The 50,107-nt window shown below is 69.6% G+C and carries 33 protein-coding genes (1 of these 33 only partly in view); 10 read left to right on the forward strand and 23 right to left on the reverse strand.

What is annotated here, in order from left to right; all coding sequences use genetic code 11:
* The 4 genes in view from EW117_RS17750 to EW117_RS29480 are tightly spaced (at most 5 nt apart) and all read left to right on the forward strand, a layout consistent with a single transcriptional unit that may run on beyond the window.
* Nucleotides 1-2,662, forward strand: partial view of a glycosyltransferase gene (locus EW117_RS17750; protein ID WP_129788038.1) — the 3' portion only. 1,049 nt of this gene lie to the left of the window's left edge; the window shows 2,662 of its 3,711 coding nt (coding positions 1,050-3,711); its start codon lies off the left edge, out of view; the stop codon is at nt 2,660-2,662.
* Complete coding sequence (locus EW117_RS29475; RefSeq protein WP_165362746.1) at nt 2,659-3,642, forward strand: rhamnan synthesis F family protein; 984 nt, start codon at nt 2,659-2,661, stop codon at nt 3,640-3,642. Before EW117_RS17750 ends, EW117_RS29475 begins: the two co-directional genes overlap by 4 nt.
* A complete protein-coding gene (locus EW117_RS17760) occupies nt 3,639-6,983 on the forward strand; it encodes a glycosyltransferase (RefSeq protein WP_129788039.1) in 3,345 nt (1,114 codons plus the stop codon). The genes EW117_RS29475 and EW117_RS17760 overlap by 4 nt, the downstream gene beginning before the upstream one ends.
* A gap of 5 nt (nt 6,984-6,988) precedes the next feature.
* Nucleotides 6,989-7,729, forward strand: a complete 741-nt coding sequence (locus EW117_RS29480; RefSeq protein ID WP_165362747.1) for a sulfotransferase family protein — start codon at nt 6,989-6,991, stop codon at nt 7,727-7,729.
* 1 nt (nt 7,730) lies between these two features.
* On the opposite strand, the gene EW117_RS17770 is transcribed toward EW117_RS29480, so the two are convergent.
* From EW117_RS17770 to EW117_RS17790, 5 genes are read right to left on the reverse strand one after another with little or no spacing between them, the layout of a single operon-like run.
* Nucleotides 7,731-9,947, reverse strand: a complete 2,217-nt coding sequence (locus tag EW117_RS17770) for a DUF5722 domain-containing protein (RefSeq protein WP_129788041.1) — start codon at nt 9,945-9,947, stop codon at nt 7,731-7,733.
* Entirely contained in the window at nt 9,944-12,526 is a 2,583-nt protein-coding gene (locus EW117_RS17775) for an alpha-L-rhamnosidase (RefSeq protein ID WP_129788042.1), read from the reverse strand. Before EW117_RS17775 ends, EW117_RS17770 begins: the two co-directional genes overlap by 4 nt.
* Nucleotides 12,523-15,600: a glycosyltransferase family A protein gene (locus EW117_RS17780; protein WP_165362748.1), complete on the reverse strand. Its 3,078-nt coding sequence runs from the start codon at nt 15,598-15,600 to the stop codon at nt 12,523-12,525. Before EW117_RS17780 ends, EW117_RS17775 begins: the two co-directional genes overlap by 4 nt.
* A 37-nt stretch (nt 15,601-15,637) precedes the next feature.
* On the reverse strand, nt 15,638-16,864 hold the full coding sequence (locus EW117_RS17785; RefSeq protein WP_129788044.1) for a rhamnan synthesis F family protein: 1,227 nt from the start codon (nt 16,862-16,864) through the stop codon (nt 15,638-15,640).
* A gap of 38 nt (nt 16,865-16,902) precedes the next feature.
* The gene (locus EW117_RS17790) at nt 16,903-17,709 is read right to left on the reverse strand and encodes a rhamnan synthesis F family protein (protein ID WP_165362749.1); all 807 of its coding nucleotides are present in this window, start codon (nt 17,707-17,709) and stop codon (nt 16,903-16,905) included.
* 297 nt (nt 17,710-18,006) lie between these two features.
* Here EW117_RS17790 and EW117_RS17795 point away from each other — a divergent pair, with 297 nt between their 5' ends.
* The 3 genes from EW117_RS17795 to EW117_RS17805 all read left to right on the forward strand — a co-directional run bounded on the left by EW117_RS17795 (nt 18,007) and on the right by EW117_RS17805 (nt 21,120).
* Nucleotides 18,007-19,002, forward strand: coding sequence for a rhamnan synthesis F family protein (locus tag EW117_RS17795; RefSeq protein ID WP_129788046.1), 996 nt, complete (start codon nt 18,007-18,009; stop codon nt 19,000-19,002).
* 8 nt (nt 19,003-19,010) lie between these two features.
* Nucleotides 19,011-20,042: a hypothetical protein gene (locus EW117_RS17800; RefSeq protein ID WP_129788047.1), complete on the forward strand. Its 1,032-nt coding sequence runs from the start codon at nt 19,011-19,013 to the stop codon at nt 20,040-20,042.
* Between the two features lie 100 nt (nt 20,043-20,142).
* Entirely contained in the window at nt 20,143-21,120 is a 978-nt protein-coding gene (locus EW117_RS17805; protein ID WP_165362750.1) for a glycosyltransferase family 61 protein, read from the forward strand.
* A 78-nt stretch (nt 21,121-21,198) separates the two neighbouring features.
* Here EW117_RS17805 and EW117_RS17810 read toward each other — a convergent pair whose 3' ends face one another.
* The 15 genes from EW117_RS17810 to EW117_RS17880 all read right to left on the reverse strand — a co-directional run bounded on the left by EW117_RS17810 (nt 21,199) and on the right by EW117_RS17880 (nt 41,413).
* Nucleotides 21,199-22,233, reverse strand: a complete 1,035-nt coding sequence (locus EW117_RS17810) for a hypothetical protein (RefSeq protein WP_129788049.1) — start codon at nt 22,231-22,233, stop codon at nt 21,199-21,201.
* A 282-nt stretch (nt 22,234-22,515) separates the two neighbouring features.
* Nucleotides 22,516-23,499 (reverse strand): hypothetical protein, encoded by a 984-nt coding sequence (locus EW117_RS17815; RefSeq protein WP_129788050.1) that lies wholly within the window; start codon nt 23,497-23,499, stop codon nt 22,516-22,518.
* Nucleotides 23,500-23,516: 17 nt separating this feature from the next.
* On the reverse strand, nt 23,517-26,597 hold the full coding sequence (locus EW117_RS17820; protein WP_165362751.1) for a rhamnan synthesis F family protein: 3,081 nt from the start codon (nt 26,595-26,597) through the stop codon (nt 23,517-23,519).
* Between the two features lie 44 nt (nt 26,598-26,641).
* On the reverse strand, nt 26,642-27,586 hold the full coding sequence (locus EW117_RS17825) for an NAD-dependent epimerase/dehydratase family protein (RefSeq protein WP_129788052.1): 945 nt from the start codon (nt 27,584-27,586) through the stop codon (nt 26,642-26,644).
* The gene (locus EW117_RS17830) at nt 27,583-29,106 is read right to left on the reverse strand and encodes a tetratricopeptide repeat protein (RefSeq protein WP_129788053.1); all 1,524 of its coding nucleotides are present in this window, start codon (nt 29,104-29,106) and stop codon (nt 27,583-27,585) included. The genes EW117_RS17825 and EW117_RS17830 overlap by 4 nt, the downstream gene beginning before the upstream one ends.
* Nucleotides 29,103-30,116, reverse strand: a complete 1,014-nt coding sequence (locus EW117_RS17835) for a hypothetical protein (RefSeq protein WP_129788054.1) — start codon at nt 30,114-30,116, stop codon at nt 29,103-29,105. The genes EW117_RS17830 and EW117_RS17835 overlap by 4 nt, the downstream gene beginning before the upstream one ends.
* Before the next feature lie 24 nt (nt 30,117-30,140).
* Nucleotides 30,141-30,965 carry a DUF6270 domain-containing protein gene (locus EW117_RS17840; RefSeq protein ID WP_129788055.1) on the reverse strand — a complete coding sequence of 275 codons (825 nt, stop codon included), beginning with the start codon at nt 30,963-30,965 and terminating at the stop codon, nt 30,141-30,143.
* A complete protein-coding gene (gene wecB / locus EW117_RS17845) occupies nt 30,962-32,152 on the reverse strand; it encodes a non-hydrolyzing UDP-N-acetylglucosamine 2-epimerase (protein WP_129788078.1) in 1,191 nt (396 codons plus the stop codon). Before wecB ends, EW117_RS17840 begins: the two co-directional genes overlap by 4 nt.
* 14 nt (nt 32,153-32,166) lie before the next feature.
* Nucleotides 32,167-33,288 carry an ABC transporter ATP-binding protein gene (locus EW117_RS17850; RefSeq protein WP_129788056.1) on the reverse strand — a complete coding sequence of 374 codons (1,122 nt, stop codon included), beginning with the start codon at nt 33,286-33,288 and terminating at the stop codon, nt 32,167-32,169.
* The gene (locus EW117_RS17855; RefSeq protein WP_129788057.1) at nt 33,278-34,162 is read right to left on the reverse strand and encodes an ABC transporter permease; all 885 of its coding nucleotides are present in this window, start codon (nt 34,160-34,162) and stop codon (nt 33,278-33,280) included. Before EW117_RS17855 ends, EW117_RS17850 begins: the two co-directional genes overlap by 11 nt.
* Nucleotides 34,159-36,015, reverse strand: a complete 1,857-nt coding sequence (locus tag EW117_RS17860; RefSeq protein ID WP_129788058.1) for a glycosyltransferase — start codon at nt 36,013-36,015, stop codon at nt 34,159-34,161. The genes EW117_RS17855 and EW117_RS17860 overlap by 4 nt, the downstream gene beginning before the upstream one ends.
* Nucleotides 36,015-37,352: a glycosyltransferase family 4 protein gene (locus EW117_RS17865; RefSeq protein ID WP_129788059.1), complete on the reverse strand. Its 1,338-nt coding sequence runs from the start codon at nt 37,350-37,352 to the stop codon at nt 36,015-36,017. Before EW117_RS17865 ends, EW117_RS17860 begins: the two co-directional genes overlap by 1 nt.
* Before the next feature lie 34 nt (nt 37,353-37,386).
* Nucleotides 37,387-38,925: a sugar transferase gene (locus EW117_RS17870; protein ID WP_165362752.1), complete on the reverse strand. Its 1,539-nt coding sequence runs from the start codon at nt 38,923-38,925 to the stop codon at nt 37,387-37,389.
* A gap of 140 nt (nt 38,926-39,065) precedes the next feature.
* A complete protein-coding gene (locus tag EW117_RS17875) occupies nt 39,066-39,542 on the reverse strand; it encodes a hypothetical protein (protein WP_129788061.1) in 477 nt (158 codons plus the stop codon).
* A gap of 146 nt (nt 39,543-39,688) precedes the next feature.
* Nucleotides 39,689-41,413 (reverse strand): DUF4012 domain-containing protein, encoded by a 1,725-nt coding sequence (locus EW117_RS17880; protein WP_129788062.1) that lies wholly within the window; start codon nt 41,411-41,413, stop codon nt 39,689-39,691.
* A 513-nt stretch (nt 41,414-41,926) separates the two neighbouring features.
* Here EW117_RS17880 and EW117_RS17885 point away from each other — a divergent pair.
* Entirely contained in the window at nt 41,927-42,487 is a 561-nt protein-coding gene (locus tag EW117_RS17885) for an arsenate reductase/protein-tyrosine-phosphatase family protein (protein WP_129788063.1), read from the forward strand.
* Nucleotides 42,488-42,565: 78 nt separating this feature from the next.
* A complete protein-coding gene (locus tag EW117_RS17890) occupies nt 42,566-42,802 on the forward strand; it encodes a DUF2530 domain-containing protein (protein WP_242504355.1) in 237 nt (78 codons plus the stop codon).
* Nucleotides 42,803-42,854: 52 nt separating this feature from the next.
* On the opposite strand, the gene EW117_RS30245 is transcribed toward EW117_RS17890, so the two are convergent.
* The 3 genes from EW117_RS30245 to EW117_RS17905 are packed head-to-tail and all read right to left on the reverse strand — an operon-like array spanning nt 42,855 to nt 47,604.
* Complete coding sequence (locus EW117_RS30245) at nt 42,855-46,328, reverse strand: ATP-binding protein (protein WP_242504356.1); 3,474 nt, start codon at nt 46,326-46,328, stop codon at nt 42,855-42,857.
* Nucleotides 46,325-47,206 (reverse strand): DUF3027 domain-containing protein, encoded by an 882-nt coding sequence (locus EW117_RS17900; RefSeq protein ID WP_129788064.1) that lies wholly within the window; start codon nt 47,204-47,206, stop codon nt 46,325-46,327. The genes EW117_RS30245 and EW117_RS17900 overlap by 4 nt, the downstream gene beginning before the upstream one ends.
* A 23-nt stretch (nt 47,207-47,229) precedes the next feature.
* Nucleotides 47,230-47,604, reverse strand: a complete 375-nt coding sequence (locus EW117_RS17905; RefSeq protein ID WP_129788065.1) for a cold-shock protein — start codon at nt 47,602-47,604, stop codon at nt 47,230-47,232.
* Nucleotides 47,605-47,955: 351 nt separating this feature from the next.
* Here EW117_RS17905 and EW117_RS17910 point away from each other — a divergent pair.
* A partial coding sequence (locus tag EW117_RS17910) for a helicase-associated domain-containing protein (protein ID WP_129788066.1) occupies nt 47,956-50,107 on the forward strand: 2,152 nt, incomplete at its 3' end.

A 50,107-nucleotide genomic window follows, 5' to 3' on the forward strand; every position in this document is an offset into this window, starting at 1 on the left:
GTCCGCCGAGCTGCCCGTCGATCCCGGGGCGCCGAATGACGGCACACATGTGCTGGACGTGCGCTCGGCGCTCTTGCGGCATGCTCGGGACACGCGGGCCGCTGCCCGCTTGCTGGGCCCCCGGCTCCTGGATACCTGGGACAGCGCGGCCGAAGCGGGCTGGATCTCTCGGGCGCGCGCGGCAGTCACGGGCGACCTACCTGTCGTCAGCGTCGTGCTGCCCGTGCGGGACCGTGCTGATCTGGTGGTCACAGCGATCCGTTCCGTGCAGGCGCAGAGCCACGAACGATGGGAGCTCGTCGTCGTCGACGACGGCTCCACCGACCCGACCGCTTCCCGAGTGAGGGCGCTGGCGGCGGAGGACGGCCGAATCAGGCTCATCACCGGTACGGGTCGGGGCGTCTCGAACGCGCGCAACCTCGGTCTGGAGCATGCGACGGGCACCTACGTCGCCTTCCTGGACAGCGATAACACCTGGGTGCCCGAGTACCTGGAGCTCATGCTGGCGGTTATGGTCCGCGACGACCTCGGCGCCGCATACGCCGCGACGGCGCTGAAGTTGGCCTCGGGTACGCGCTATCGCGCCTTCTCCGGCGGTCTCGACCACCTGCTGGTGCTCAACCATGTAGATCTCAACGTCTTCATGGTCAGGGCGGACGTGCTGCGGCACGCCGGGCGGTTCGACGAGGGCCTGCGCCGCTGGGTCGATCACGACTTCGTGATCCAGGTGGCGAAGGTGACCGAACCGGTGCTGCTTCCGTTCATCGGTTGCCGGTACGACGACTCCGGGGAGGCCGACGACCGGATCACGGTGCGCGAGTCGGAGCACTGGCAGTGGGCCGTGCTCGGCAAGCACTGGACCGACTGGGACGCCGCACCGGCCCCGGTGCCCGGCCGCCTGTCCGTGGTGATCCCCACCTATGACGACAGCCGGATGACGACGAGCGCCGTCATGAGCGTGCTCCGCGACGCCGACGCGTCGGGTCTGGACGTCGAGGTGGCCGTGGTCGACAACGGGTCCCGGGTCGACGTCGGACAGGAGCTCCTGGCCCGGTTCGGCGTCGGCGGCCGCGTGCGGTACCGGCGCCTTCCCCGCAACTTCAACTTCGCGATCGGCTGCAACGTCGGGGCAGCGATGGCGTCCGGCGAGCTGGTCCTGTTCCTGAACAACGATACCGAGGTGCGTCCCGGTGCCCTGGCTCTTCTCATGGCAACGATGTCCGACCCGGAGGTGCTCGGAGCGCAGCCCCTGCTCGTCCACCGTGACGAGACCATCCAGACAGCGGGCACCGTCTTCACTGCCAGGGACGCATTGCCGAACCACCTGCTCGCCGGCCATCCGACCACCGACGCACAGCACCTCCGCGACGCGACGTTCGACGCCGTGTCCGCCGCTGCTCTGGTGATGCGGGCGGCGGACGTACGAGCGCTGGGCGGTTTCGACCCGGTCTTCGTCAACGGCATGGAGGACGTGGATCTGTGCCTCCGGGCACGTCGGGACATCGGCGGGCGGTTCGTGGTAGTGCCTGCGGCGGTCGTGACCCACTTCGAGAGCAGGACGGCCGGGCGCAGCGCCGACGTCGCCGAGAACCGCCGCCTGTTCCTCGACCGGTGGCGGGGTGCACTGCCCGGACCCCAGGACGGCCTCTTCCGCGCGGCCGGGTTCGCCGTGGCGCATGTCGGTACCGACGGTCACCAGGTCCCGGGTCCGCGACCGGTCGTGGTGCGCGATCCGCAGGACCACCGCACACGCTGGGGGATCCACATCGCGAGTCCCGGCGGCGCGCACGGCGACAGGTGGGGCGACACCCACTTCGCCGAGGCGCTCCGAGATGCGCTGGAACGGGCCGGCCAGGCCGCCGTCGTCCACCGCCGACAGGCACGGGAGACACCCGCGGCGGCATACGACGATGTCAGCCTGGTGATTCGAGGGCTCGACCGGGTCCGGCCAGTGCCGGGCAAGGTCAACGTGCTCTGGGTGATCAGCCACCCGGACGACGTCTCCGTCGATGAGGTCCGTGAGTTCGACCTCGTCTTCGCGGCGTCCTACGCATGGTCGAGGAAGATGACCGACCGGTCGGGGCGCCAGGTGCGTCCTTTGTTGCAGGCGACCGCCCCGGAAAGGTTCACCAGCGACGTCGAACCCGTGCCGCACGGTGTCCCCGTCTTCGTGGGTGGGGCGCACGCGGGGCGCACGCGCTGGATGGTGAACGCCGCGGTCGAGGCGGGCGTCCCGCTGGCCGTCTACGGCAGCGGATGGGACGGGCTCCTGCCGGACGGCGTCCTGCGCGGGCAGTACGTGGGCAACCACGAGCTCGCCGCCCACTACCGCGGTGCGACACGGGTCCTCGCCGACCACTGGGAGCTGATGGCGCGCGAGGGCTTCCTGCAGAACCGTCTTTTCGACGCGGTGGCGACCGGGAGCCGGGTCGTCTCGGATTCGGTCGACGGCGTCGAGGAGGTCTTCCAGGGGGCGGTGCAGACCTGCCAGGACGGCGCCGAGCTGGCCGCACTGTGTGGTGCGGAGGGGGACGAGAGGTTCCCCAGCGACGAGGAGATGCAGAAGATCGCCGCGCACGTTCGTACCCACCACTCGTTCGACGCACGCGCGCAGGAGCTGGTCGAGGCAGTCGCGGCCGTGCGGTCGGGAGGTATTTCATGAGCCTGCTCGTGGTGCTGGCGCACTTCGACGTCGACCGGACGCTGCGCGCCCACACTCGTCGGACGCTGGAGAACTACGCGTCGGCGGCCGACCGCGTGGTCGTGGTGTCGACGTCGGGCATCCAGGACCGCGCCGCCGAGGGGCTGCCGGCCAACGTCGAGATCGTGGCCCGGGGCAACTTCGGGTACGACTTCTACAGCTACAAGTGGGGGCTGGACGTCGTGGGCGACTACTCCGACTACGAGCGGATCCTCCTCGCCAACGACAGCTTCGTCGGACCGACGGTGCCGGTCGGAGCGATCGTCGAGAGCGCGCAGTGCCAGTCGGTCGACATGATGGGTATGACGCTCTCCCAGAGCCACGGGACGCACGCCCAGAGCTTCTTCCTCACCATGAACCAGCGCGTCGCCCGGTCCAACGCGTTCCGCCGCTTCTGGAAGGACATGGTGCCGGTCTCGGACCGGACCAAGGTGATCGCGTCCTACGAGGTGGGTATCTCACGGGCTGTGCTCGGCGCGGGCTTCACGGTGGGTGGCTACCTGCAGCCGAGCACCGCTGAGGAGGCCCTCGCGCGGCGGCGGTTCGAGCACCAGTCCCATGTGCGCCTGCACATCGACCTGACCGAGACGCTGGTCGGCGAGACGTACGTGTGGGACGACGCCCAGCTGAACAGGTACAACCCGGTGGTGGCACTCGCAGACCGCGTCCTGCTCGGCGACCGGCTGCCCCTGCTGAAGTTCGACACGCTCCGCTTCGACCCCTACGAGCTGGGTGCGACCCGGCTGCTGGCGGAGTGCGAGCGGCTGCTTCCGGAGCAGTTCGACGGGGTTCGAGCCTTCCTGCGCGAGACCCGCGCGCAGTACCCGTTCCGGCGGGGTGAGAACAACATCCTGGTCTCGGAACGGTCGCTTCGTGAGACCGGACGTGGATACCTGATGGATGAGGCCTTCATGGCGCTGGCGGACGGGGAGCACCGGTGAAGTCACGACAGATCGTCATTGCCGGGGCGCTCGCCGCCGTGCTCACCCTGGCGGTGATCGCCGCCGCCGCGATCTGGGAGCGAACACCCTTGGTGGTTCTGGCGGCTCTGGTGGGTCTCCAGCTGGCAGTCGTCGTGCTCCTGCTCGATACGCGGCACAACTTGAGCGTCCGGCTGTACGACACGTCGCGCAAGCTCGAACGGCTGATCACGCACCGCAGTGCTCGGTCGGCCAAGGGCGAGGGCGCGCCCGCAGCTACGGAGGCAGTTTCGGGTCCCACGACAAAGACCGCGGGCACATCGGACGTCCGGCTCGTCCTCGCATCCAGGATCTTCGACCTCGAATGGTACGAGGCACAGGTGGGCCTCCAGTTCGACGACCTCGAGACCGCCGTCCGGCACTACCTCGACATCGGGGACCGCACGGGGGCTTCGCCGCACCCGCTGTTCTCCCCGGCGTGGACCCGTCAGGCTGGTCGGAGCCAGCTCATCGAGTACCTCCGCAACGGGGAGAAGCGGTGGGGTGCGCCCACCTCTCCGGTCTTCGACCCCGCGCTGCTCGACGAGAGCCTCTCGGTCGGCAGGTACGGACCGCTCGCGTCGTTCCTGCTCCATCGTGGCGACGACGACCCCCTCCCGTACGACGGCGGAGCGGCTGACCGACTGACCCCCCGGGACGTGCGCGCACTGCTGCTGGAGTCGCTCGACGGCTGGCGTGACCGCGACAGCGACGTCGCCCCGGCCCGCGGGAGCGTGGATCCCCCTGAGCCGGACGAGGCACTGCGCGAGGCCCTGGAGCGGTTCGATGCGACTGCGGGCGAGGTTCCGCTGGTGAGCGTGATCCTGCCGACGTGGAACCGGGCGAGCACGCTCGCGGCAGCTGTCGCGTCGGTGCAGGCACAGTCGTACGAACGTTGGGAGCTCCTGGTCGCCGACGACGGCTCCACGGACGACACCGCGCTCGTGCTGGAGGCGCTGGCCGAGCGCGACGAGCGCGTCCACGTCCTCTCCCTGCCGCACGCCGGGGTGAGCGCGGCGAGGAACGCGGCCCTCCGTGTGGCACAGGGCGAGTGCGTCGCGTTCCTGGACGCCGACAAGGAGTGGGAACCGGAGTTCCTGCGCACGATGCTCGCGTGGCTGACCTCGTCGGGGAAGCGCACGGCGGCCGCCGTGTCCGCGGTCACCCGGGCGGGCCACACCTTCTACCGCAGCGCGCCGGCCACTGACCGTTCGATGTGGGTGGGCAACACGATCGACCAGACCGCGATCGTCGCGTCGCGCGAGCTCGTGGAGCAGGTCGGAGGCTTCGACGAGACCCTACGTCGCGCTGTGGACTATGACCTGGTGCTCTCGCTGTTCGAGCTCGAACCCATCGAGATCGTCCCGTTCGTCGGCGTCCGGTACAGCGAGGACGACCAGGACCCCCACCGGGTCAGCGAGTCCGAGTCGGTCGCGTGGAACTTCTGGGTCGCCGACCGGAAGGGGTGGACGACCCTGTCGGCACAGCGGAGGGTCTCCGGCCTCGTGAGCGTCGTTGTGGACGACGTGCGGTCGCACGCCCAGGCGCAAGCGCTCCTGGAGAACCTGGACGCGCACAGCAACGGGCTCGACGTCGAGTTCTTGCTGGTGCCGCGGGACAACGCCTGGCCACTCGCTCGTGAACTCGCGCTGCTCGCCCCACGCGATCCACGAGTGTCTCTCGTCCCGGTGCACCACGACGTGTCCCGGACGTTGAACGTGAACCGGGCGCTGCGGGCGGCTCGCGGGGACCGCGCCCTCGTCATGTCCGCGGTACAGCGCTTTGCATCGGGCGACCTGGCGACCCTGCTGGACCCGCTGGAGGACCCGGACGTCGCGGCGACCCACCCCGTCACCCTCGACGCGACGCGGCTCGTGCAGGACGCCGGCGTCGTCTACGCCGAGCACGGTACGGATCCCGTGCCGTTCCTCGACGGGCTACCACCGGACGGTCTCGGGCTGGACGGTACGCCCGTCGCGGTGCCTGGCGCGCCCCTGCCGCTGGCTGCCCGGACGGCGGACATCCTGGCGGTGCATGGAATGAGCACCCGGCTGCTCAGTCTCTGGGCCGATGTCGATCTCGCCCAGCGCCTCGCGCGGCACACGGGTGGGTCCGTGCGGCTGGTGACCGACACGGTGGCGGAGAGTACGGAGGAGACTCGGTTCGGCCGGGCGCACGCTACGGCGGCCGACGTCCGGACCTTCGCCGAGCTGTGGCCCGATCCCCCAGCCGGATCCCGCGCCGTCTGGACAGCGGCCGGGCGCGCCCCGCACTTCACGGGTCTTGCTTCCATGTCCGTCCCGGGCGAGCCCGAGCGTTGGTCCCGCGGCTTGTGGCTGCCCGGTGGTGACCGAGCCACGGTGCACGAGCGCCCGCCAAGGCTGCGCTGGTCGGTGAAGACGGCGGCTCCGGCCGATGACCGCGCCCGGTCGTGGGGTGACTTCCACTTCGCGGGATCGCTCGCGCGGGCGCTCGGCGCGCTCGGCCAGGACGCGGTGGTCGACTACCAGCCGAACGCCGAGCGACCCACCGGCTCGCTGGACGACGTGGCGGTGAACCTCCGCGGGCTGCGGCCCATCGGGCTGCCCGCGGACGCCACCAGCATCGCGTGGGTGATCAGCCACCCGGACGACGTGACGGCCAAGGAGCTGGCGGCCTACGACCTGTGCTACGCGGCGAGCTCCACCTGGTCGGCCTGGATGACCGAACAGTTCGGCGTGGGCGTCACACCGCTGCTGCAGTGCACCGATCCCGAGCTGTTCTACCCGGACGACTCCCCGGTTCCTGAGGTGACCGGAAAGGTCCTCATGGTCGGCAACTCGCGAAAGCAGTACCGCCCGGCCGCATGGCACGCGTCTCGCTCGGGGCTCCCGGTCGCGATCTACGGTGGCGACTGGGAGGGTCTGGTCCCCGACGAGACGATCGCGGGGCAGTACGTCCCGAACGACGAGCTGCGTCGTTACTACCGCAGCGCGGCATGGGTCCTGAACGACCACTGGGCCGACATGCGCGCGAGCGGGTACCTGTCGAACCGGATCTTCGACGTCCTCGCGTCCGGTGGACGGCTGCTCACCGACGACGTCGCCGGGCTCGCGGACGTGTTCCCCCGCACCGCGGCGCTACCCGAAGGGCTCGCCGTGTTCGAGTCGCCCGTGGAGCTGGTGAACCTGTTGGAGAAGGGCGCGGCGGGCTATTACACCGAAGAAGGGCTCGCGGCGACGTCCGAGCTCGTGCGTCGCGAGCACAGCTTCGCGGCGCGAGCCCAGGTCATGCTGGACGACGTGCTGCGCCACCGAAAGTCCGGAACGAGGGAGAGCGGCTGACGCCCATGGCCGACCACCTCTTCATCATGGGCCTCGGCCGTTCCGGGACGACCGTACTGGCGCAGGTCCTCAACCAGCACGGTGAGATCGCCATGGGCATGGAGCGTTTCAAGAAAGCATGGCCCGACCTGAGCGCGCTCACCCCCGCCCACTTCACGAGAGAGCGGTTCTTCGATTTCTCCGACGAGATGACCAACATCGCGCCGTGGCGTCCGGAATGGCGGGACTACTACGCGCGGATCGACGAGAAGTTCGATCGCGTCCGATACGTCGGAGACAAGATCACCAACCTGTTCGTCCTGAAGCTCCTGACGAGCTTTCCCCAGGGCCAGGTGGTCGTGATCGCGCGGGACCTCGCTGCCACGGCCGCCTCGTGGGATGCGCGGGCCAAGAACCCGGCGGATGTGAACTGGCCGGCAAAGAACGACGGCGTGGCGGCCATCCGGTTCTGGAACGATGCGCTGCACAAGACGATCCGGGCGGTGTCGCAGCATCCGGGACAGGTGCACGTGGTGGAGTACGAGCGCGTGTTCTCGGACCCAGAGGCCACGTCGCTGCGGCGGCTCAGCGCGGCACTCGGGCTGGAGTGGGACGAGGGGATCGATACCGCGTTCAGCGCGGCGCACGCCATCTACGCCGAGAGAATCGTGGGAAAGGTGCGGAGGCTCGACGACGACCTGCAGGCACGGATCGACCGGGACGCCGACACGACAGCGTGGAAGGCCGTGCTCGACCTGACCCTCTGAGCTAGCCCGTCAGCCGCACGTTGTCCACCCAGAACGGACCGTCCCAGGTCTGGTTCGTCGAGCCGCGGACCCAGACCTTGATGCGGACGATCGGCTCCTCAGCGTTCCAGGTGCTCAGGTCGAGTCGGACGGTGTGCCAGTCGGCGTCGGAACCGATCGCGACGGTTCCCTGCGCGACGGCACCTTCCGCACCGTAGACCCGTACGCGGACGTGCCGGGCACCGACCTGTGCGTCGGCGGGTGCCCGCACGTCGAGCGACAGCGCGGTCTCCGGGCCTGTTGTCACGGGCGCGGGCAGCGGCGCCTCGACACCACGCCACAGCTGCGCCAGGTCGGACACGAACTGAAGGTCGCGCGGTACATCAGCCCGCAGCATCGTGCCCTCGGCGCTCACTCTGCTCACCGCGTCGGATGCCCGCCAGCCGTCGACGCCGTCGGAGAAGTCCGCCAGCCCCGTCGCTGCCGGAGCCGGTGAGGTGGCCTGTGCGCTCAGCGACGCGGGGAGCGGCGTGGGCTCGGTCCGGACGGCGAGTGCGCCGGGGTCCCAGCCCGCCACGGCGTCGCCCCAGTCGTCGATCCCGATCACGTCGAGCGCGAACGCCGTGGACTCCAGGGAACGCTTCGTGTCGATGGCCTGAAAGACATGACGGATGAGCCTCGGCTGGTACGGCGCCGCGGGCTCGGACCGGGACAGGTCGCGGTTCCACAGGCCGAAGCGAAGCCCGCTCTCGGTCAGGTGGTCGATGTGCCGCTGCAGGATGAACGCGTCGATGCCGTCCAGGAAGGCCACCTTGTAGTAGAGGTACGCGAAGCAGGCGGCCTGGAGCCGCTGGGCCCGGTCGGAGTCGTCGGCTGCGTGGCAGCCCTGCTCGGACAGGATGATCCTGCGAGGGCTGCCGCGATAGGCCAGCTCGGGTTGCCGGACGTAGGCGTCGAGCAGCTCGATGTTCCGCGGCGTGATGCGCGGGGTGGTGGCGACGTCGTCGGTCGCCTTGGTGTCCTGCCAGAATGCCGGGTCCTCGAACTTCTCGGGGTACGTATGGTGCGCGACGTTCCAGGGGTAGTCGCCGTGGGCCTTGGTCAGGCGGTTGAGCCCGTCGAGGACCTCCTTGCCGGGGTAGTAGCGCAGCGGCTGGTCCGCGTGCCCGGAGGGACGCCGCCACGAATGGGTGAGCGACACGTACACCCGCGGCTCGGAGTAGGCAGTCCGCGCGGCGAGGTAGGTGAGGCGGAGGGCTCGTTCGTAGGAGCCCAGGAACTCCCGAAGCGTCTTCTCGCCCATGTTCTGCCAGCTCCACTGGGCGTCGATCTCGTTTCCGACGATGAACCCGGTCGCCCGGCCGTATCTCGCGTCCTGCCGGGTGTAGCGCTCCGCGAGGAACGCGACCGCCGCCGTGTAGGCCGCGGTGCCGCGAGCGGTCACCGTGTCGAACGCGTAGACCTTTCCCGCGCCGGGTACCGCGTCGGGGTGCCTCAGCAGGGGCCACGCGGAGCCGGCGCGCTGATCCTCCCGGAGCAGAAGGATCAGGTTGACCACGGTGCCGTTCGCCGACATGGGCCGGATCTGGCGGTCGAGGCGGGCCAAGGACTCCGAGGAGAACCAGTAGGTCTTGCCCTCCCACTCGAACGGGACCGACCGGTCCAGCCCTTCGTCCCGTACCTGCATCACCCGGTTGAGCGAGACGTTCACCGTCGCGTGCCCGATGCCGAGGATCTCCGCGTCGGACGTCACCTGGCTCTGGAGCCCCTTCTTGGTAGGCGGCGTCGGATAGGGATAGGCGTTCGTCGGCGTGATCACCAGGTCGTCAGCGAAGTGGTGGCTGCCGAGCGCCTTCCCCTCGACGACGGCGCGGTAGGCGTCGTCATAGGTATCGGTGTCGTCCGGGGGGTGCGCGACGGTCACTGAGAACGTGCCGTCAGCCGCGGCCTCGGCGTCACCGACGGGTTCGCGGACGGACCAGGCGGCAGGGTTCTCGTAGGGCTCCGATGCGTACACCCGGACGGTCTCTCCCGGTGGGGCGCCGCCGCTGACGACAACTGAATCGTCAGTGACGGTGACGTGCTCAACGCCCGTGGGCGCGACCTGATCGGGACGGGTCATGAGGACGACGGCCACGATCCCGAGTGCGAGCACGACGGCGCTCAGGACGAGCAGCCGCCAACGGGCGGTCGCGGGGTGTGGCGTCGCGGGCTGGGCCGGCGGAACGGTTCCGCTCACGTGGTCCCAGGCAGGGCGATCGCGAACTCGTGCGAGCCAGGCCCGACGGGGAAGGACCGCCCGTCAGGACTCCGCACCACACCCGACGTACCCTGCGGCAGGCGCACGCTCATGCGGATCCGGCCCGCGGGCTCGCGTTGCCACCCGGCCTCGATCTCCCCGTACGGGCTGTCGTGCCGAGTGGTCGCCCCGTCGAGCTCGTCGGGCAGCAGCGGGGCGATCGACACCGTCCGGTAGCCCGGTGAGGTGGGCTCGAGCCCACCGATCCTGCGGTGCATCCAGTCGGCGACCGCGCCGAGCGCGTAATGGTTGAACGACGTCATACCGGGATTGTTGACGGTGCCATCGGGGCGCAGGCTGTCCCAGCGTTCCCAGATGGACGTGGCGCCCATGGTCACGGGATACAGCCACGACGGGCAGCTGGTCTGGAAGAGCATGCGGAAGGCCAGGTCGGAATGACCGGCATCGGTCAGGGCGTCCAGGATCAGGGGTGTTCCGACGAAGCCGGTGGAAACCGTGAAGTCGGCGTCCCGGACCCTCCGGGCCAGGTGCTCCCCCGCGGACTTGCGGAGGCCCGAGTCGGGCAGCAGGTTCCAGCACAGGGCCATGGCGTAGGCCGTCTGAGAATCACTCTGGATGCGGCCGTCCTGCTCGACGAATGCTCCGGCGAACGCCCGTCGTGCCCGGGCCGCGAGATCCGCGTACCGTGCGGTGGTCCCCGGTTCGTCCAGGACATTTCCGGTCAGGGCGACAAGCTCTGCCGAGCGCGCCAGGTGAGCGGTGGCCACGATGTGCGGCGGGCACTGCGCGGCGGCGGGGTTGTCGGCCGGGGCGGCCGGGTCGAGCCAGTCCCCGAACTGGCCGCCCCCGTCCCAGATGAGATCATCACCGGCCAGCTCTGCCTCCCGGTCGACCCAGGCACGCATGGACCCGAGCTGACGGCGCAGCAGACCCGCGTCACCGAACCGTTGGTAGACGACCCAGGGGACGACGACCGAGGCGTCGCCCCACGCTGCCGCGGCGGGTTCCGCGTGGCGCAGGACGTCCGGCACCACGAACGGGACCCCGCCGTCGGGGTGCTGCTCGGCGGCGAGGTCGGCCAGCCAGCCGGAGAGGAACGCTCCGACGTCGAACAGGTAGGCGGCGGTAGGCGCGAAGACCTGGATGTCGCCGGTCCAGCCCAGCCGCTCGTCGCGCTGCGGGCAGTCGGTCGGCACCGCGAGGAAGTTGCCGCGTGCGCTGCGCACCACGTTCTCGTGGAACCTGTCCAGGAGCTGGTGCCCGCTGCGGAACCAGCCCGTGCGGTCCAGGTCCGTCCCCAGGACGACGGCGGTCACGTCCTCGGGACGGAGGCCGCCGACACCGGATACCTCGGCATAGCGGAACCCGTGGAACGTGAGACCGGGCTCCAGCGTCTCCGTGGCTCCGCCTGCAAGGTGGTAGGTGGCCGTCGCGCGGGCCGAGCGCAGCGGCTCCGTACACAGCCTGCCGTCCTGCAGGATCTCAGCGTGCCGGACGACGACGCGGTCGCCCGGCCGCCCGTCCCGGACCGTGAGCTGTACGCGGCCCACGAGGTTCTCGCCGAAGTCCACGATCACGCGTCCGGCATCATCGACGGTGCAGGTCTGCGCGGGAACTGTGCGCAGCACCCGGACCGGTGGACGGTCCGCCGGCCCGATGCGGCCGAGATCCTCGTCCAGGACGTCCACCTTGCCGGAGGAGTGCTCGGGTGTGTCCAGCAACCGCAGGTCGGTCTCCTGGCCGTCGTAGAGATCGTCCCGGAGCACGTGGCTCGGGCGGGACGCCCAGGAGGCGTCAGTGACCACACGTTCCGTCGGACGGTCCGCATAGGTGAGCTCGAGCTGGGCGAGCAGCGCCAGCCGGTCCCCGTACAGGTCACGCTTGCGCAGGTTCGTCAGATGGCCCCGGTACCAGCCGTTGCCCAGCAGCGCCGAGATCTGGTGCCGCCCAGGGGTGAGCAGAGCGGTGACGTCGTACGTCTGGTAGCTGAGCCGGTGCTCGTACGAGGTCCATCCCGGCGCCAGCACGCCGTCGCCCACGGGGCGTCCGTCGATCCGTGCCTCGTACACGCCCAGCGCCGACGCGTAGAGGCGGGCATCGACGAGACCCTCGTGGACGGTGAACCCCCGGGAGAGCAGGGGTGCGGGCCCGTCGAGGCTGTCGTCCGCCGGGCTGATGAAGCGTGCGGACCAGTCCTGGGGCGAGGCGAGGGCCATCTCGAACCGGCCCGGGTCGGACCAGGCGGTCCAGGAGATCTGTTCGTCACCCGGCGCTCGGCCTCCCGCACGGATCTCGACGACCGCGCGGTCCCGGGCGCCGAGTGGGCTGCCCGGCCAGGGAACGAGAACCTGATCGGTGCCGCGTACGAGCTGGACCGCGCTCGGACCGCCGTTCAGAGAGGTACGGAGCTCGTACCGGTCCTGACGCCAGCCTGGCGCGGCCTGCTCCACCCGCCAGGAGAGACGAGGCGCCGCAACCTCCGTCACGACAGGCTGAGCCGAAGCGGCCCGCAGCGGCAGGTGCTCGATGCGTACGTGCGTGGTGACCGGGGCCGTCATGGTGCCTCGGAGCCGGTCAGCGTGCGGGCGCCGGCAGACGCGCCGTTCGGTGAACCGGTGGTGACGGCCTCGATCAGCGTCCGGGCCCTCGCGTCGAACGAATGGTGTTCCGCGATCTCCGCGGCGACCTTGGCCTTTCCCGAGTCGGTCGGGTAGTAGCAGAGCGAGTCGAGCGCGTAGGACCAGGCCAGTTCGAGCCAGTTCCGATAGATCGCCACGCGACCGCCGAGAACTTCATCGAGACCCGCCACCTCGTCGGACAGAAGGTTGCCGCCCGCGGCGAGGACGTCGAACACCTGGGACGAGATCAGGCCGAGGTCGCGGAGCTCGGGCCGATGATCGACGGTCACGTAGTGCGCCGTCTGGTAGACCTCTCGCAGCTCGTCCAGGCTTCGGATGGGGTCACCGATGTACTGGGGAGGGATCTGTTCGTCCCAACCGCGGCCGTGAACCCGGAAGCGGCCACCGACCCGGAAGGACTGATGGATCGATCCGTACACGGATACCTGCCGCCAGGACTGTGGGTCGCCGACGTGCACCGACGTGATGTCCGGCACGGGAAACGCGGACGTGACGAAGAATTTCTCCGGATCCGTACAGTTCAGCAGCGGTCGGACGGCGATGCGTTCCCGGGTCCACAGCTGCTTGCACCACAGCGGTGCGGCGGAGAACGCGTGATCGTATCCGCGCACGCGGTCCGGGTCGATACGGTCGACATCGTCGGTGGCCCAGAGCACGGTCGTGGCCGTGGCGGGGAGCGGCGGCTCCGTCACACCGTCGAGATCGACCGCGACGTCCGCGTCAATGGTGAAACCGGTGCTACGGCCGTCCTGGACAGCGGCCACCTGCCCGGCGCGCCGCAGGGCCGCCGCGAGCGACTCCGCGAATTCCACCGGCCCTGCCGGAGCATCCGACGCCCCACCCGAACGCGGGACGATCAGCCAGCGCCTTTGGTCTGGGTGCTCGGTGACCTGGAACTGCCCGGACAACCACATCGTCGCGGCGGCCCCGCCGGACCAGTGCGATGCTCCATGGACGTGCGGTGTGAGATTCCATCTTTCGAACGGGAAGGTGATTGTCGGGGCCTTGGGCCACGCGCCGCGGAATGTGCGGATGTCGTGCTTGGTGTCGGTGTCGGTGTCGTGCCGCTGGGCCCGGTGCGCTACGACAGTGGCGCGGACGCTGCTGGACAGCACGCAGCCGGCAGCGACCCTGGCAGAGATTCTCCGCACGATGTCGTCCCCGAGCCACAGGCGGTCAAGGCGGGAGTCGAAGCCACGCACTGCCCGGACGTCGGACGTGCGGAGCACGAGCGGGAAGCCCGCCGACGGGGCGTCGACACCGTCGAGGTCGCCGAGGGCGGCGAGCGGGTATCCACGGAGAGCCGGCACGGGTTCCGTCGTTCCGCCGGGGTAGAACGATCCGGCGTCGACCAGCAGGCCGTGACTGTCCACCACGACCGGATGCGTCGGGACACCGGATTCACGGACCGTCGCCACCAGTTCCGCGAACGTCTCCGGAGCTGTCGTCAGGCGCTGCCCCGGGCCGACGACCATGAGGACTTCGCCTCGGGCTGCTCGGACGGCGCCGTTGAGGAGCAGCGCGTCCGTGGCTCGGACGTCCTGGATGACCGCGGTGGGGAACGGCTGGAGGTCGAGGAGCGCGGCAAGCTGGTCGAAAGCGGGACCACCGCAGCGCGTTGTGACGATGACCTCGTAGGAGATCGAGCCATCGGCGATCGCGACGGCTGCGGCGACCGACTCGAGGAGGTCACGCGGTACGGCATCGTGGACCACGAAGGTCGCGGTGACACGTTCTGCCGGGGCGTCGTACCGGTCCCATTCAGCACGGTCGACGACGTGCGAGCTCCAGGCGGGAACACCGGAACGGTGGACGGACGTGGTGTCCGGCCGGGTCGTGAGCACGGCACCAGGTACCGGCGGCGCGTCCGACTGCGCGAGCACCCGCTGTGCGAGTTCCACGGCATGGGCATCCCCGACGGTCGCGTCGAACCCGCCGAGACCGACCAGGAACTCACGGCGAACGACGAGGCCGGGCAGGACGCAGTCCCGCGGGTCGGTGAAGCACGGCGTACCTTCTGGCGTGACGGCGCGGGCCGCCTCCGCGTCCCGCAGCGCCCGCAGCATGCGGGGGGTGAACTCCTCCGACCAGGTGAACGAGCGGTCGCAGAAGGCGATCGCGTCGCCCGTAGCCGTCGCGATCGCCACATTGAGCGCATCGGCGAGGTCGGGCGAGTCGAGCGCCACGTAACGCACACGCGAATCGCGGGTGGCGACCGCCTCGACCGCCAGGGCGGCGTCCTCGACCTGGAACGGGTCCAGAACCAGGAGTTCCCAGGCACCGTGGCGTTGCACGGCCCGAGGTCCGGCGATGCGGTCGTAGACGTACCGGAAGTCGTTCCCGCTCTCCCGGACGACGAGGATGAACGTCAAGGTGCCGGGGACACGCTCCTCGGGGAGGCTGTCCAGCGGGGCGTCCAGCAGGCCGGACGCGATGTCGGTGTTCACGTCGCCGTCCAGCGCTCTACTGACCGCGCTCCAGGCGGCACCGAGTGTGATGTCCTCGGGCAGGCCGTGCCGTTCCGGGTCGTACGGCAGCACGGTTCCGGGATGGCACGACCCCAGGAACGCGGCGAGCGGTGTTGCCCCCGTCGGCACCAGGCCGTCGGGAAGCCTGATGGGGTCGAACAGCGGACTGGTCGAGAGTCGCCGGCTGAACGCAGGCTCCGTGAGGTAGCGGACAAAGGTTCGAAGCTCGCCGCCGTCCAGAATGTCCCGGTTGCGGCTGACCCAGGCGTGCGACCAGAGGGGGTGCGGGCTCAGCCCCCGGCCGCTTCCGGCGAGGACGTAGTGGAAGACGGCGTCGTACCCGGTGCCGAACTCCAGACCACACTGGAGCTGGTACCACTCCACGTCGAAGATCCCGGACATCTCGACATGGCGGATGTCGGAGAGCTCCTGGTCGGTCAGCTCGGGCCTGAGGATGGTGGGCGCGACGTCGTCGTCGGCCGGAATGTCGTCGGGGCCTTCGTAGGGGTTCTCCGCATCCGACATCGTGGAGCTCCTCCAGGTGGTTGGGCGGGGTGACCGGTCAGGAGAGCGGACGCATCGGGCTCTTGGTGGCGGGCGGGCGGACCCGGAACGGGTCGGGGTGACCATCCACCCTGACGGAGTACATGGTCCTGCCGGTCAGGGGTGGAACGAGACCGAAGAGCCGTTCGAGAGAGTGGGCGAGCATGCCGTCCGTTGCCAGAGGCTCCTGCTCGATCTGCGCGGTCGGGATGTCGTAGATGCTCTCGAGCGCGTCGAGGCGGGTCCAGAACATCGTGCCTGCGAAGAAGCCGTACTGCGCATAGAAGCCCTCGGCGAGAGCGACCGGGTCGAGCTGGGGAATCCGGCTGCGCAGCACCAGATTGAGGTTGTACATGTTCTCGCCGGCTGAAGCACCGTAGCTGAGCGGGTAGTAGTAGCGCTCAGGGCCGATGAGGCTGGTCTTCGGCTGCGCGAGGGCATCGAGCACCTGGTCCAGGACAGCCGGGTCTTCCGGGATCAGCGCACGGAGGATCGCGCGAAGCCAGGCCGGCCCGATCGTGCTGGTGGGCGACTTCTTGGTGTGCACCTTCAGCAGCGACTCGTAACCGCAGCGCTCCAGGAACGGCGCGACCCTGAGGAACGGCAGGATGTCCCGCCCGCGGTTCGGCACCACGAACACGCGGGCGTCCGGCCGCCGCGTGACGAGACCGGCGATCTCGGAGACCCGGTCCTCGGGGACGTCCACGAACAGGTCGTGGGGCACGTGTGCCATCCGTTCGAGATGGTCGAGCACCATCTCCAGGACGTCGCCGTAGAAGCAGTGGATCAGGACCGCTACCCGGGATGTGCGAGCCGCCCGCACGTCGGTCTCGACCTCAGGTGAGAAAGTCCTTGCGAAGAGCGCGTCGTCCTGTTCCGCGCTGCGTTCCTGATCCATTGCACGGTAGACGAAGGTGCGGTCCATCGTCACCGGGTTGAGTCCGGTCACGGAGCGCGGCTCGTCGTCGGTCGTGGTCACTTCGACCCCGAGGTGACGATGGTCCAGGTCGTCGAAAGTGAGCGGCTTGTCGAACCGAATCGAGAACCCTCGCCTGGTGGGCGTTCCGCGGCCTTTCCGGCGCGAGACCGTGCCGTACGACCACCGAAGCGCGTCATCGACCTCGAGGAACGCGGGGTGCGAGAGTTCCCACTTGAGCTCCTCGAGATCGGAGTCCGCACCTTCGGGTATGTACCCCGTGAGGAGAGTGCGGTCGGGAGACATGTTGTCGATGACGGCGAAAGGCACGTTGCTGGTCCAATCGGATGAGAGGGTCAGCGGCGGGGTCAGGTGCAGTAGCCCACCCCGTCGGCGAGGAGCTCGGGGGCATGTACCGCGCGTACCCGCTCGCGGCCCCGTGCGGGGAGGTCGAACGTAGCGTCGAGGCCTCCGAAGAGCTCGGGGTGTGCAAGCGATGCCTGGGCAAACAGCTGTGTGCCACCGAGCCGATACGGGTCGACGACCACCGCATCCACCCGGAGCATGGGAAGGCGGTTGCCCGAGACGAACTCATCGGCGTAGAGCACGCCGGAGTCGGCAGACTCTACGTCGGGAACAGGTGCATCGGCGCGGGCCGCCGACTCGCTGGGAGTGGTGAGCGACCATGCCCAGGCAAGGCGACGCTCTGCCCGTGCCAGGTCGGCCTCCTTCGGGCCGAAGTAGGGACCGGAACGGAAGCCGGCGTGCCCCAGAGCGTCCTGGAGCCGGGCTGCCGGCTGGGCCGACAGCGGCCCGTCCGTCGAGGGATCGAACTCCAGCCAGAACTTCCGGAACGCCGTCGACCGAACCACCGGGGCCTTGAACGCGATGAAATAGGGCTGGAGATGGTGGCGCGGCGTGAAAGCCTCCGTCATACCGATCACCTCGTAGCCCCTCGTGCGACGCGTATCCATGATCTCGGCGAGCGGGATCGAGGGACCGATGACCGAGTCGTCCACCAGCACGATCTCGTCGAAGTCGGCGTACTCACGGACGAGCTCCAAGCCCGCCTGATAGTTGGCGAACCGGTAACCCGGTCCGCGCCGATGCTCGAACTCCACTCCGGACGGGAGCACGTCGAGGTCGTCGAGCTCGGCGCCGGTGCGACTGATCACGACGATGCGGTCAACCTGCGGCCGGAGTTGTGCGACGGTGCGCGCGACGTATGGTCGTATGCGACGGTCCGAATCGTCGTGGGACATGATCACGAGGTTTGACACAACTGATAGCTCCGCGGGAAATCGAACCGAGGCCTGCCGGAAGGGTCTTCCAAGTCGGTCCCATTCTTAACATCTCCCGCAACAGCCAGCCACCGGATCACCCGGATTATCCGTTTACTGGCCGGATTACCCAGATCTCTCGAATAGCCGGATGAGTATTTCTCCGCTCGCAGGCACCGGAGGAGGACAGACGTGAGTTCGACTGCACAGCGAATCGGGGTGGTGGCGCATTTCGACTTCGACGGCGAGCTCGCCCCCTACGTGCGGAGGCTGGTGTCGGAGCTCCTGACGGTCTGCGAACGCGTGGCCCTTGTGTCGAGCAGCGGGATCGACCCCGGTGGGCTGGAGTGGGTGTCCGCGCAGCCGGATGTCATCTTCGTGGACCGGCCCAACGCGGGCTACGACTTCAAGAGCTTCCACGTCGGCCTGGAAGCGCTCGGTCCGCTTGATGGCACTGAGGTGGTCCTCTGCAACGACAGCTTCTTCGGGCCGTTGATTCCGTTCCGCAGTGTGATGAACCGGATGGCTGAGCGAGACGTCGACTTCTGGGGCATGACAGCCAGTGATGAGATCGAGCCGCACGTGCAGAGCTATTTCCTCGTCGTCCGGCCACAGGTGGTCGCGAGCCCGGCGTTCGCGGCATTCTGGTCGGCGCTCGGGACACCGGCGGACCGCGCGGAGGCTATCGAACGCGGCGAGATGCGGCTCTCGCGGTGGATGACCGACGCGGGCTTCCAGTTTGGCGCCTACTTCGAGCCGACCGAGCCACAGGTCTGGCTCGCCGTGCGCCGCTGGGCGTACTGGCAGCTGGCGGAGGATCGGCCCACGGCAGCGAAGTCCGACTGGGAGCGACTGGCCCAAGAGCGATTCCTCTCGGACGCGCGATATTGGTTCAATCCAACAGTGCTGCTCGCAGACGCTGCACTCGACGGCAGCCTGCCCGTCGTCAAGCTCGAGGCGGTCCGGGCCGATCCCGCAGGGCTGGGCGGTCGACGTCTGTTCGAATCCCTGGAGCGCACAAATCCAGGCGGACTCCCTGGTGGCGCCGAATACCTCCGGCGCACTGCGCGGCATTATCGAGACCGACAGTTCAATGGTCGTCCGGGTGACGATATTCTGCCCGTCCTCGAGATGATCAGCTATCGTGACCAACCGCCAGATAGACACGCTCTCAACCGGGCGAGATGATTCATCCCATGACAAAGGCGGTCGTAGTTCACGCTGGTCTTCCGAAGACGGGCACGTCTGCCGTACAAGGCTGGCTCAACACGAATCATGACGCTCTCGCAGCCCTCGGGATCGACTATCCCACACATCCCGTCGACGGAAACGGAGTAGGGATCGGCAATGCCGGTCGTCTTCTTGAGCGCGGCTCGGATGGCCGCCTGCACGTCGCGCCAACTCGGGTCCGAAACACACTGGATCGCTTCGCGTCCGGCCCGCACCACACTCTTCTGCTCTCCTCCGAGTTCTTCGGTTCGAAGGTCGGGCAGCTGGCCGACCTGTTGCCTGCCTCGACCCGCTTCGTCATGTACGTTCGGGATCCTATGGAGTTCCTCGAATCGGACTACAACCAGGGAGTGAAGCGCGCCGGGTTCAAGGCAAAGATCCGACCCGAGCCGAACGCCTACGGTGGATGGCTCGGCCACGGAGATCTCAAGCGGGCTCTCACCGACATATCTGCAGCCGAGATCCTTTCCGTTCGGCCCTACCACTCGAGTCTGTTCGAGGGTGGCAACATCCTGACGGATCTCTTCGCCGCAGCAGAACTACCCGCACCCCCCGGAGACATTCTTGGTCTCAGGCGCGTGAACTCCTCTTACACGCTGTCCGCCCTGGAGTTCAAGCGAACCGCAAATCATCTGCCTCTTGGCGACCTGACAAGAGACCTCGACCGCGTCCTCCAGCGCTGCCCCGCCGGCTACACGCGGTACACGCTCATCTCGCCTGCCGACTACTCCCGCCTGCGCCCCATGGCCGATGCCGAGTTCCGCGAGATTCGTGACCTTTTCGACGTGCACTCGCTGGAACCGCTGCGGAAGATCCTGGCGGACATGACGCCGGATCCGTTCTATCCGCAGGAGATCGCAACTGACGACCTCGAGGCCGTCGCCGGTTACGTATCCTCCGACCGGCCCGACGTTCTGGAGGCGCTCCGGGAAGTAGCCAGGGCGCATCCTGATGCGGTCCTTCCCTACCACGGGTTCCGCTCCGCGGTCGGCGTCTGAGATCGATACGGTGCCGGAACAGAGGGAAAGGGCAACGAGATTGCGGTGGTCACACCAGGACTTCCCCTTGATCCCCGATACGGAAATGGATGCACGGTGGGTGGACGACGCGATCGTCAGCCGGGCTGCCAGCGGATCCATCAACTGGAAGGAGCCGGCTCCGCGCTCCTGCATCCGCGGTGCCGTGTACACGGACAGCGGTGACATCGTCGATGACTCCGAGCGCCCCGGGGGCACCGGCAGTGATCTCCGCGTGGTCACGGTCAATCCGCGGCACCTTACGGGCAAAGAACGCAAGGAGGCCGCAGACCATGTGGTGCGCGGTCCTTGGCTCTACGCAGGATCATGGATGCAACAGTTCGGCCACTTCATCGTCGAGACCTTGCCGAACCTGTGGCCGCTTCTTCGTGACGAGGAGGCCGGCGCCGTTCGTGGCCTTGTTGCCCACAGGTTCACCTCGCGCCGTCGTCATCCTTGGCAGGATGCGATGGTCCGTCCGTTGATCGGCGAGCGGGAGATCCATGTGGTGGATTCGACACCAGCTACCTATGAACGGCTGATGATTCCATCGAGGCCCTATTTGTACAGGACGGCAATATCGCCCCGGGCAGCGGAAGTCTGGAAGTGCGTGGCCGACAGGATCGCTCCGGAGGATGCTTCCCATCCGTCCCGGGTCTTCCTGAGCCGCACGAGGTTCGTCGACTCCTTGCCGAAGGACGCGCCTGGTCGTGCCCGCTCGTATGCGAACTCTGGGGCCGTGGACGATCTCTTCCGGCAGCGAGGCTTCATGGTCGTCTACCCGGAGGAGCTAACAGTTGCCGACCAGGTAGGGCTGGTGCGTGACGCCGAGATCGTGGCCGGGGCGGGTGGATCCGCGCTCCATCTCGCGGCATTCATGCGGTCGGGACGGGTCATCGAACTCGGGGACAAGCGCTCCCGCACCAACCTCATAGCCACCCAGCGAGCGATCGCGGCAGTCAAGAGCCAGCTGATAGTCCATCTGCCATTTCATGCCGACTTCCGCGGAGCCTTCGACGTCGGAAGCCTTGACGAGCGGCTTGCTTCAATAATTGATTGATCTGGTCACCTCGCCCCGGATGGGACTCGGGGAAGCGCAAGAACGCCATTCAAGGTGTTCGGCGTCCAAAGGTGACACTCAATACGAGCCGGAGGTGATGAACTTCCGAATTGACGGATATGGAAGCTCGACGCCCGGGTGCTCCGACAGGAGTTCTGCCAACCGCTTCACTAGGCCGGGAGCAGTCCTGGCGAGGTAACCGGTTACGGTCTCGACATCTTCATCCGACAGCTGCTGTGCCTGGTACCCCCGAGGCTCCTGGTCGACCAGCGTGGTGCGGAGCGGCTCCAGCGAGTCGCGACCGTACCTGTCGCGGAGGGAACGTAGATCGTCGTCGGCCGCAGCACGGAGCCTGACGTAGTCGCGGGGCGGGATGAGGGAATACCTCGTCGGGCCGACCGGACACGCCTGGAGGGTGATGTCGAGCTCCGAAGCGAGCTGACCCAGCGGAAGGTGATTCAACGCCCGCTTGAACTCAAGAGCGTGCAGCGTATATGACGTGTTGATCTTCTGAAACTCCGGAAGCGACCTGTTGTCGACTTCGATACCCGCGCTTGAAAGCAGGTCGCTGAGCAGAGTGCCACCGAGGAACAATTTCGTGTGGTACGGACGGAGCTCGAGATTCACGTCGTCCGTTGCCCTGTCCAGTGCTCGATACAGATGGCCGTGCCCCAGCCATCCGCCGTATTCGTTCGGGCTTGCGACAAACTTGGCCGTGTGGCCCGCGCGCTTGACTCGCTGGTTGTAGTCCGACTCAAGAAATTCGAGTGGATCCCGCACGTAGAGGATGAACCGGGTCCGCCGTGGCATGAGTGCTGCGAGCTCTGTCACCTGCGGCGTGAAGTACTCCGACGACAGGAAAAGGGTTTGAGCTTCGCCTTCCTCGAACTCCGAGACGAGTTTATTGACCTTGTCTTCCGAGGCGATCAACTGGCCATTCGAGTGGTCGAGCACCTGGAGCGCGTTTCCGGAGCTTATTCGATTCTTGTCTGCTGCGTGCTGGGGGTATTGAATACCGTTCTCAGCGAGCCAGGCTCGATTTGTATTGAGCCATGCCTGGACCGCGGAAGTCCCGGTTTTCGGTAGTCCTGAGTGGACGATGATGGACTTCATCACGGATCCCATCTAGTGATGTGTGGCGGGCATATTCGCGATTCTGCCCTTACGCGCTTGGAATCGCGACTCAAACGTCAGCAGGTCGCCGTCCAACCTTGGTGAAAAGTCGCTTACGCCGGCCGGTTCACAGGGTAGTCGCCACTGATCGTTCACCGGCTCGGTCCGTCCGTGAATATTCGGTTCGTGGTGATCCTGCCCACCATAAGTGGACTTCCCTGCGGCCGTGTGCAGTCCCGGCCACGGATGGCGACGTTGTTCTCTCTGGAAGACGGGTGCATCTCAGTTGGCGGGTCTGTCCATTGCCGCCGCACAGAGCGCGGTCACTTCCGCGATGGTCGCCGCGTCGACGTCCAGGGTTGTGTGGGTCGGCTTCCCGATGACGTCGTCGAACAGGTCACCGTCCTCGCCGAGGTACTCGCTCGCCACGCGCCGGTTCGACTCGCGGTAGTGGTCCAGGATCTCGCGAACCTTCGTATCAGGAAGCCCGAACGTGCCGTGGCCGACTCCCCGTTCCAGCGCCTCCGCCACGAACCAGTCGAGCTCGCCTGGTCTCGTGACGCGGTTCGCCGCAAACTTGAAGGCCAGCAGAGTTGCCGGAAGGCTTCGGTTCTCCGCGTTGCGAAGCTCCTCCTCCTTCTGTGACACGAGCGCCGGGTCGTAGGCGAAGCCACAGGCATCGAGGAGGCGTCCAGTGAGGCTGGCCCTCGCCGCTGCGTCGCGGTCGAACACCTGGACCTTGACGGCCTGCTTCCCGAATACCGACGCCCAGGGGGCCAGCGCCTCGTACCAGTCGAGCCAATGGGCGGCATCGGGGTTCCAGCCCAGGGGGGTCGTCCGGCTCAGGGACTTGACTTCCTCGTTGAAGCCGGACACCAGGATCCGGTCCTGGCGCCGGAGCGCCACCAGCACCGTGGTCGACGACGGCGTGTACCCCGCGCTCCGTAGCAGTGCCTCCAACCGCTCGGGACGACACTCACTGAAGTACTCGGACGAGAGGATCGTCGCCGACCACTCCGCCGTGGGTGGCCCGGCCTGGTCGAGCGCTTCCTCGATCGTCATCGCCTCCCTGATGTGGAGGACGTCCGCTCGACTGCGGATGGGGCTGTCGGCCGGGAAGGCCTCGACAGCGATGCGGGTCGCTGCCAGGTTCTGGAGCGGGAGCCATGCGTGCTGCGACGCCAGCTGGTCCCGCAGGCTCATCAGCACGGCCTGGATCAAGCTGGTCCCCGTCTTGGGCATGCCGATGTGGAGCAGGAGGCGCACGTCTGCGGGACCCTCGTCTACCACGTCGTACCCGGTACGTGAATGGTCGTCCAGCGGTACCCCGACTCCTCGCAGATGGTGGGCAGCAGCCGCTCGATGGCATGAAGCATGGAACCGTCGTACGGCAACGGCTCCGGCGGGAAGTCGTCCCAGGTGAGCCCCGACTCCAGCAGTGGACGCACGGCCTCGGGACGGGCCCAGAACATCGTCCCCAACGGGAAGACCGGCACCGCGGGGAGCTCGCGGACCACGCCCAGCCGCTCTCGTAGCTCCTCGCCGAACACCTTGTTCCGGCTCCAGCCAACGACGTTGCGGTCCTCGGAGAACATCAGGCCGAGGGAACCGTCGGCCGCGAACCCGTGCTCGACGGCAGACCACACCTCGGGCCCGCCCAGGAGATTGCCCCACAGGAACCTGCGCCACGCGTCGCCGGTCCCGATGTCCGTGCTGCGTTTCCCGTGGAGGTGACCGATGACGTCATAGCCCCCTTCCAGGAGCTCCTTGCCGAACTCGGTGACAAACGGGCCGATGTCGCGGCCGGTGTTCGGCACCGTTCGGATCGTGACCGTCCCGCGCCGATAGCGCCGGAACTGCACCCCGAGCTGTTGAGCCGAGAGCTCGCTGCCGCACGAGACGAAGAGATCGGCTGAGATGCCCGAGTCCATGAGCATGGCGAGGGCGTCCTCGGCCAGGTCGGCGTAGAAGAGATGGAGATGCAGGGCAACCTTGAGACCCGCCGAAGGACGCCGCTCCGCCCGATCGTCCACGATGAGGCAGTCGTGAGTCCGCGGGGGCACCGACGGGTTCTCCAGCACCGTCCGCAGCAGCGGAACGTCGTCTCCCGGCCCGGGATACCTGGCGACCTCCGTGTCCCGGAACCCGGGTAGGGGCGAAGTCCGGTAGATCCCCTTCATCGAGCGGGCGACGTACTCCTTCAGCGCACCCCTGTCGTCGGGAAACCTCGACCATCGCACGTCGTAGAACGAGCGGTCGAAGCACGCGGCGTCGTGCAGAGCCTCGACCTGCCGCAGCCGGCTCGCCACATCCTGCTTCGCCAGCTCGATCTCCGCCTCGATGGCTCGCGCGTATCGGCGGAAGTCGAACCGCTCCTCGACGATCCGCTCGTTGCGCACGCTGCCCATGTCGAGTCCGAGCTGGTCGATTACCGCGACGGCGGCCGCTCGCACATCCAGGTAGGGCACCACGGCGCCCGCGGCGCCCGTGCCGGCGATGAACTCGGCGATGCCAGTGGTCCCGTCGAAGCACACCACCGGCACGTTGGCGGCCATCGCGTCGACCGCGACATTGGGGAAGGGGTCGAGACGGGAGGAGAGCAGGAAGACGTCGGCAAGCTCGAAGGCCCAGTCGATGGTGTTCTGAGCCTCGATGATGGTGACGTCGTCCTCGAGTCCCCAACGCTCCAGTGAGTCCTGAATCCACAGGCTGTAGGTGAAGTCAGTGCTTGGCGCCCACCCGTCGCCGATCCAGAGGAAGTGCACCGGTTCCGACGACAGCTCCTTGGTCCGGCGGGCCGTCTCCACGAACAGGTCCAGCCCCTTGCGGATGTGGACGAACCCTGCCCCGAGGACCACCCGGTGACCGGACAGCTTCCGCTGCATCTGCGCCCGCATGCCATGGTCGTCGTCGTCGACAGCGAACCGTGACGACCAGAGCGACCGGGGCAGGTGCCCCTGGGGCCGCACAACCAGGTTCGTGGCGCGGGACCCGCAGATCCTGTCGATCTCCTGAAGAGCGGATGCCTTCACCAGCTCGGCAGGCACGATGCACCGGTCGAGCCTCCCCACGGCGTCGGTGATCTTGCCTATCGGCCGGGAGTAGCTCGCGAACTCGTGGATCAGACCGACCGAAGGGAGGTCGCAGGCGAGGATCGCGGCGTGCACCGGCGAGGTCTCGACCGAGTTCGCGATCACCGCGTCCACGGCGTAGTCGACGAGCAGGTCACTGAGGATGAACTCGCAGTCCAGCGGGTTTGCGAACCCATGTCCGACGAGGCAGGCGGCCTCCATGAGGTCCTCGTCGAGCACCCCGCGGCTACCCGCCCACACGAACACGTTGTGGCTCGCGGCGAACTCCTGCGCCAAGGCCAGGCCCAGGAGCGGCGCTCCCGTCCGCGAAGCCTCGTGCAACAAGATCATGAGGTTGGGGCGGTCGTAGTGGAACGGCGCACGGCCCGTGACGAACACCGTGCGGTAGGAGGGGGGCACTCCGCGCCGCCCTTCGGCCCGCCCGAACCGGTCGAAGTGCGTCAAGGGGTTGATCCCAGCCGTCTGGAGGTCCGGGTATCGGCGCAGGTAGTACTCGGTCGAGAAGGCGGGCCCCGGGTCCAGCCACTCCTGTGCCCCGTGGAGGACGTAGTGGAGGGCCGGGTCCACGTCGTCCTCGGGCAGGTCGTGCGCGGACTTGTAGTAGTGCGGGTCGAAGAGCGAGGAGTCCCGGACCTTCTTCACCGTCGGCGCCACATCCTCGAAGCACGTGCGGTGGCCACGCCTGGCACCGACCCGGAGCCAGTACACGAGTGGCAGCATGGGGGAATCAGCCACCTCGGGGTAGTTCCGCACGTAGAACTCGTCGTCGAACCGTTCGTTCGGTCGCATGCCGCGTCGGCAGCCGAATGTCAGGTAGTGCTCGAGCGGCCGGACCGTCGCGAAGTCGACACGGGGGTACGTGCGTCGGTAGTACTCGGCGTCGAAGGCACCTGCTTCCAGGACCACCTGCGCATCCTTGGCCAGGGCTGCCGCAGTGGGGTACCGACGCTCACGGCGCCCGAACCTGAGGTAGTGGGCGAAGGCGTTGACGCCCGCGTCCGCCACGCCCGGGTACGTCCTCAGGTAGTACCGCACATCGAAGTCCGGCGTGGGGTCGAGGCCCCGCGCCTCCCCCTCCGAGACGTAGTGACCGACGGCCTCCTCCAAGGAGAGCTCGCGCTGCAGCTGCCGGGAGTAGTGGTCCAGGTCGAACGCACCCGACTCCTGGATGAGACTGACGTCACGGGCGCTGGGCCCACGTGGGATTTCGGGCGTCGTCTCGGAGGTGACGCCCGGGGTCGCCGCGAATCGGCCGCTCCTGGTGTTTCGCATGGGTTGTGTCATACATGCAGTCCAATCGCACGCCGGATCGAGGGTCAGGTGTTGGCGGGTCGCGCGGCAGCCCGGCTCACGGCCTCCCAGGTGAGTCGCAGCCCGTCTTCGTAGCCGGTCGTCTCCTGGTCGCCGAGGACCTTCGTCAGCTTCTCGACGCTCAGCACGTTGGAGTCCACGTCCTGGAGTCGCCCGGGCACGTGTTGCCGTTCCAGAGCCAGGCCCGACACCCGCTCGACGTCCGCCAGCACGTCCTTGACGGACCGGCCGGCACCGCTGCCGACGTTGAACACCTGGTTGGCCGCGTCGCTGCTCGTCCCGAGCGCCATCAACGCCCGCACCACGTCATCGACGAAGACGTAGTCGCGCACCTGAGACCCGTCCCTGTGCACGAGGACCGGCTCATGGGTCAGCGCCTTGAGCATCGCCGAGACGACCAGGCCCTTGCGCTTGGCATTGACCTGGCCCGGACCGAAGGGGTTGGCGACCCGTGCGACGGCGTAGCTGAGAGTGCCGGCGACGGCCAGGTAGTGAGCGAGCATCTCCTCCGAGAGCTTCTTGATCGCCCCGTAGTGCGACTTGGGCCTCAGCTGGACGCCCTCGGTCGCGGGACCGCGAGTCTCCCCGTAGACGGTGCCCCCGGAGGAGAGCAGCACCAGCCGCTCCACGCCGCCGTACTCCGCGCCCGAGATGGCGTACACCAGCATGCGGAGGTTGCTGTCGTACTCCTCGAGATGGTCGGCGCCGTCGAGGAGGGGGACGCCGTCGTAGGCGAGGAAGTACGCGACCGTGCAGCCGCGCATCGCGGCGCGGCTCACCTCGAGGTCGCCGGCGTCACCCTCGAACCTGGTCACGCAGTTTTCCGTGTCATCGGCGGGGACCCCGCGCCAGTCCCGGGCCAGTGCGTGGACCGGAACCCCCTGCCGCGCGAACGCGGTCGTCAGGGCACCGCCCAGGAATCCGCCGGCGCCGATCACTGCCACCTTCATGTCGTCCCCGTTTCCGCTGGACTCCGCGGCTCCCCTGAAAGGGTGGCATGTACGGCGGCAGTCCGCATGAGTTCCAGATGACGTCCGGTCCGCTCTTCGAGGTCAGCCCGCTGTACCGGATCCGGCACCGACTCGACGGCCGATACCAGCCGACGGGCGTACCCATCCTGGTCCACGACGGACGCGGCCGCCCTGGAGGTGCTGACGTCGGCCTCCTCGGGTCGGCCGAGCTGCAGCAACAGTCCGGCGAGGATCTCGTGTATCGCGAGATTGTCCGGGAAACGCCCCCGCACGACGTCGCCGACCTCGAGGGCCGCGGCGAGCTGGCCATAGCGGTGCAGGGCATGGACGAGGATCATCTGCGCCGGGAACGACTCAGGAGCGCGGCGGGCGGCCTCGGAGGCCAGCTCGACGGCCTCGCCGAACCGGCCCTGGCGAAACATCGAGGTGACCAGGACGATGGCCGGGGCCGGGGCCCCGGGATGCAGGTCCATGGCCGCCAGTAGCGTCTCCTCGGCCTCGCGGTGAGCGCCGCGCGCCGCCAGGCACCTGCCCAGTTCCACGGCGAACTGGAGGCCCTCCGGCCGCGTCGCCTGTGCCCGGGCCTCCTCCGCGATGGCGACGACGGCGTCCGGCTCGGCCGCCCCGGACACGTCCGAGTATCTCCGAGCTGCGCCACGCGGTGCCGGCTGGACGAGTGGCACCGAGGCACCCGGCTCACTCGGACGTGGCACGGGCGCGACCGTAGGGAACGTCGTGTGGCTCGCCAAACGATTGAGGGTCGCCCAGGTGTCCTCGATCTCGGCTTCGAGCTCGCGAGGCGATCCAGGGGGCACCGCTCCGAAGCGTCCCTGCACGTCAGCCCGGATACCCGTCGAGGCGGACGCGTCGAGCCCCAGCCGGAAGCGCTCGTTCAGGGTCTGCACCAGCGGGAAGCCCGCCAGGATCGCGTCCTGGTCGACGACGACGGATCGCTCCGGGTGTGCGACGGCGTAGTCGACCAGCGCTCGGTTGTGGCGCAGCCACATCCGAGATGCGAGTGCCGGGTCCGACCAGAACCGGACTGCTTCTGGGGCGGGGGGCATCATGACCACCTCCCGGGCTGCCCGGTTGCGCAGTGAAGCGGCGGCCGTGGACGGATCGCGATAGACGACCAGGACCACCGGGTCGTCCAGGACCTCTCGCCACACCTCGAGGAACAGGCAGACGCGGGGGTCCTTGAAGCCCCACACGGCGTGGCGATGGTCACGCTCCGCTGCGATTCGCCGCAGGTTGGCGAGCCTGTGCCCGGGCACTGGCGGGAGATCGTCCTCGGCGTACTGCCAGTCATGCCCGGCGTCGGCCAGGAGATCGTCATGGGCCTCGACGATGTCGGCATCTTCGAAGAAGCCGTCCTGGTTGAACGCGTTGGGGAGCAGGAGGGTGTCTCCGAGGGGCAGGCCTGCCCTGCCCAGCACCTGCGCCGTCATGGAGGTCCCGCTGCGATGGAAGCCCGCCACGATCACGTGCCGGCTCGTCATGCGACTCCGATCTCCGGTCCGCCGTTCGCAAGATCCGAGAGGCAGTCCAGCAAGAATTTCTCCTCGGCCGAGATCGGTGCGACGGTGCGGTGCGAGTCGGTAACAGGCGTATCACCCTGGACGGTGAGCAGATCGGACTCGAAAAAGGTCTCGTTGACCCACTCCACATCGGGAAGGAATCGCTTCTCGAGAAGGGACAGTTGCTCTTCTGTCATCGACGGCTTTCTTTCTTTCAACGGAGGCCTCCTGATGATCACCTGGTTCACGACGCCTGCCCCCGACGTATCACGCAGCCGGCCGTTCATGTAACGCATGAGCTCGATCTCATGGTCAGTGAGGGACCGATTGACCTGTCCGTGCGTGAGGTCATATTCGTCGATCCCCTCGATGCCGAAGACATTTCGCATGAACGATTCCATGAGATGGTCCCGGTCCGAGTCGTAGTGCATCACGTGAAGACGCTCCCTGCCGACGAGTGTGAGCATGCGATGAAGGCGACCTCGGATGCTCGGCGCGTAACGGATGCCTTTACCGGGTGTGATGAAGTCCATGAATGCCCCGGTGAAGAGGGAACGCTTCACGACCTGGGAGTACAGGGAGAGCGCGTGGCCAGCTATGTCACGAACATAGACAACCACTTCCACCCCGATGCCCTTGTCAAGCAGGTCGCGGCAGAAGGATCCGAAGCGCTCGTGGTTTGCGCTGTAGAGAAACTCCGACGAGAAGAGAACTCGTGGCTGCGGGGCGTTGTAGATCGCCCGCTCGAGCCCGGCCAGAAACCTCTCCTTCCTTTCGATATCGGCGCGTGTGCGCGGATCGAGGTACCTCACCAGGCCCATCGCGTTCCCGCTGACGACTTCCCCACGGCGCGCGCTGACATCGGACGGGTGTTCTGGATATGCGATGCCGTGCGCAGCAAGCTGCTTTCGGTTACGCACAAAGGCAACCTGCAGCGCACTGGTGCCGGTCTTTCCCATCCCGACATGCAGGTACAAGGTCTTCCTGGTCATCAAGTTTTCCACGATCAGTCCGCCCTAAGCACTTTCGGCGATAGCTCTCGTGGTGACCGCCTGGGCCGGCAGTTCCGCCGTCATCGTCCGGGTCGCGCCCGCCCCCCAGATCACCCGCCCCTCGGCACCCGTCAGCCGCTTCACGATGTCCAGATAGACGCGCTCGGCGTAGTGGAACGGCGCATCGCCCCACGGATGGGCAGGGCTGGACATCACCTCGGGCGGGTCCAGCGACAACACCTGCGCGCCCAGCGCCTTCGTCGCGAACCGCACGTACGACTGGAACACCACGTTCGCGTCCCGCGCCGACATCCCGAACGAGTCCGGCGTCCGCCCGCCGGTCTCGGACCGTTCGGCCCATGGGATGTCCAGGAGCACCACGGTGGCCTGCGGCATGTCGTGGCGGAGGCGTCCGCCGATGGAGCCCATCGCCGTCCGCCAGAGCTCGAAATGCTGCTGGGTCCCGAACGCGAGGTGCTGGGTGCCCTGGGGCAGGTGCTGCTCGGAACCGGAATCGATGAGTTCCACCGAGCGCGTGACCACCGACCCGTCCGGCAGCAGGTAGACGCCCAGGCGCTCGTCGACGAGGTCGATCAGCACGAGGTCGGTGTGGGTTGCCGCCGAAGCGATCCGCGACCGCAGGCTCGACGCGAAGTCGCCCGAGACCATGCGCTGCTGGAACCGTGACTCCCGCGTCGGCGGCACGATGAGCTCAACCGGGCGCGTGTACGCACTCAGGACCGACTGCCGCGCCACGTACCCGACGAGCTTGAACTGCCCGGGTTCGAGGTGCTCGAACGTATCCCGTGACACGCACGAGCCGTAGATGAAGACCCTGGTCCTGCTCATGCCCCACCCTCTGCGACGGCAACGGTCAGGTCATCGTTCATGTGGTCGAGGTCCGGCCGGACCGTCGACGGCGCGGACGGCATCGCCGGTGCGAGCAGGCGCGCCGTCGCGTCGAGCACGCGTCCCGCGCTTCGGCCGTCGCCGTACGGGTTGACCGCTTGCGCCATGGCGCGGCAGAGGGCGTCGTCGGTCAGCAGCCGGGTCACCTCGGCCACCACCCGCTCCTCGTCAGTACCGATCAGCCGGGCGGTGCCGGCCTCGATCGCCTCCGGGCGTTCCGTGTTGTCGCGCATCACCAGCACCGGCTTGCCGAGACTTGGTGCCTCCTCCTGGAGCCCGCCCGAGTCGGTGAGCACCATGGTGGACAGCGACAGCAAGTGCGTGAACTCCCCGTAGCCGAGCGGCTCGGTGACGGTCACGTTCGGCAGTCCGTCGAGGTGCGGCAGTACGGCGTCGCGCACCACGGGGTTGCGGTGCACCGGTAGCACGATCTCGGCGTCGGGGAACCGCCGGGCGATCCGCGCCAGAGCGCGCCCGACGCCTTTCATGGCGTCGCCCCAGTTCTCGCGGCGGTGGGTGGTCACCAGCACGATCCGGCGGCCCGACGCCGCAGCTCGTTCGAGCGCGGCGTCCGCGAACGCCGTCCGGCGCTCGACGGCCAGGTGGAGGGCGTCGATCACGGTGTTGCCGGTGACGACGATGTTCTCGAGCTGGACGCCCTCCGCCGTGAGGCAGGCCAGGCTCCGCAAGGTCGGCGCGAGGTGCAGCGAGGCGATCTGGGAGGTGATCTTGCGGTTCGCCTCCTCCGGGAACGGTGACATGATGTCGCGGCTGCGCAGCCCGGCCTCCAGGTGCACCACCGGGATGTGCCGGTAGAACGCGGCCAGGGCAGCAGCGGTGGAGGTCGAGGTATCGCCCTGCACGATGACGGCGTCGGGCTGCCGCTCGGCGAGGATGGGGTCCAGACGCTGCATGACGCGCACGAAGATCTGCGCAAGCGTCTGGCCGTGGCTCATGATGTCGAGGTCGTAGTTCGGCACGATGCCGAAGATCTCGTTCACCTGATCGAGCATCTCCCGGTGCTGCCCGGTGACGACCGTTACCGAGCTGAACCTGTCGTCTGCCTCCAGTGCCATGATGACGGGGGCGACCTTGACGGCTTCGGGCCGCGTGCCGTACACGGTCATGACGAGGGGGCGGGTCACGGCTCGGTCACCTCCGCCCGCAGTGCGGCGGCGCGTGCCGCCTCAGCCCGCAGTGCCGCGGCGCGTGCTGTGGCCGCCCTCGTTTGCCGGGCGTCGCGTCCCGTGGGCCGGGCATGCCGCTCGCGGACCGGCCCCATGGGGGGATCGGGCTCGTCGAACTGTCGCTCGGCGAACGCCTCCTGGAGAATCCGCCTGGCCTCGTCGGGCTTGTCCTTTGCGTGGGCCCAGGCCCACTTGCGGTAGCGGACGGCGACGTCCTGCGCCTGGCCGTCGAGTACGAGGCGGCCGTGGTGCAGCCAGATGGCGCGCGTGCAGGACTCCTCGATGGTCTGGGCGGCGTGGCTGACCAGGAACACCGTTCCGGCCTGCTCCCGCAGCCGGGTCATCCGGGCCTCGCTGCGTTCTTTGAACGCGGCGTCGCCGGTGGCCAGCGCCTCGTCGATGAGCAGGATGTGCGGGCGTGCCGCGGTCGCGATGGCGAAGCGCAGGCGTGCCGCCATGCCCGAGGAGTAGGTGCGCATGGGCAGGTAGATGGATTTGCCCAGGCCGGCCAGCTCGATGACGTCGGGGATGGCGGCCTGTGCCTCGGCGGGGGACAGGCCCATCGCCAGGCAGCCGAGGCGTACGTTCTCCTCGCCGGGCAGGTCGGGTACCAGGGCGGCGTTGACGCCGATGAGTACGGGTGTGCTCTCGGCCAGCACCTGGCCTTTGGTGGGCTTCTCCAGTCCGGCGATGATCCGCAGGAGCGTGCTCTTGCCGGAGCCGTTCTGGCCCACGAGGCCGATCTGCTCGCCGGAGTTCGCGACGAACGAGATGTCGGTCAGCGCACGCACCGTCACCCTGGGCCCCTGGCCCATGAGATTGAGCGCGGCACGTTTGATGGCGGCGCGTCGGCCACGGGTCACGTCGGTGGACAGCGTGCGGTAGTACATCCGCACGCCCTGGACGGCGACCGTCGGCCGCAGCACGGGCGCGCTGCAGGTCTGGGTGTCGCCGGCGGCGATCTGGCCGGTGTGCCGTGTGGCCTGCGGGGTCGTCTCCGAATACGGGGAGACCAGCACGTGGCTGCCCACCAGGGCCGGGGCCTTCGGCATCGGGTTGTTGAGGTCAGCGGCCATAGCTCTCCTCCGCCTGCCAGAAGGTGACGAACCCGATCAGCAGCATGCCGACGGCCCAGCCGCCGAGCCACACCCAGCGCATCAGGTCGGGCGTCGTGGCGTACAGCACGCAGTCCCGCACGATGTCCAGCACGATGAACATGGGGTTCGCCTCGAGCCACACGAGCAGGTCCGGGTCCGTAACGAACGCGTCGAACGAGAAGAACACCGCCGACGCGTACAACCAGACGCGCATCACCATGCCGATGAGATTCGTGACGTCCGGTAGCGCGGCGGCCCACCGGGCCACCAGGAGGGACAGCCCGGTGACGAACAGGACCTGGAGCCCGAGCGCGCCCGCCACCAGTGCGATGCGCCAGGTGTACTCCTCAGCAGGCGGCATGAAGTAGATCAGCGCGGCCAGCATCACCAGCGTGGGACCCAGGTTGAGCAGGTTGCGCAGCACCACCGAGATCGGCAGCGCCGCCCGCGGGAACGTGAACGCCCGGATCAGGTTCTTGCCGGACTGCACCGACCGCGCGCCACCGTTGACGGACTGCGTCGTGAACTGGAACAGGAACACGCCGATCAGCAGGTAACCGACGAAGTTGTCGATGCCCCGTCCCCCCTTCATCAGCATGCCGAACACCAGGAAGTACACCGCGCCGTCGACCAGCGGGTTCAGCACCAGCCAGGCCTTGCCCAACAGGTTCTGCCGGGTCCCGCTCGCGACCTTCGCGCGCGCGTCCGCCCACAGGAAGTGCCGACGCGCCCACAGCAGCCGCACGTACTGCCCCAGCGAGGGCCTGGCGCCGACGCGGGAGAGGTTGGCGAACATCACCGGCGACGCGTCGAACAGCGCCGAGTACGACCCTGTCTCCGGTCCCGACGTCATGCCGTCACCCCCAGGCACGCCTGGTAGATGCCCCGATACGTCTCCGCGTTTCGCGCCCATGTCCTCTCAGTGGCCACCGCCCGGCCGCGCTCGACCAGCTCGGCGCGCAGTGCGGTGTCGTCCAGGAGGGTGCCGATCATGTCGGCCCAGCCCTCCGTGTCGTCGGCGTCGACGTGCAGCCCGGCGCCGCCCACGGCCTCGACGAGCGCCGGCAGGGCGCTCGCGACCACCGGGCGACCGACCGCCATGGCCTCGACGGGCTTGAGCGGTGTCACCAGCCGCGTGACCTGGTGGTCGCGGCGTGGCACCAGCACGACGTCGAGCGCGGCCAGCCAGGTCAGGGCGACGTCGGGCGGCACGCGCCCCGGGAGCAGCACGTGGTCGGCCACGCCCAGCTCCCGGGCGAGGCGCGCCAGCCCTGGCCGGGCCACGCCGTCGCCCACGATCAGGCCCATCACCTCAAGCCCGCGGGCGCGCAGGGTCGCGACCGTGCGGACCACCATCTCCAGACCCTCGTAGTCCACCAGGCTGCTCACCGTCCCGATCGCCGGCATCGCGGGCAGGCCCAGGTCCTCCCGGGCCGCATCGGGCGCCGGGTGCGGGGCCGTGAGCAGGACGTCCGGCACCGCGTTCGGCACCACGGTGATGCGGCGGGCGGGCACCCCCCGAGCCACGAGCTCGTCGCGCATGGTTCCGCTGAGCGTCACGACGGCGTCGGCAGACAGGGCAAGCTCGGTCTCCTTGTCCCGCATCAGCACCCGACGGCGGGACGCCGCCGCCCGGGCGCGCGCGGCCGGAGTGCCGTGCGAGGCGACCCAGGTCTCCTCCAGCATGCCCCGCACCTCGTAGATCCACGGGATGCCGAGCCTGCGCGCCGCCGCGCGCACCAGCACCCCGTTGGCCGCCGGGTTCGTCGTGTGCAGAACGGAGGCGCCCACCTCGCGCGCCACCTCCGCCAGCAGGTCCAGGTCCTGCGCGGTTCGCCGCGGGACATCGGACACGACGCTGCCGGGGATCAGCCGGCGGTAGGTGACGCCGTCCACGACGTCGGTCCCGCGTGCCGCGAGCGAGCCGATGGTCAGCGGGTAGCCGGGGCGTGTGGTCGCGACCGCGGAGGCCCCGGCGGCGTGCTGCGCCACCAGGATCGCGTGTGACCGCAGCGTGTACCCGCTCTGCGTATGCGGCAGCGAGTTGGTGAGGTGGTGCAGCACCGTCAGGTTTCGCCGCGCGCCGCCGCCCGGCTCAGCCAACGGTCTCGCCCCGGTACGAGCGTGACCCGTGCCGGTGCGGCCGGCGTCCATGCTGTCGGCGTCCATGCTGTCGGCGTCGAGCGCGCCGGGCAGCAGGGCGAGCACCTGGGCCTGCAGGCCCACTGGGACACGAGGCCGGTCTGCCGTCGCGGCCGCGTCGGCTCCCGCCGTCGCCTCCGCCGGACCTCCCGTCGGGGCGCCCGCGGCCTCGATCTTCTCGACGTCGCCGAGCAGCCAGGCGGCGCGGTAGCGCACCGGACCCGGCACATCGACGCCATCCAGCAGCTCCGGCCTGCCCACCGCGACGGCCACCTCGGCGGCGACCCGCCGGTCCCGGAGGCCCGGCCGGTCCAGCAGGCGCCGCGCCTCGTCCGCGGCACCCGCGGCGTCCCCCGCGAGCAGACGCCCCAGCGCGTGCGGCGCAGACGGTGCCGACACCGTACCGAGGACGCGCACCAGCGGCAGGCGCACCCGCTCCGGCGCCCGCCGGGCGGCCTGGACAGCCAGCCACAAGGGATCCTCGGCGAGGCTCCGGAGCACGAAGGACGCCGTGTAGCGAAGATTGCGGGCGAGCTCACCCGCGCGCCGCAAGGGGTGTGCCATCAGTACCGTGTCCCAGGGCGCCCGCCCTCGGCGAGCGGACGATCGGCGAGCGGACGATCGGCGAGCGGACGATCGAGCAGACCATCGAGCAGCTCCGCGTAGCGCCGGCCCAGGGTGTCATCTCTCGCATGCTCGGCCACCCAGGCGGCGGCATCGGGCGATGCGGCGGGGACCACGCCGTCGGACAGCCAGCCCGACCACAGCCCGGCGAGGCCCTCGACGTCGCCGGGTGGCACCACGGCGCCCGCGCCGTGGGCGCTGACCAGGTCCGCGGCCTCGCCCGCCAGGCACGCGGAGGCGAACACACCCGAGGCCATCACCTCGTACAGCTTGGACGGGACGGTCCATTCCAGCGGCTCCCAGTCGCGCAGGCAGACGACGACGGTGTCTGCCCACGCGTACAGGTCACGCACCTGCGTGGGCGGCACCGACGGCTCCACCCGGACCGGTGCGCCGAGCTCGGCCGCCAGCGTACGCAGCGTCTCGAGGTCGTTGCCGTACCCCACGATGCGCACGTCCAGCGCGTGTCCGCGCTCCTGGACCAGGGCGGCGGCGCGCACCATGACGTCCAGTCCCTGTAGTCGGCCAACCATGCCGGCGTAGACGACACGCAGCGGCCTGCCCTCGAGATGCACCGGCCCGTAGCTGCGCACCGGTACGAGCGCCGTACCGTTACGCACCACGGCGACCTCGCGGAGGCCGCGCGAACGAAGCACCTCGGCGAACGCGGCGGTCGTGGTCACCACGAGGTCGGCCCGGGCCTGCAGGCGCGTCACGGTGCGGTGCGCCGCGCGTGCCGCGAGGCCGCGCAGCCCGCGGTGTATGTCGTCCCGGCGGCCGCGGCGCAGCAGGATGCCGCTCGGCGCGATGAGGTCGGGCCAGGCGTCGCGCATCTCGACGACCAGCCGAGCCCGGTGCCAGCGAGCGAGCGCCCAGCCCGCGACGATGCTCGGGATCCCCGGGACCGTGGCGACGACGACGGCAGGGCGGCCCACCGACGGGCGGACGCCGTGCAGCACGGAGCTGAGCGCGGCGATCCCCTCGTCGGCAGCCCGCGACAGGAGCCCCTGAGAATGCTCCCGAAAATTCACCCGGATGATCCGCTCTCCGCCGCTACCTGAAGTCGTCGAGCCGGGGAGGAACTTGGGTGAGGAGTGGGTGATTTTTCCCGATGGGTAGTGCGGCGGCGGCGCCAGGACCGTCACGGGAAACCCAGCCGGGACGAGATACCGGACGAGAGCCCCCCACCGCCGCTGGGCCGCTCCGGGCTCCGGCGAGTAGTGATGCGTGACCAGGAGAACCGTGCGGTTCTGCGGGGCTCGTACGCGAGCTTTCACAGGGACCCTCCTCTCTGTCCGACCGCCTGTCCGTTCAGTACGCCCCGCTCGGTGCGAACACCTCCCGTGCGGTCCGCAGCATGATCCCGACGTCGCCCAGCAGGCTCCAGTTCTCCACGTAGTAGAGGTCGAGCCGTGCCCCTTGGTCGAGGGACAGGTCGTTGCGACCGCTCACCTGCCAGAGCCCGGTCAGGCCGGGCTTCGCGAACAGCCTGCGTCGCAGGGCGTCGTCGTACTGGGCGACCTCGAGCTCCACCTGGGGTCGTGGCCCCACCAGGCTCATGTCGCCCTTGATGACGTTGAGCAGCTGGGGGAACTCGTCGATCGAGTACTTGCGCAGGAACCGGCCGAGGCGCGTGACCCGTGGGTCGCTCTTGGGCTTGTAGAAGACGCCGGCGTCGCCGTCGAGCACCTCGAGCAGCCCGTCCTCCGCGTCCTGCCGCATCGACCGCAGCTTGTAGAGCGTGAACGGCTTCCCGTTCTGACCGATCCGCCGCTGCGCGAACAGCGCCGGACCTGGGCTGGTCATGCGCACGAGGGCGCCGAACATCAGTAGCGGCACGGCGACGACCACGAGGATCAGCGTGGCGACGACGACGTCGAAGACCCGCTTGACCGCGTGCTGCAGCCCCGTGTATCCGGGGGGTGAGACCTGGACCATCGCCACACCGTCGACCGGGGTGACGACAAGCCGGGGGCTCGCCACGTCGGCGAGCGCCGACACGACGACGAGCTCCGCGCCCGTGGGCTCCAGGTCCCACGCGAGCCGCTTGAAGGCCCGTGGCGTGGCGCCGTCGAACGCGGTCACCGCGACCGCGTCCACCCTCTGGGTTCGCGCGATCTCGGCGGCGTCCTCCGGGCTACCGAGCACCGGCACGCCCTCGACCGGCGATGGGATGGCGGTGCCGCCGGGCAAGCACACCCCGATCACATGGAAGCCGGCTTCATGCGTACGGTCCACTCGGCGGCACAGGTCGACAACGGCGTCACGCGCGCCGACCACAAGGGTGCGCCGCTGGAACCCGCCGCGCGCCCGCTCCGCGTGCAGCCTCCTCTCGAGCAACCACCGCCCGGCCAGCACCAGGGCGATCCCGACCGGGAGCGTGACAGCAACGTACGACCGTGCAAGATCGAACTTGATGAGGTAGCAGACGATCGCGATGAGCCCGAAGAGCCCGGCCGTGGCGCGTACCACGCGCAGGATCTCCTCCCGGCCGGATCCGAGCACGCGCGGGCTGCGGGAGCCGACGACGCCCAGAGCCAGCACCCAGGCCTCGGCGAGCGCGATGGAGATGAGGGCGTATTGACCACCGCGTGGCTCGAAGAGCTCAACCTGGACCTGCCGGTCGAAGCGAAGCACGTAGCCCAGCGCTACTCCCGCCGTGACCGCGGCGATGTCCATGATGAGCGCCCGGTGAGCGACGACCTTCTGCCATCCGGTCGCTTGTCCCCGAAAGGGCGATGGTGCGGTCATCGGTACGGAGCGCCGAGCGGACTCGAGCGCCAACCGCTCTTCCAGCTCGGCTGCCACTCGATCGACGTCGGCGGCGTTCGGACGGTTGTCGACGGTCACCATCCACCCCTCGACTGTGTACCTGGAGAACGGATGCACCCTGTGGGGTGCACTGGGACCGACGACGTGCTGCGCCTCACCTCGACGGCGAGGCGCAGCACGTGGTCGGTCAGAAAGCCGCCCGAGGGCGGTCCGGTGGGTCAGCTACTGCGTCGGGTGCTCACCCGGGTCGCGACGAGCGCGATCACGCCGAGGAGCAGCAGACCGCCCGCGACCCCGAGGTACGGCAGGCTGGTGGGACCCGTCACGGCCAGGCCACCTTCGTCACCGTCATCCGCTGCTCCGACAACCGTCAGCGTCAAGGGAGCGGCAAGTGCGTTCCCGTCTGTGTCGGTCAGCGAAACCGTGTAGGCGCCAGGCGCGTTCAAGGGTCCGACGGTCACGGTGGCCGAACCATCGACAGTCACCGTTTCCGAGCTCGTTCCGGCGACCGCAACCGCTTCGTCACCGGCAGCTTCACCGGCCCCTGTGACGGTCACGACGGCTGTGTACGTTCCATCGCACGCGATTGAGAGGCCGATGGTGGCCCCCAGTGCGACCGTCGCAGAATCCACCGCGATGTCGCACGGGAGGTCGTCAGGACCGTAGTCGTCGGCCGCGGCGCTGGTCGCGCTCACGGGAAGGATGAGGGCCGCGAGGGCTATTCCGGCGGCGAAAAGACGTCGAAGCATTGCTCTGTTCCCCTGTGATTGTGAACTCCTGCAAGAAGGTGCTGCCGCACCTGACTCCGCGCCGCGGCGTGTCCAGCCAGAGGCACGACCCCTCAGTCCTCTTGCTCCAGGGAGGAATTCTCAATAGTCACGCCCACGGGCCTTGTGCCGGGGGTCGTGCGCAGAATGAGGTCCCCTATTTCCTGCTTCCCGGTGATCATGACATAGGTCATTGATGTTGTCTCGCCGGGTGCAAGTTCAACTCTTTGGGTGGCAAGGCTCAAGCCATCGTGACTTTGCGGGGAAAGTCGCGATTTTACTCCATTTTCTTCGGAATGAACCATCGATCCCCCGTTCGGCGCATAGACCAATGAGAACAGCCTGACGTTTCCCGGGTTCTCAGTACCCCGACCTGTGAGGTATTCCGGCAGTCCCTCGACCTCGCTGGCCTTGACGCGCGAGGTGTAGGTCACGGTCACCGCAAGCTCACGCGATCCGTCCGGTCGCCGGTCTCGCTCCGCGACCTCCACCGCTGTGTCGAGGTAGTACCCGATCTTCCCGGTGTCGATACCCTGCGTGAATACCCCGACAACCGGACGATCCCCATCACCGCGCAGGGACCCGTCCAGCACCGTCCCCTGCAGCCGGCGGTTCACTTCCTCGTCCGCCGACCAGAGGAGCAGCCGGCCCTGCCGTGCGGACTCGGCGAGCGAATCGATCATGCCGAGCGCGTCGCCCTGTCCCGCCACCAGCCGCGCGAACGACCGTTCCGCCATAGTCGCGAAGATGCGGTCTTGCACCTCCGGCCGCTCGGTCTTGTAGATGCCGTTGAGCAGGTACGACACCAGATCGCCACCCTCCAACATCCCTCCCGGGCCGGCGTCGATCGGGCCGTCCACCTGCACCAGGTCGGCGAGGACGACCGGGTCTATGGTCATGACCCCGTCCACGGTCTGCCCCGTCTCGAGCCGCCACATCTCCTGCGCCAGCTCGGCCGCCCTCGGGAAGTCCGGCGTCATCGTCACGTTCCGCATCCAGCGTCCGAGCTCCTCGTCACCCAGGACCTGCTGCTCCTCCGCCGTCAGCGGAAGGACCGGCTCGTCGAACGGCCCGACGGCGATTCCCGGCATCTGCTCCGTCAGCTCCACCTCCCCCTGGTCGGCCCGGAGCGCGATCACCGTTCCGGGAATACCCCCGAGCGCCCGCGGTTCCGCCGGGTTCTGCACCAGCACCAGCCAGTCCTGCGGTTCGTCAGCCCCGAGCATCGACGGGATCACCGCAGCAGCACGCGCGGCCGTGGCGGACGTCATCCGCAATTCGGTGAGTGCGCCGCTCAGTTGCTCCACGGCGTCGGACACAGGCGGCAGCATCGTCCCGCCCAGCCCGTCGACGCGCTCCCGCGCGTACCCGATCGACTGGTCAGCGCGCTGCATGTCGGGCGCCACCTGCTGCAGTGGTTCCAGGTCGATGCGCCCGTCATGAGGGGCGAAGGCCGCAGGGTTCGCCAGCTCGACGATGCGTGCCATGTCAGGCAGGGCGCCCTGCGCCAGACCGTCTACGACGTCGGACATCGTCGCAACGGCTTCCACCGTAGGCCCGACACCGGGCAGGTTCTCCGCGATCGCCCAATGCGGGCCACTCGTGGCGACCTTCGCCTCGGCGGTGTCTTGCTGCAGGTCAGCGACTACCTTGTCCAGGTCTTCAGTGCGGCCTGCGACAGCGTCGGCTTGGAGAGTGGCGACGCCGTCGGCGGCCTGCTCGAGCGACACGCGGGCACGCATGGCGTCGAACGCCACCCAGCCGATGACGATCGCGAGGAGTACGAAGATGCCCGCCACCGCCCACAACCCGTACCGCAGGGACCGGCGGCGCTGCCGCGTCCAGAACGGACCGCGTGGCTCGCGCAGCGTGCGCCACGTGCCGGTACTGGTCAGATGCCCACTTGTGGGGTGCGGCGGAGGTGCGACAGGGTGTGTCTCAGTCTGCGCAAGCACGGTCGGTGCACCACTGACGGGTTGATTGGCGCGCACATCCTGAGACACCGGCACGTCCGTCCGCTTTTTGCCCCATCTCGGATTTGTCACTGGACCTCCCCGATTGACGGCCTGGCCAACTTAGACATTTCGCTGGATATCTCCGGCAGAATGCGCCGACCCGCGTTACGTTACCTGCGACAGTCGGGACAGTCTTGCGCAAAGCCAGCGCCGGGTCCGTGGCGCAATATCGGGTGCGCGAAACATTCGTCACCGGGACGGAACACCCGGTTTCACAATGCGAAACAAGGTAAAGAAACCGTCTAGAAAGATTTGGCAATATCAGTTTCTACGTCAGAGTGCTCGGAGGTATTCCGCATGTCCTATACCGTTCTCACGGTCTGCACCGGCAACATCTGCCGTTCTCCCACGGCCGAGGCACTGCTGCGAAGCGCCCTCGACTCGTCGGTCAAGCTCGCGAGCGCGGGGACGCATGCCCTGGTCGGCTACACAGTGCCGCCGCCGATGGCCGGCCTGCTGGAAGCCGACGGGGTCTCCATGAACGGATTCGCAGCCAGACAGCTGACTCCGGAGATCATCAGCGAGGCCGACCTCGTACTTGCCTCGACCACCAGTCACCGCGCCTGGGTCGTGGACCGCGCTCCGGCCGCCGTGCGACGCACTCTCACGTTGCGCGAGCTCGGACGCCTGGTCTCGACCCTGCCGCTCGGGGCCCTGGATGCGGCCGCGCTCCCGGACGACGCCACCCGCCTCCGCGAGCTGGTGCGGCTCGCACTGCTGGAGCGTCCCAAGCACGCGGGACGCGCGCACGACGACGACGTCGTGGACCCGTACGGGCGCTCGGACCAGACCTACCGCGCGTCGTACGACCAGATCCTCGACGCACTGACCTCCGTGATGGCCGCGCTTCGTGCGTGACTCGCACCGTCGCGAAATTCACCCTGTGCTCGGCTGCCCTCAACAGGCTTGACAAGCCCTTGTCCGTAGACTGGCAAGGTGCCAACGATCCGCTCCCTGCTGGCCCACCCCGAGGAGCGTCGGCCCAGCCCACCGGCTCCGCGCGCCGATCTCTTCCGGGTCTTCGGCGTGGGTATCGGCCTGTTCGCGATCGGGCTGATCGTAATGCTGGTCCTGCAGCTCATGGGACCCGGCAGCTGGGAGTCCGTGGCGATCTGCGGCGTCGGGATCGTGCTCGGCGGGCTCGGCCTGCTCTGGGCGCGCCGCCACCGGTAGCCCCGCTGCCCGGGACTTGCCGGCCTCGACGTCGGCCGAGGCTGACCTTGATTCAGCAGGTCAGCTCGCGGTCCCAGGCACGCTCCGCGCTCAGCTCCTCCGCACGTGACGGGTCGCGCAACGCGGCCTCCAAAAGGAGCGGGTCCGCGCCCGACAGCTCGGCCAGCGCTCGAGCGAGGCCCTCGGGCGAGACCGCGTGCGCGACGCCGGACCCGCCCGCGCCGTCGGGCGCCTCGGACACCCACCATGCGACCTGCTTGCCCTCGACCGTCAACGGCTCGTGCCGCTGCCAGGTTGGCGGCGCGCCCGGCGCGAGCGCCCGCACTCGCGGGTCCAGCTCGACGGATTCCCCCGGTTCGTCGGGCACGACGTCGGAACCGCCCTCGTACGGGAGGTCGAGCAGGTCGGCCAGCGCCTCGGCGACGTCGGCCGGGGCGGGGACGACCGGGCCGAGCTGGGCCCATCGGGCCGAGGCGGCGACCACGAGGTCGTCGGTGCTCTCGACCGTGACCCCGGCCGGCCCGAGCGCGGGCAGCCGGGCCGGGGTGATGGCGCGCGCGTCGTCGGCGCGGGCGAGCGCGGCCAGGCCCGCCCAGACGGCGCGCGCGACGTCGGCGGGCAGTGTCGGCCGCTCCTCCCCCTGCGGCTCGGGCAGCCGCTCCAGGACGGCTGGCCAGAGGTGTCTGGGCAGGTCAGCCAGGTTTTGGAGCCCGCCGAGCGCAACCAGGACGGCGTCGTCGAGCCCGGAAGTCACGAGCGGGGCGGGCGGTAGCAGGGGCGTGTCTCCGAGCGCGAACGGCGCACCCATCCGGCGTCGCAGGAACCACGCCGTGTACGACGCCGCCTCTCGGCCCGGAGCATCCGGCGAGCGCACCGGGGTCAGGAGCGCGCGGCGCAGGCGGGGGTCGGCGGAAACCCTGTCGAGGGCCGCTGAGAGCGTGTCCGCTGTGCCCCGGAGCGCGTCGAGGTCGGATACCGCCTCGACGTCGCCGACCCATGCGCCCGGGCCGAGCTCGTCCGCGAGATGTTCGAGGTACTCGTCCCAGTCGGCGAGCCAGCCGGCGGGGTCGTCGGGACCGTAGTCGGCCTCGTCGCCGTCGGCCGTCAGGACGTCGGCCATGCGGTAGACGCCCAGGTCGGCGCGGGCACCGGCCGCGGCGAGCGCGTCGCCGCCCCAGCGTTCGACGACGTCGTCGCGCACCAGGACGAGGTCCAGGTTCCGGGCCGCCCAACTGCCGGGCAGCGCCGCCTCGCGCAGCGGCACGACGTCGCCGTCCGCCGCCACGGGCAGTTCCCCCAGCCAGAACGGGAGGTCGTCGGGACCCGTCTCGGCGACCGCGAACCGAACCAGCTCCAGCACCGCCGCGACGGTCTCCGCGGGACCCGGCTCGCCGAGGCGGTCGACGTCGCCCTCGTCGAGCACGTCCTCCGCGGCGGCGAGCGCCGTCGACCGGACGGCGGCGTCGGCGAGCAGCCCGCGCGGCGTGGTGAGCGAGGCGCCGGCGCGTTCCAGGAGGGGATGCGCGGCGTCCGGGTGCACCACGCGGACCCCGAGCGCGCGGACGATCTCGGCGAGGCGCGGGGCGTCGAGCAGCACGGTCCCCCGAGCGCCCCGGGTCACCCGGCCGTCCGCGAGCGGGAGCGGCGCCCCGGCGACCGCCTCGAGCACAGCGGGCTCCCCGGCGTGCGCTACCAGCGCATCGAGGGCCGCGCGGACGACGGCAGGATCGGGCGGGAGCGCCTCGACCAGGTCGGCGAGGTCGACGGGGGAAGCGCCGAGCGAGCGTGCCAGCGCCTGGTGCCGCGTCGGCACGGTGACCAGGGCTGCCGGGGCTCCGGCGGCCAGCGCCGCGGCGAGCGCCGGGTCCTCGCCGAGGGGTCCGGCGAGGAAGGCCGCGTGCCGGGGCGCCACGCGCTGCGCCGCTCGGGGCGGCAGTCCCGGCGTGCTCAGCCACAGCAGCGGGGTGTCGCGCAGGGCGTCGTCGGCCGACGCGCGGATCGCGGCGTCGACGTCGCTCGCGGGCAGCCCGGTCGGCACCAGCCCGAGGACGTCGCGCTCCACGCCGAGCTCGCCCAGGAGTGCGGCGTACGCGCGGCCGGCCTCGGCGGCCACCCGCTCCGTCGTCGGCCCGGGGAGCACGCTCCGCCGTCCCGGGTCCACCGGGAACGATGCGATGAGCAGCGCCGGGAACGAGAGCCGGACGTCCGTGGGCGTCGGGGCGTGCAGGACCGCGCTCTCCGCCGCGCGCCTCCCCGTCGTGGGCAGCGCCCAGAGCACCGACCAGTCCGCACGGCGCGCCTCGGTCGGCAGCGTGCTGTCCGGGTCCAGCACCCCGGATGTCCGGTGCACGCGCCACCGCGCTGCGACGTCGCGCAGCACGCGCGGACTCGCCGACGGCGCGGCGTCCGACGGCTCAGAACCCGGATGACCTGCGAAGTCGTCCTCGATCACCACCTCGTCGAGTGCGGGGAGGGCGAGCAGCAGGGCGTCGTCGAGTGCCGCGAGCTGTGCGCGGACGGCGGCCACGGCGTCGGCATCGCGCAGCACGAGCTCGACCACGGTGTCCGGCTCGTCCGGTGCGGTGCCGGCCGCGGGGAACGGGAGCCGGAGCACGGGCAGTGCGTCGCCGCGCGCGCGGGCCTCGTCCCGGAACCCGGCCGTTCGCACGCCGTCCGTGCCGAGATCGGTCGGTTGCACGGCGGCCGACGCGAGATCGGTCGGTTGCCCTGAGATCGGTCCAACGATTGACCGATCTGGAGGCAAGGGACCGACCTCGCGGTCACCGGGCGACAAGGGACCAAGCTCGGCGTCGGTGCGCGCCGACGGACCGACCTCGGCATCGCCCGCGGACACCGGCCCCAGCCCGAGCTCCGACCGCGTCGCGGCGAGCGAGAACCGCACCCCGCCGGGCCGCGAGCGAACCAGGATCTCGTCCGAGACGGACCGCACCGCGGCGAACCCGACGCCGAAGCGCCCGACGACACCAACCGCGACGCCAGCGTCGGCGACACCACCGCCAACACCGCCGACGCCAGCGACCGCATCAGCAAGGACAGCCTCGTCCGCGCCCGCAGACCGGCCAGAACTCGCCGACACCTTCGCAGAGGCCCGCAGCGAAGCCAGCGACGCGACGCCGTCGGCGTCGAGCGGCGCACCCGTGTTCGCGGCGATCAACCGCCAGCCCCCCGCGTCTGCAGCGTCACCACGGGCCTCACCGCTACCGGCCTCGCCACCGGACACGCCACCGGACACGCCACCGGACACGCCACCGGACACGCCACGACCAGGCTCGCCGCCTCGAGGCCGCACAGGCTCCAACCGCAGCGTCAGCCGTCCGGGAACCCCGGCGCGAGCGGCGGCATCCGCCGCGTTCTGCGCGAGCTCCACCACCACGCGGTCGCGGTAGTAGCCGCGCGCGTGGTCCTCCTCGGAGTTCGCGTCCTCCCGGAAGCGGGTCGGCGACGCGCGCCACGCCTCGGTCACCGCGCGCCGCAGCGCGCCGGTGCCGAAGGGGTCGTGGGTCACGCGGGGGATTCGCCCTCGCTGCCCGGGGTCTCGACAGGCTCGACCACCGGAGCAGCAGGCTCGGCCACCGCGTCCGCAGCCTGGGCCGGGGCGATCTCCACGTCGTGCTCGTCGATCAGCGGCGCGGGCGCCGGCCAGTCGGTCGGATGCTCCTCCACGTCCGTCTCCGAGTGCGCGCCGCAGCCGTGGTCGAGGGAGACCACCTTGCCGTCGTCGGGCGACCACTCGTTGGCGCACACCCCGAACAGCTGGCCCATCGAGCCGGACAGCGGGATGAGGAACGCGCAGCTCATGCACTCGGCGGCCGCCGCGACGGCACCCGCAGTCGTGGGACCTCGCGTGCCGCGGTACCAGCGCTCGGCGGCCTCGGCCCGACCCTGCGGGGACAGCACGCGGGCGCGGGCGAGCGCGAGCTCGTCGATCGCCACCTCGTCCACCTCGGGGTCACCCGTCGGGGTGTACCCGGGCTCGAGCCGCGGGTCGTCGGCGCGGAACGGCAGCACGTCGCCCGGGCCGACATCGCCAGGACGCAGGCGCTCGGACCACGGCAGCCAGGCGGGGGCGAGGATCGCCTCGTCGCCCGGCAGCAGCTCGACCTCGCTGATGGTGGCGGTCCGGCCGCGCGGCACGCGCGTCACCGTGACCGTCCAGTGCCAGCCGCGGTAGCCCCGCATGGTCGCCGCGAAGCGGTGCGAGACCACCCGCTCGTCCTCGAAGAGGGTGCCGAGGTGCTCCCCGACGTCGTCCGGTCGCTCAGCCACCTCCTGTGCGGCGGCGCGCGCGAGCTCGGCGGCGCCGTTCAGCACGGCGTCTCGGCTCGAGCGTGCGGCGACCCGCCGGGTGGGCGTTCGGGTGGCGGGCGCGATGGTCGTGGCCATGTTCCTCGGGACCTCGTGGGGGTTCAGGCGTCGAAGTCGTCTGCGACCTTGCGCAGCATCTTGGCGAGCGTCTCCGGGTTCTTCGGATAACGCCCCTTGCGCAGATCATTTGCCACACGGTCCAGCATCTGCGTGAGATCGCCGACGAGCACAGCCATGTCGTCGGCGGGCTTCCGCTTGGCCTTCGCTACCGACGGCGCGGAGTCGAGCACCTTGACCGCGAGCGCCTGCGGGCCGCGGCGGCCGTCGGCCACCCCGAAGTCCACGCGCGCGCCGGGCTTGGGCACCACACCCTGGGGCAGGGCGGAGGCATGCAGAAATACCTCGCCTCCGTCCTCGCTGGCGATGAAACCGAAACCTTTGTCGGTGTCGAACCACTTGACCTTGCCGGTGGGCACTGCGACCTTCTTCTGTGCTTGTCGATACTGCTCGTGGAGACTGCTGATGACGGCCGTGGCTGCTGCGAGCTGAGCGCGCCACCTCGGCCGGAAGTACCAGGTTACCGGGCGGATGCCTGCCGCGTCGCATGCATTGGCTGCTCTTCGCCCGCGAGCAGTGCCCGAGGCCCGTTCCGCACCGCCCGAACGCCCGCCGTCAGGCCCCGATCCCGAGGCCCGCGGCGAGCGCCCGCTTCGGCATCGCGCCGACGCCCGGAGCGAAGGTCTGCCGCCGCAGAGCACAGGGCTGACGGCGGCCGGGGCGTGGAACAGCCGGACTCCGACCCAGGAAACCCGCGTAGCATCGTCAGGATGGCCTCCTCGCTCCCCGCAGCGCCGGCGGCGGCCACGCGGCACTTCGCCGACGACCTCCGGCAGCGCTCGGACACCGCGCTCGCCGCGCTCCTGCGCGCCCGTCCTGATCTCGCCACACCCTCCCCCTCGACGCTCCGCTCGCTCGCTGCCCGCGCGTCGAGCCGCACCTCGCTCGAACGCGCCCTCGCGCGCGCCGACGCCCTGACCCTGCAGGTCCTCGAGGCGGTGCTCGCCCTCGAGCCGGTCTTCCGCCGGCTGCCCGACTCCCGGAGCTCCCACGAGGTGCCGGAGCGGGGCGAGGCCGCGTCGTCGGGTGGGGGCGCCGGCGGGTCTCCGCTGCCCGGCCCGCTCAGTGCCGAGGTGATCACCTGGGCGCTGGGCGGGTCCCCGACGGACCGGCCCCGCGTCGAGATGGCGATCCGCCGGGCGGTCGAGCAGGCGCTGCTCTGGGACACCCGGTCCGGGCAGGATGCCGAACCGGCCGCGCCCCTCGACCTGCGCACTGTGCCCGGCCTCGACGAGCTGCTCGGGCCCAACCCAGCGGGCCTGGGCCCGCACCTCGACCCCGTCCCGGACGGCCTGCCCGAGGCGGTGGGTCACGCGCTCGGCGCCGCGCCGGACCGGACCAGGACCACGGCCGCGCTCGACAAGCTCCTCGCCGGGGCTCCGCCCGGTGCCCGCGCGATCCTGGACGCGCTCGCCTGGGGTCCGCCGGTCGGCGTCGTACCGCCTGCCGGGACCCGGCCGCGCGACGCCGTGAACTGGCTGGTCACCGAGCATCTGCTGGTCCGGTCGGACGCGCGGCACGTGGTGCTGCCGCGTTTGGTCGGCCTGGCGCTCCGCGATGGGCACACCCACCGCGAGCCACGCACGCTGCCGCCCGAGCCGCAGGGCCGCACCGTGCACACGGCCACCGCCGATGCGGAGGCGGCGAGCGCGGCGCTCGAGCTCGTCCGGCGGGTTCGCCTGCTGCGCCAGTCCTGGGACGAGAACCCGCCGTCGGTCCTGCGGGCGGGCGGCCTGGGCGTACGCGACCTGCGCAGGGTTGCCGCCCAGCTCGAGACGGACGAGCGCGCGACGGCGTTCGTCGTCGAGGTGGCGGCCCTCGCGGGCCTGGTGCGGGACGACGGCGAGGCGCCGCCGTCGTACGTGCCGACCGTGACCGACTGGGACGACCTGGACGACGCCGCCCGCTGGGCGCGGCTCGTCGAGGCCTGGCTGGCCTCCCGCCGCGCGCCGTGGCTGGTGGGCTCGCGGGACGACAAGGGGGCGCTCCGGGCGCCGCTGTCGCCGGACCTGCAGCGGCCGTGGGTGCCGCGCCTGCGGAACGGCGTGCTCGGGGTGCTGGCGGCCGAGCCGGCCGGTGACACCGTGCTCGCCCCGACGCCGGAGGCGGTGGTCGAGGTGCTGACCTGGCACACGCCCCGCTCCGTGCCGCCTGCGAGCGCCGTCGAGGGTCTGCTGTACGAGGCCGAGTGGCTGGGCGTGACGGGCGCCGGGGCCCTGTCGACGCCGGGCCGCGCGCTACTGCTCAGCCCGCCCACTCCATCCGACGTGTCAGACCCACAGGTCACTCGGGTGACCCGTGCGTCTGACACGTCGCCTGCCGGGGATCTCGCCGCGGCGCTGCGTGCGGTTCTCCCGCACGAGGTGGACGAGATCCTGCTCCAGGGTGACCTCACGGGGATCGTCCCCGGCCGGCCGTCGCGCGAGCTCGCGCGGCTGCTGGAGCGCGCGACGGACATCGAGTCGCGCGGCGCCGCGACGACCGTGCGGTTCAGCCCGGCGTCCGTCACCCGGGCGCTCGACCAGGGCGAGACCGCCGACGGCATGCTCGACGAGCTGGCCCACCGGTCCCCCGTGCCTGTCCCGCAGCCCCTGGAGTACCTGGTCCGCGACACCGCTCGACGGCACGGCGCGGTGCGGGTGGGTTCGGCGTCGTCGTACCTGCGGGCGGCCGACGCGACGGTGCTGGCCGGCCTGGAGCACGACCCGACGCTCGTCGGGCTGGGGCTGGTGCGGCTCGCGCCGACCGTGCTCGCGGCGTCCGTCCCGGCCGCCACGCTGCACGAGGCGCTGCGCAACCGTGGCCTGGTCTCGGCCCTCGAGGGCCCCGACGGGCGCGTGCTCGTCGCCCGCCGGGGCGTGA

It is taken from the genome of Promicromonospora panici (assembly GCF_900608595.1).
GTDB lineage: Bacteria > Actinomycetota > Actinomycetes > Actinomycetales > Cellulomonadaceae > Promicromonospora > Promicromonospora panici.

Coding starts and splice junctions, on each gene's coding strand:
- EW117_RS29475 (WP_165362746.1), top strand. CDS start 2,659: ATGAGCCTGCTCGTGGTGCTGGCGCACTTCGACGTCGACCGGACGCTG.
- EW117_RS29480 (WP_165362747.1), top strand. CDS start 6,989: ATGGCCGACCACCTCTTCATCATGGGCCTCGGCCGTTCCGGGACGACC.
- EW117_RS17775 (WP_129788042.1), bottom strand. CDS start 12,526: ATGACGGCCCCGGTCACCACGCACGTACGCATCGAGCACCTGCCGCTG.
- EW117_RS17780 (WP_165362748.1), bottom strand. CDS start 15,600: ATGTCGGATGCGGAGAACCCCTACGAAGGCCCCGACGACATTCCGGCC.
- EW117_RS17800 (WP_129788047.1), top strand. CDS start 19,011: ATGACAAAGGCGGTCGTAGTTCACGCTGGTCTTCCGAAGACGGGCACG.
- EW117_RS17810 (WP_129788049.1), bottom strand. CDS start 22,233: ATGAAGTCCATCATCGTCCACTCAGGACTACCGAAAACCGGGACTTCC.
- EW117_RS17820 (WP_165362751.1), bottom strand. CDS start 26,597: ATGCGAAACACCAGGAGCGGCCGATTCGCGGCGACCCCGGGCGTCACC.
- EW117_RS17825 (WP_129788052.1), bottom strand. CDS start 27,586: ATGAAGGTGGCAGTGATCGGCGCCGGCGGATTCCTGGGCGGTGCCCTG.
- EW117_RS17830 (WP_129788053.1), bottom strand. CDS start 29,106: ATGACGAGCCGGCACGTGATCGTGGCGGGCTTCCATCGCAGCGGGACC.
- EW117_RS17835 (WP_129788054.1), bottom strand. CDS start 30,116: ATGACCAGGAAGACCTTGTACCTGCATGTCGGGATGGGAAAGACCGGC.
- EW117_RS17840 (WP_129788055.1), bottom strand. CDS start 30,965: ATGAGCAGGACCAGGGTCTTCATCTACGGCTCGTGCGTGTCACGGGAT.
- wecB (WP_129788078.1), bottom strand. CDS start 32,152: ATGACCGTGTACGGCACGCGGCCCGAAGCCGTCAAGGTCGCCCCCGTC.
- EW117_RS17850 (WP_129788056.1), bottom strand. CDS start 33,288: ATGGCCGCTGACCTCAACAACCCGATGCCGAAGGCCCCGGCCCTGGTG.
- EW117_RS17855 (WP_129788057.1), bottom strand. CDS start 34,162: ATGACGTCGGGACCGGAGACAGGGTCGTACTCGGCGCTGTTCGACGCG.
- EW117_RS17860 (WP_129788058.1), bottom strand. CDS start 36,015: ATGGCACACCCCTTGCGGCGCGCGGGTGAGCTCGCCCGCAATCTTCGC.
- EW117_RS17885 (WP_129788063.1), top strand. CDS start 41,927: ATGTCCTATACCGTTCTCACGGTCTGCACCGGCAACATCTGCCGTTCT.
- EW117_RS17900 (WP_129788064.1), bottom strand. CDS start 47,206: ATGGCCACGACCATCGCGCCCGCCACCCGAACGCCCACCCGGCGGGTC.